47 protein-coding genes and 1 pseudogene (1 of these 48 running past the window's edge) are annotated in these 57,671 nt (G+C 41.6%); 20 read left to right on the forward strand and 28 right to left on the reverse strand.

The window, feature by feature from the left end; translation table 11 throughout:
* From WHS63_RS01900 to nifJ, 4 genes are all read right to left on the reverse strand, one after another.
* Window positions 1–402: hypothetical protein (locus tag WHS63_RS01900; RefSeq protein WP_445203643.1), on the reverse strand; the 402-nt coding region annotated here is incomplete at its 3' end.
* A gap of 487 nt (window positions 403–889) precedes the next feature.
* Entirely contained in the window at window positions 890–2,341 is a 1,452-nt protein-coding gene (locus WHS63_RS01905; RefSeq protein ID WP_445203644.1) for a DNA/RNA non-specific endonuclease, read from the reverse strand.
* Between the two features lie 169 nt (window positions 2,342–2,510).
* Complete coding sequence (locus WHS63_RS01910; protein ID WP_445203645.1) at window positions 2,511–5,453, reverse strand: sensor histidine kinase; 2,943 nt, start codon at window positions 5,451–5,453, stop codon at window positions 2,511–2,513.
* A gap of 133 nt (window positions 5,454–5,586) precedes the next feature.
* Entirely contained in the window at window positions 5,587–9,105 is a 3,519-nt protein-coding gene (nifJ, locus tag WHS63_RS01915; protein WP_445203646.1) for a pyruvate:ferredoxin (flavodoxin) oxidoreductase, read from the reverse strand.
* Between the two features lie 315 nt (window positions 9,106–9,420).
* On the opposite strand from nifJ, the gene WHS63_RS01920 reads away from it, so the two are divergent.
* Window positions 9,421–10,641, forward strand: a complete 1,221-nt coding sequence (locus tag WHS63_RS01920) for an NAD(P)-dependent oxidoreductase (protein ID WP_445203647.1) — start codon at window positions 9,421–9,423, stop codon at window positions 10,639–10,641.
* A 24-nt stretch (window positions 10,642–10,665) separates the two neighbouring features.
* Here WHS63_RS01920 and WHS63_RS01925 read toward each other — a convergent pair whose 3' ends face one another.
* From WHS63_RS01925 to WHS63_RS01960, 8 genes are read right to left on the reverse strand one after another with little or no spacing between them, the layout of a single operon-like run.
* Window positions 10,666–11,652, reverse strand: coding sequence for a chorismate synthase (locus tag WHS63_RS01925; RefSeq protein ID WP_445203648.1), 987 nt, complete (start codon window positions 11,650–11,652; stop codon window positions 10,666–10,668).
* Between the two features lie 9 nt (window positions 11,653–11,661).
* Window positions 11,662–12,909 (reverse strand): 3-phosphoshikimate 1-carboxyvinyltransferase, encoded by a 1,248-nt coding sequence (gene aroA / locus WHS63_RS01930; protein WP_445203649.1) that lies wholly within the window; start codon window positions 12,907–12,909, stop codon window positions 11,662–11,664.
* Window positions 12,878–13,798: a shikimate dehydrogenase family protein gene (locus WHS63_RS01935; RefSeq protein WP_445203650.1), complete on the reverse strand. Its 921-nt coding sequence runs from the start codon at window positions 13,796–13,798 to the stop codon at window positions 12,878–12,880. The genes aroA and WHS63_RS01935 overlap by 32 nt, the downstream gene beginning before the upstream one ends.
* Before the next feature lies 1 nt (window position 13,799).
* Window positions 13,800–14,453, reverse strand: coding sequence for a type I 3-dehydroquinate dehydratase (locus tag WHS63_RS01940; RefSeq protein ID WP_445203651.1), 654 nt, complete (start codon window positions 14,451–14,453; stop codon window positions 13,800–13,802).
* Between the two features lie 12 nt (window positions 14,454–14,465).
* Entirely contained in the window at window positions 14,466–15,485 is a 1,020-nt protein-coding gene (gene aroB, locus WHS63_RS01945) for a 3-dehydroquinate synthase (protein ID WP_445203652.1), read from the reverse strand.
* Between the two features lie 26 nt (window positions 15,486–15,511).
* Entirely contained in the window at window positions 15,512–16,615 is a 1,104-nt protein-coding gene (locus tag WHS63_RS01950; RefSeq protein WP_445203653.1) for a chorismate mutase, read from the reverse strand.
* On the reverse strand, window positions 16,590–17,492 hold the full coding sequence (locus tag WHS63_RS01955; protein ID WP_445203654.1) for a prephenate dehydrogenase: 903 nt from the start codon (window positions 17,490–17,492) through the stop codon (window positions 16,590–16,592). The genes WHS63_RS01950 and WHS63_RS01955 overlap by 26 nt, the downstream gene beginning before the upstream one ends.
* A gap of 7 nt (window positions 17,493–17,499) precedes the next feature.
* Complete coding sequence (locus tag WHS63_RS01960) at window positions 17,500–18,333, reverse strand: prephenate dehydratase (RefSeq protein ID WP_445203655.1); 834 nt, start codon at window positions 18,331–18,333, stop codon at window positions 17,500–17,502.
* A gap of 579 nt (window positions 18,334–18,912) precedes the next feature.
* Between WHS63_RS01960 and WHS63_RS01965 the strand changes: the two genes are divergently transcribed.
* From WHS63_RS01965 to WHS63_RS02000, 8 genes are read left to right on the forward strand one after another with little or no spacing between them, the layout of a single operon-like run.
* Complete coding sequence (locus WHS63_RS01965; RefSeq protein WP_445203656.1) at window positions 18,913–20,301, forward strand: anthranilate synthase component I family protein; 1,389 nt, start codon at window positions 18,913–18,915, stop codon at window positions 20,299–20,301.
* Between the two features lie 31 nt (window positions 20,302–20,332).
* Entirely contained in the window at window positions 20,333–20,908 is a 576-nt protein-coding gene (locus WHS63_RS01970; RefSeq protein ID WP_445203657.1) for an anthranilate synthase component II, read from the forward strand.
* A gap of 27 nt (window positions 20,909–20,935) precedes the next feature.
* Window positions 20,936–21,925 (forward strand): anthranilate phosphoribosyltransferase, encoded by a 990-nt coding sequence (trpD, locus tag WHS63_RS01975; RefSeq protein WP_445203658.1) that lies wholly within the window; start codon window positions 20,936–20,938, stop codon window positions 21,923–21,925.
* A 2-nt stretch (window positions 21,926–21,927) separates the two neighbouring features.
* A complete protein-coding gene (gene trpC / locus WHS63_RS01980; RefSeq protein ID WP_445203659.1) occupies window positions 21,928–22,749 on the forward strand; it encodes an indole-3-glycerol phosphate synthase TrpC in 822 nt (273 codons plus the stop codon).
* 26 nt (window positions 22,750–22,775) lie between these two features.
* On the forward strand, window positions 22,776–23,414 hold the full coding sequence (locus WHS63_RS01985; protein ID WP_445203660.1) for a phosphoribosylanthranilate isomerase: 639 nt from the start codon (window positions 22,776–22,778) through the stop codon (window positions 23,412–23,414).
* The gene (trpB, locus tag WHS63_RS01990; protein ID WP_445203661.1) at window positions 23,392–24,588 is read left to right on the forward strand and encodes a tryptophan synthase subunit beta; all 1,197 of its coding nucleotides are present in this window, start codon (window positions 23,392–23,394) and stop codon (window positions 24,586–24,588) included. The genes WHS63_RS01985 and trpB overlap by 23 nt, the downstream gene beginning before the upstream one ends.
* A 10-nt stretch (window positions 24,589–24,598) precedes the next feature.
* A complete protein-coding gene (gene trpA, locus WHS63_RS01995; protein WP_445203662.1) occupies window positions 24,599–25,360 on the forward strand; it encodes a tryptophan synthase subunit alpha in 762 nt (253 codons plus the stop codon).
* Window positions 25,361–25,367: 7 nt separating this feature from the next.
* Window positions 25,368–26,384, forward strand: a complete 1,017-nt coding sequence (locus WHS63_RS02000) for a bifunctional 3-deoxy-7-phosphoheptulonate synthase/chorismate mutase (RefSeq protein ID WP_445203663.1) — start codon at window positions 25,368–25,370, stop codon at window positions 26,382–26,384.
* On the opposite strand, the gene rpe is transcribed toward WHS63_RS02000, so the two are convergent.
* Window positions 26,385–27,035 carry a ribulose-phosphate 3-epimerase gene (gene rpe / locus WHS63_RS02005; protein WP_445203664.1) on the reverse strand — a complete coding sequence of 217 codons (651 nt, stop codon included), beginning with the start codon at window positions 27,033–27,035 and terminating at the stop codon, window positions 26,385–26,387. It abuts the gene before it with no gap.
* 69 nt (window positions 27,036–27,104) lie between these two features.
* Window positions 27,105–27,968: a sigma-70 family RNA polymerase sigma factor gene (locus WHS63_RS02010; protein ID WP_369490033.1), complete on the reverse strand. Its 864-nt coding sequence runs from the start codon at window positions 27,966–27,968 to the stop codon at window positions 27,105–27,107.
* 201 nt (window positions 27,969–28,169) lie between these two features.
* Here WHS63_RS02010 and WHS63_RS02015 point away from each other — a divergent pair, with 201 nt between their 5' ends.
* Window positions 28,170–29,159, forward strand: a complete 990-nt coding sequence (locus tag WHS63_RS02015) for a glycosyltransferase (RefSeq protein WP_445203665.1) — start codon at window positions 28,170–28,172, stop codon at window positions 29,157–29,159.
* On the opposite strand, the gene WHS63_RS02020 is transcribed toward WHS63_RS02015, so the two are convergent.
* Window positions 29,160–29,828 (reverse strand): Crp/Fnr family transcriptional regulator, encoded by a 669-nt coding sequence (locus tag WHS63_RS02020; RefSeq protein WP_369490035.1) that lies wholly within the window; start codon window positions 29,826–29,828, stop codon window positions 29,160–29,162.
* Window positions 29,829–29,883: 55 nt separating this feature from the next.
* On the opposite strand from WHS63_RS02020, the gene WHS63_RS02025 reads away from it, so the two are divergent.
* From WHS63_RS02025 to WHS63_RS02035, 3 genes are all read left to right on the forward strand, one after another.
* Complete coding sequence (locus WHS63_RS02025; RefSeq protein ID WP_445203666.1) at window positions 29,884–30,477, forward strand: hypothetical protein; 594 nt, start codon at window positions 29,884–29,886, stop codon at window positions 30,475–30,477.
* 310 nt (window positions 30,478–30,787) lie between these two features.
* Window positions 30,788–32,440 (forward strand): ABC transporter substrate-binding protein, encoded by a 1,653-nt coding sequence (locus tag WHS63_RS02030; RefSeq protein WP_445203667.1) that lies wholly within the window; start codon window positions 30,788–30,790, stop codon window positions 32,438–32,440.
* Window positions 32,437–33,294, forward strand: a complete 858-nt coding sequence (locus WHS63_RS02035) for a BadF/BadG/BcrA/BcrD ATPase family protein (RefSeq protein WP_445203668.1) — start codon at window positions 32,437–32,439, stop codon at window positions 33,292–33,294. The genes WHS63_RS02030 and WHS63_RS02035 overlap by 4 nt, the downstream gene beginning before the upstream one ends.
* Here WHS63_RS02035 and WHS63_RS02040 read toward each other — a convergent pair.
* Window positions 33,257–35,737 carry a hypothetical protein gene (locus WHS63_RS02040; RefSeq protein ID WP_445203669.1) on the reverse strand — a complete coding sequence of 827 codons (2,481 nt, stop codon included), beginning with the start codon at window positions 35,735–35,737 and terminating at the stop codon, window positions 33,257–33,259. The two genes, WHS63_RS02035 and WHS63_RS02040, sit on opposite strands and share 38 nt — an antisense overlap.
* A gap of 275 nt (window positions 35,738–36,012) precedes the next feature.
* Between WHS63_RS02040 and WHS63_RS02045 the strand changes: the two genes are divergently transcribed.
* From WHS63_RS02045 to cdd, 4 genes and pseudogenes are all read left to right on the forward strand, one after another.
* Entirely contained in the window at window positions 36,013–36,864 is an 852-nt protein-coding gene (locus WHS63_RS02045) for a S1 family peptidase (protein WP_445203670.1), read from the forward strand.
* Between the two features lie 168 nt (window positions 36,865–37,032).
* Window positions 37,033–37,365, forward strand: a pseudogene (locus WHS63_RS02050) (cyclic nucleotide-binding domain-containing protein); the annotation flags it as partial.
* Window positions 37,366–37,458: 93 nt separating this feature from the next.
* The gene (aspA, locus tag WHS63_RS02055; RefSeq protein WP_445203713.1) at window positions 37,459–38,892 is read left to right on the forward strand and encodes an aspartate ammonia-lyase; all 1,434 of its coding nucleotides are present in this window, start codon (window positions 37,459–37,461) and stop codon (window positions 38,890–38,892) included.
* A gap of 76 nt (window positions 38,893–38,968) precedes the next feature.
* Complete coding sequence (gene cdd, locus WHS63_RS02060; RefSeq protein ID WP_445198988.1) at window positions 38,969–39,448, forward strand: cytidine deaminase; 480 nt, start codon at window positions 38,969–38,971, stop codon at window positions 39,446–39,448.
* Between the two features lie 4 nt (window positions 39,449–39,452).
* Here the strand turns inward: cdd and WHS63_RS02065 are convergent, their stop codons facing one another.
* The 10 genes from WHS63_RS02065 to dnaK all read right to left on the reverse strand — a co-directional run bounded on the left by WHS63_RS02065 (window position 39,453) and on the right by dnaK (window position 53,421).
* On the reverse strand, window positions 39,453–41,057 hold the full coding sequence (locus WHS63_RS02065) for an adenylate/guanylate cyclase domain-containing protein (protein WP_445203671.1): 1,605 nt from the start codon (window positions 41,055–41,057) through the stop codon (window positions 39,453–39,455).
* A gap of 100 nt (window positions 41,058–41,157) precedes the next feature.
* Window positions 41,158–41,367, reverse strand: a complete 210-nt coding sequence (xseB, locus tag WHS63_RS02070; protein ID WP_369490043.1) for an exodeoxyribonuclease VII small subunit — start codon at window positions 41,365–41,367, stop codon at window positions 41,158–41,160.
* A complete protein-coding gene (locus WHS63_RS02075; protein WP_445203672.1) occupies window positions 41,348–44,233 on the reverse strand; it encodes a tetratricopeptide repeat protein in 2,886 nt (961 codons plus the stop codon). Before WHS63_RS02075 ends, xseB begins: the two co-directional genes overlap by 20 nt.
* A gap of 71 nt (window positions 44,234–44,304) precedes the next feature.
* The gene (locus WHS63_RS02080) at window positions 44,305–46,497 is read right to left on the reverse strand and encodes a tetratricopeptide repeat-containing sensor histidine kinase (RefSeq protein WP_445203673.1); all 2,193 of its coding nucleotides are present in this window, start codon (window positions 46,495–46,497) and stop codon (window positions 44,305–44,307) included.
* Between the two features lie 30 nt (window positions 46,498–46,527).
* Window positions 46,528–47,901 carry an exodeoxyribonuclease VII large subunit gene (xseA, locus tag WHS63_RS02085; RefSeq protein ID WP_445203674.1) on the reverse strand — a complete coding sequence of 458 codons (1,374 nt, stop codon included), beginning with the start codon at window positions 47,899–47,901 and terminating at the stop codon, window positions 46,528–46,530.
* A complete protein-coding gene (locus tag WHS63_RS02090; protein WP_445203675.1) occupies window positions 47,901–49,538 on the reverse strand; it encodes a S8 family serine peptidase in 1,638 nt (545 codons plus the stop codon). Before WHS63_RS02090 ends, xseA begins: the two co-directional genes overlap by 1 nt.
* Window positions 49,539–49,552: 14 nt before the next feature.
* Window positions 49,553–50,353 carry a toxin-antitoxin system YwqK family antitoxin gene (locus WHS63_RS02095; protein ID WP_445203676.1) on the reverse strand — a complete coding sequence of 267 codons (801 nt, stop codon included), beginning with the start codon at window positions 50,351–50,353 and terminating at the stop codon, window positions 49,553–49,555.
* Between the two features lie 190 nt (window positions 50,354–50,543).
* Complete coding sequence (locus tag WHS63_RS02100) at window positions 50,544–51,149, reverse strand: Fic/DOC family protein (protein ID WP_445203677.1); 606 nt, start codon at window positions 51,147–51,149, stop codon at window positions 50,544–50,546.
* Window positions 51,142–51,363, reverse strand: coding sequence for an antitoxin VbhA family protein (locus WHS63_RS02105; RefSeq protein ID WP_369490406.1), 222 nt, complete (start codon window positions 51,361–51,363; stop codon window positions 51,142–51,144). Before WHS63_RS02105 ends, WHS63_RS02100 begins: the two co-directional genes overlap by 8 nt.
* A 144-nt stretch (window positions 51,364–51,507) precedes the next feature.
* On the reverse strand, window positions 51,508–53,421 hold the full coding sequence (dnaK, locus tag WHS63_RS02110; protein WP_445203678.1) for a molecular chaperone DnaK: 1,914 nt from the start codon (window positions 53,419–53,421) through the stop codon (window positions 51,508–51,510).
* Window positions 53,422–53,729: 308 nt separating this feature from the next.
* On the opposite strand from dnaK, the gene panB reads away from it, so the two are divergent.
* From panB to WHS63_RS02125, 3 genes are read left to right on the forward strand one after another with little or no spacing between them, the layout of a single operon-like run.
* Window positions 53,730–54,545: a 3-methyl-2-oxobutanoate hydroxymethyltransferase gene (gene panB, locus WHS63_RS02115; RefSeq protein ID WP_445199672.1), complete on the forward strand. Its 816-nt coding sequence runs from the start codon at window positions 53,730–53,732 to the stop codon at window positions 54,543–54,545.
* A gap of 8 nt (window positions 54,546–54,553) precedes the next feature.
* Window positions 54,554–55,252, forward strand: a complete 699-nt coding sequence (locus WHS63_RS02120) for an RluA family pseudouridine synthase (protein WP_445203679.1) — start codon at window positions 54,554–54,556, stop codon at window positions 55,250–55,252.
* Window positions 55,253–55,260: 8 nt separating this feature from the next.
* Window positions 55,261–56,193, forward strand: a complete 933-nt coding sequence (locus WHS63_RS02125) for a glucosaminidase domain-containing protein (RefSeq protein WP_445203680.1) — start codon at window positions 55,261–55,263, stop codon at window positions 56,191–56,193.
* On the opposite strand, the gene fmt is transcribed toward WHS63_RS02125, so the two are convergent.
* Window positions 56,188–57,168: a methionyl-tRNA formyltransferase gene (fmt, locus tag WHS63_RS02130; RefSeq protein ID WP_445203681.1), complete on the reverse strand. Its 981-nt coding sequence runs from the start codon at window positions 57,166–57,168 to the stop codon at window positions 56,188–56,190. The genes WHS63_RS02125 and fmt overlap by 6 nt on opposite strands.
* Before the next feature lie 6 nt (window positions 57,169–57,174).
* Window positions 57,175–57,671: the 3' end of a bifunctional 3,4-dihydroxy-2-butanone-4-phosphate synthase/GTP cyclohydrolase II gene (locus WHS63_RS02135; protein WP_445203682.1), read on the reverse strand. It continues 739 nt past the right edge of the window; 497 of the gene's 1,236 nt are visible here — the last part of the coding sequence; the start codon falls outside the window, past its right edge — the gene reads right to left on this strand; its stop codon occupies window positions 57,175–57,177.

A 57,671-nucleotide genomic window follows, 5' to 3' on the forward strand; every position in this document is an offset into this window, starting at 1 on the left:
ATGTATGATACCAAAGTATTGCCCAAGTAAAGCAAGTGATCGGAGTTTAGAAGCTGGTTCGAATATCCTTATTGCTACCAAATCATTCAGCAACGCTGGTAAACCGTCAAACCCGATTTGTCTCTGGATAGCCCTTATCTGCCTGTAAAACAAATGATATTTTACGCCTATAAAAGAGCTGTGATTGGTGTGTAAAACACTATTGGGATTTGAATCAGAAAAAATAGAAAGCTGACCGGTGTAATCCTTTATCCACTCATTGGCCAGTATCATTAGCTCCTTTAGCGTCTCACCAGAATGGGCAGAGCCAATATGCTTAAGAATAACTCTTTTATTATTCTGATAGCTAACCACTTGAACCGCTTTTGCATTAGAATTTGTTTTTACAACCCGTATTCTCATTTTTGAATTAGTGCCTTAGTGCGGTAAAAATACCACTTTTTCTATACATATCGTCTGATTTTCAATTATTTAAAACCGCACTAAATTTTATGGGTACAAGTCAGGAAAAATTTGCTTTTTTTCAAAGTGTCAAGCTGAAAACAAAAAGAAATGCTTTTAAATGGGTTTTATAAGGCATCTGCTGTTGGAATAGTCGATATTAATGGTTAACAGGTGCCAGCCCTCAAGAAAATCTAAGTTAGACTATTTGGGTATTCCTTACAGGTTACTCTCCAGACAAGCCCGTTTATGCTTACCAGACATTTAAACGTAATACTATTAACTATATGCATCTTTTTAAAATCATAGATTTTCATTGCAAATGCAACTTTTGGGGGCAATAGTTTAAGGGGCTGAAGAAAACCCTAATTTTTCATGAACGAGAGAGAAAGAAAATGGCTTTCCCCAACCTTTCCGGTTGGGTTTTTGCTATTAATGGAGCCATGGCTTATTGGTTATCCACCTTTGCCTCAAGGGCGTCCTGAATATCGGCTGGTATGTTTGTGAAAAAGTTGTAACCGGTTAGGTTCTCAACGGAATCGACACTTACCCGGTAGTATGTCCACTGGTACTTTGAACACTCCTGATTGTTAGGAATAACCACTGCAATAACCCTTGTTGAGGTGTTAATGCGCGATATGTCGTTGTTACCATTGGGGAGCACAAGCGCAATTTTCCACACATGGCTTGGAACCACAACGCCCGATTTTAGAATGGTGAAAGTGCCTTTGTTGCTGGTTCCTCCCTCGCCGTAAGGCCCACTGATTATGTAAAGCTCTGAGCCGCTTTTTGCCAGGTTCCGGCAGTAGCTTTCAAAACTCTCCCACACAATCTGGTTATTGTTAGGCGATTGGGGTACCATGTTGGTCATCAGGAAGGTTGCCGAGTTATCGGCAACGGTGGCGGTACGGTCGGCACTGGGGCACATATGCCCACGGTCGAAACCGTACTGGGAATAGTAATAGTCCGATTCGGTTACGCGGTACCATGTGTCGGGTAATGTGTAATCGGCCCTGAAATCATCCTGGCGCGAAACACTACCCAACCAGCTGGAGTTTAGGTGCCATGCCACCCAGTTGGCAGTTCGTTTTGAGTTGTTGTACGATAAACAGTACTGGGGTTTAACCATTAGGTAGTTATTGGCACTCACAATATTGGTGGTTGCACCTGTTGGATTGCCGAGTAAAAGGTGGTCGTTGTCAACTAATGCTGGGTTTTCGGAAGCGGTAATAAAGGTTCGTTCAACGCTGTACGATGTTCCTGCGCTGGTTATAGCGTATGCACGGATATAATACTGAGTTCCACTTTCCAGGTTTTCTAATGTAGCCGAAAAGGAGCCAATGCCTCCATTAAGGGCAATTTTGTTATTGGCAATGGTAGGCATAGGTGATTTGCTCCAGCAGAATCCCCTTTCAGTTACCGTTTCACCTCCTGCCGAGATAATGCTTGCCGAGCATTGGGCAGCGGTTTTAGTTACTGATGTGAATGAAATATCGGAAATGGCTGCAAGTTCCGGCTGGGTTTTAAAGCTAACACTATTGCTGTATGTGGTTCCGTTGGCATTGGTGGCATAAGCTTTTATGTAGTATGTTGTGTTGGGGGCAAGACCCTTTATTGTGCTGGTGAACTCACCAATTCCCTTACCGTCAATATTCCTGTAGTCGGAAATGGTTGGGTTTCCGGTGGTATTCCAGCATACACCCTTACTTAACACTTGCGTTCCACCATCGTCCAGTACCTTGCTATTACAAATGGCAGAATAGGTGTAAATGGTTGAAACTTCAACTGCTGAAATCTTTGGAAGAGCCTTATCCTCATTACAACCAACCAGTGTAAATGTTCCCAGTAAGGTAAAAACAATGATAAAAACCTTTGAGTAGTTAATGACTGTTACTTTCATGCCAATATTGACTTATGCTATACCGTGCAAAAGTAATTATTTAGCATGGTAAGTATAGTTAAGTTATGTTTTGCCGATGGTTTTTAGATAAAATATGTGCTTTTTGTTTAATATAGTAGTGGAATATTCTTAAATTGTCTGATAATTATGGTGATAATAATTATTTATGCTATGACGATTCAAGACCTTTTGGGATGTTAATGGTAACCCTTGTTCCTTGTGGCGTGCCATCGTTAGAGTAAAGGTCAACTATTTGAATGTTAAACTTTTGGCCGTACATGGAGTTCAGCAGGTCAATGCGTTGCTGGGTAATCTGAAAGCCTCTTGAGCGGTGTGCCTTATTGGTAGTTTCCTGAATTTTACGGGCTTGCTCACGGCCTACGCCATTGTCCTCAATGGTGCAAAGTACCGATGTTTCCATATCGCTTATGGTTACCTGCACATGGCCCGATTTGTCCGGTTTAAGCATAATACCATGCCAAATGGCATTCTCCACAAAGGGTTGTATCATCAGGGTGGGGATTTTAATATCGAGAACCGATTCATTGTTCTGGTAATCGATATCGTAGGTGAATTTTCCCTGAAGCCTGAGGGCTTCCAGCTCAAGGTAAAGCCTAAGCGATTCAAGCTCATCGCGAAGCGGAATGGCAGAGTGTAGGGAGTTGTCGAGCGTAAAACGCATTAACCGGGCAAACTTGGTAAGGTATTTATGTGAGCTAATGGTATCTTTCTCCAGTATGTAGTACTGTATGGAGTTTAGGGTGTTAAAGATGAAGTGGGGGTTCATTTGCTGGCGTAACGATTGTTGCTTGTATAGGTTGATGTTGCTAATAAGCTCATTGCGTTTTTTCAGCTCTGACAACCGAATGTAGTAAATGAGGTAAAGGAATCCGGATAGTATTATGGTAAATGATACAATAAACCAGATCCTTTGCCAGTATGGTGGTTCAACAGTAAATGCAAGGGTTGCTGGAGTGCCCCAAACTCCGTTGGAATTCTGGGCCTCAACCTCAAAGGTAAACTTACCCGGTTTAAATGAAGTGTATAGGTTTTGAGTAGCTGAGGTATAAACCCAGTTTGAGTCAAGTCCCACAATTCGTGACCTGTAAAGAACTTTTCCCATATTTTTAAACGATAGCCCTACATACGATATGTTTAAATACTTTGTTCCGTATGGAATGTTTATACTCCCGGGTGTCCAACGGTAAGTACTATCGTTAATTTCAATTGAGGTAATGTAGGTTTGAGGTTTGTAGCTGTTAGGTTTAATTCTAGCAATAGGCAGAATTGATAAACCGCTGGTTGTTCCAATGTATGCAATAGAATCGTTTACATAAAGCGAAACAATATCGTTACTAACTAAACCATCGCTGGTTGTAAGGTTTTGTATATTAAAACCATTACCTTCAATTGAAATAATTGACAATCCCTGCCTGGTGCCAACCCAGATCCTATTTTTATGCGCAAAGAATGTGTAAACTGAGTTTGAAATCAACCCGTCGTTTTTTGTTATCTGGGAGGTTTTCCCATTCTTATCCACTAAAACTATTCCGGCACCATTTGTCCCAATCCAAAGTTTTTCTTCTTTTGGGTCAAAGTAAAGTGCATTGCCCGGGTATGCTAAAAGCGGATCTTCATCGCCAAGGTATTGAAAAAGCTTATTGGAGTACTTCCAAAGACCATTTGAGGTCAGGAACCAAACGTTTCCTTTGTTATCTTCCTCAATGCCAAGAATTAGAGCCGAAAACCCAGTTTTGCCGGAATGATAAACCACTTTATTGTCCTGAATCTTTACTATACCGTAGCCAGTTGACACCCAGTAATAATTTCCCTTTCTTCCTTTAATGATTCTACGTGGATAAACAGGCGTTTCTGATTCAACCAAATGGTATTTATTGTTTTGGATGTAGCCAAGGTGCCCAAATGAGCAAATCCAAAGTCTATTGTAAACTTCATCGCCCAGAAAGTAGCGGACATACGAGGCATTACCCTGGGCTTTATGTAAGTGTATTTTTTGAACCCTACCATCTTTTGTAACCATATCAACCCAACCCATCTGATAACCAAGGTATATATTGCCATCCTTCTCGTACACAGCTTTTATTCTGTTATCGCTTAAGCCATTTTGGGTGGTAAGGGTTTGTATATGGATATTGGGGATATACAAAACACCATTGTCAATGGTAGAGATCCAGTATGCTTCTTCTTTATCCTTAAAAACAGAAGTTATTTGGAATTTCTTTAGTAATCTATTTGCGTTTAATCCATTTTGGTTTGATAATGGCGACAAGCGTAAACCTCCATCAAAATCGGTTGAAATAATATATTCATCATTGGCGCTTAACCAGATAGTTGATTTATTTTGTTTATCAACCCATTTCAGTTTATTGTTAACAAAACACGAAATGGTTTCATCGAGCGAGATGTAAAGAGTTGAGTCGTTAGTCTTCAGGCCGAAGAAATGAACGGGTTTACTCCCATTAAATACTGCATTTATTGGTATTCGGGTAGTTTTACTGGGCGTATTTATAATTAGCTCTTGCTTTAGGGGTTTATCGGGATTTGAAATTAATATCTTTTTCCCGCTAAATTCATTTATTACAGCAACCCCTTCGCTGTTAATGCCGTCAATTTTTCGGAAAATCCCCTCTGGTGTAATTTGAAAAATGCCATACTCTTTTACTCCCATGTAAACATTATCAAGGGTATCCACATAGAACGCCATCTTAATAGGCCCTTTTGATTTGGCTGGTATGTTTTGCCGTATCTTATTGTTGTGAGGGTAGGGGAAAATTATGCCATTTTCATAGTAGCAGAGTGCTCCTGAGTATGGGATAAACCAAATTCGACCCTTGTAGTCCTCATATATTTCAAAAACAATATTATCCACAAGCCCCGATTGCACATCGAAATTTTTGAAAGAGTAGCCGTCGAACCTGCTAACGCCTGTACTGGTTGCCATCCAGATGTAGCCCTTTGAATCCTGAATCACATGGAATACCTCATTCCCTGCAAGTCCATCGTTTACGGTGAAGTTACGGTAAACAGGATCGTACTGGCCAATTACGATGGTTGCTAAAAGCAAAAATGGTATGGTTAGAAGCCTGGACATTTATGCCGGTTGCGGGAATCTATTTTTAACTATAATTAATATATATGCTAAAATAAGAAAATAATCAAAACCTTTGAGCTAACAATAAAAAAAAGCCGCTCAAAGGCGGCTTTTTTTTATTCATATCAACGGGTTACTCGTTACCAGCCATTTTTTTGTAGGTGTTGTAACGCCACTTTGCATTCTCCTCGGCGGCCTTGAACAGTTCCTCAGCTTGCTGAGGGAACGAGAGCTGTAACGATGTGTAGCGCACTTCCCCTTTTAGAAAATCCTGGAACAGGTTCCATTCTGGCTCCTTGGAGTCGAGCTGGAAGGGGTTCTTTCCTTCAGCCTCAAGCATGGGGTTGTAACGGTAAAGCTGCCAGTAGCCTGACTTCACGGCCATTTTGGCCTCATTCTGGGTTGCACCCATACCCTTGCGGATACCGTGGTTGATACAGGGTGAGTAAGCAATGATCAACGAAGGTCCGGGGTAGGCTTCGGCTTCCTTAATGGCTTTGAAGTACTGGTTATGGTCAGCCCCCATGGCTACCTGGGCAACGTAAACGTATCCGTACGACATGGCCATCATGCCAAGGTCTTTCTTACGAACGCGCTTACCCGATGCAGCAAACTTAGCTACAGCAGCAGCAGGTGTTGATTTTGAAGCCTGACCACCGGTATTGGAGTAAACCTCAGTATCGAGTACTAGAATGTTTACATCTTCACCGGTTGAAAGTACATGGTCAAGACCACCGTAACCAATATCATATGCCCAGCCATCGCCACCAAATATCCAAACCGATTTCTTTTCAAAGTACTGCTTCAGGTTGAGCAGTTCCTTTGCTATAGGGCTATTTTCTTTTTCAAGTGCAGCAATGAGTTTTGCCGATGCAACACGCGATTGCTCTGCATTGTCTTTACCGGCAAGCCATTCTTTCATGGCTTCCTTGGTTTCAGCAGCAAAGCTACCGTTTAGGGCATCCTGGAGTTTCAGGGCTATGCGCTCGCGCAGCTTAGCCACACCAGTTGCTATACCAAAACCGTACTCAGCATTGTCCTCAAATAGTGAGTTAGCCCAGGCAACACCTTTGCCATCCTTGTTGGCAGTGTATGGGGTTGAAGGAGCTGAACCACCATAGATAGATGAGCAACCTGTGGCGTTAGCAACAATCATTCTATCGCCATAAAGTTGAGTAATAGCCTTGATGTATGGGGTTTCACCACAGCCTGCACAAGCACCGCTGAACTCAAATAGAGGCTGAGCAAACTGGCTGTTCTTAACCGATTTCTCTTTACCAAGCACATCCTTGTAACCCACCTTTTCGTGCATGTAATCGAAGCGTTCAGCTTCGGCCATCTGGGTTTCGATGGGTTTCATCACAAGGGCTTTAGTCTTAGCAGGGCAAACATCGGCACAGTTGCCGCAACCGGTACAGTCGAGTACGCTTACCTGAATGCGGAAGTTGTAATCCTTGATACCGCCATTGCCACGAACGGTTTTGGTGCCTTCGGGAGCGTTCTTTAGCTCCTCGTCGGTTAGTAGGAACGGACGGATAGCAGCATGGGGACAAACGTATGAGCACTGGTTACATTGGATACAGTTTTCCGGTATCCATTCGGGTACGTTAACTGCAATACCGCGTTTCTCGTACTTGGTGGTACCTGCAGGGAAAGTACCATCCTCACGATCAATGAAAGCACTTACAGGTAAATCGTCGCCCTTTTGTAGGTTAATGGGCAGTACCACCTTATTGATGAATTCGGGAGCGCCTGCAATCTCTGATTGTTTTTCGGGCTCAAGGTTTGCCCACTCTGCCGGAACATCAATTTTAATTACATCGCCACCCCTATCAACAGCAGCGTAGTTCATTTTAAGCACCTCTTCACCCTTGCGGCCGTACGATTTTTCAATGGCTTTCTTCATCTCCTTAACTGCCAGTTCGTAAGGAATTACGTTGGCAATCTTAAAGAATGCGCTTTGCATGATAGTGTTGGTACGGTTACCCAAACCAAGATCTTCAGCAATTTGCGTTGCGTTGATTATGTAAAAGTTGATGTTATTCTGGGCAAGGTATTTTTTTACCGAGTTTGGTAATTTTTCCTTAACCTCATCGATGCTCCAAATGGTGTTGAGCAGGAAGGTACCGCCCTTTTGCAACCCTTTGAGCATATCGTACTTACCAAGGTAAGCCTGAACGTGGCAAGCCACAAAATCGGGGGTGTTTACAAGGTAGGGCGAGCGAATGGGCTGGTCGCCAAAGCGCAGGTGCGATACAGTTATACCACCCGATTTCTTTGAGTCGTAGGCAAAGTAGGCCTGGCAGTATTTTGGGGTATTATCACCAATAATCTTGATAGAGTTCTTGTTAGCACCAACAGTACCGTCGGAGCCCAAGCCGTAAAATTTAGCCTGGAATGTTCCCTTTGGTGAAAGGTTGATTTCCTGGCCTACAGGCAACGACTTAAAGGTTACATCGTCAACAATACCAACGGTGAACTGGTTCTTGGGTTCTTTCATCTTGAGGTTTTCGAACACAGCAATCATTTGAGCCGGAGTTGTGTCCTTGGAGCTTAAGCCGTAACGGCCCCCAACAACAAGAGGAGCGTTTTCCATGCCATAGAATAGATCCTTAACATCAAGGTATAAAGGATCGCCATTGGCACCTGGTTCCTTGGTGCGGTCAAGAACTGCTATGCGCTTAACGCTCTTGGGAAGAACCTTGAAGAAGTATTTTGCCGAGAACGGACGATACAGGTGAACAATAAGCACACCAACCTTTTCGCCTTTCGACATCAGGTAGTCAACGGTTTCCTTAAGGGTATCGGTAACTGAACCCATTGCTATGATGATATTCTCAGCGTTGGGGTCACCGTAGTAGTTGAATGGGTGGTACTCGCGACCGGTTAGCTTGGTAATTTCCTGCATGTATGCTTCCACAACATCGGGAACGGCATCGTAGAACTTGTTAGCAGCCTCGCGTGTCTGGAAGTAGATATCGGGGTTTTGGGCTGTACCACGTGTAACAGGATGTTCAGGGTTGAGAGCCCTGTCGCGGAATGCCTGTAGGGCTTTCTGGTCGATGAGCGGAGCCAAATCGTCGTTCTCTAAAACTTCGATCTTTTGAATCTCGTGCGATGTTCTGAAACCATCGAAGAAGTGAAGGAAAGGAACTCTGGTTTTGATGGCAGCCAGGTGAGCCACACCGGCAAGGTCCATCACTTCCTGAACACCACCGGTAGCCAACATGGCAAAACCGCACTGGCGAGTGCTCATCACGTCGCTGTGGTCGCCAAAAATGGACAACGCCTGGGCCGCAATGCTACGAGCAGAAACGTGGAATACACCCGGGAGTAACTCTCCCGAAATTTTATACATGTTGGGGATCATCAGCAACAACCCTTGCGATGCGGTGAAGGTTGATGTTAATGCACCTGATTGCAACGAACCATGCACTGCTCCTGCAGCACCAGCTTCGCTTTGCATTTCAACCACCTTTACTGTGTCGCCAAATATGTTCTTTCGACCAAATGCCGACCACTCGTCTACATACTCGGCCATGGTGGATGATGGGGTGATGGGGTAAATAGCTGCAACCTCGCTAAACATATATGCTATGTGCGCAGCAGCATAGTTACCATCACATGTAATGAACTTTTTCTCTTTTCCCATTTCAGTTTGATTGTTATGATGGTTAGTAATAATTTTTAAGCCCACGCAAAGTTAATACTATTACCTGATTTTTTTCATGCTTTACAACAATTTGCAAAGTAGCACTTGAGGGTTAATGTGCTGAAAACGTTTGAAATACATCTTTTTTACTTGGAGCCCTAGTAATAATATGAAAGTAATTTGACTATTTTTATGATAATATGTAACCCGATTGTGAAAATTTTAACAACACCATAAAAAATTTTTAAAATGTGATTTCGTTTTATTAGTTTCGCAAAATTCAATTTTTGCTAAAAAAAGTTAAAACCAAGCCGTATGCCCAAACATTATAAGATTGGTATTTTAAAGGAAACCAAAACGCCACCCGATAGGAGGGTTGCCCTAACGCCTGAACAGGTTGTTGAGGTAATGAATAAGTTTGAAAACGTTGATGTGGTGGTTCAACCCAGCGAGCTAAGGTGCTATAAGGATGATGAATATCTACGCGTTGGGGTAAAGTTACAGGATGATTTATCGGATTGCGACTTACTTATCGGTGTAAAGGAGACTAAAATCCCAACTATAATCCCGGGTAAAACATACATGGAATTTGCCCACGTGGCTAAAAAACAACCGCACAATCAGAAACTTATTCAGGCATTTGCCGAAAATAGCAATACAGTTATTGATTACGAGTATTTGACTGACAGGAACGGGGTGCGCTTAGTAGCCTTTGGCCATTGGGCTGGTGTAGTTGGAGCATACAATGCCCTAAGGGCAATTTACCTAAAACACAAGTTGGGCGAGTTACCCCCTGCTCATACGCTTCACGATTACAATGAGCTCAAAGGCGTTTTGAGTGAAATTAGGTTGCCTGCACTTAAGTTTGTTATTACCGGTGGAGGCAGGGTGGCTGGTGGAGCACAGGAGGTGCTTGGGCAAGCCAATGTTGTTGAGGTTACTCACGAGGAGTTCTTATCCAGGGAATTTGATCATCCGGTTTACACTCGTTTGGATCCATGGCACTATGCCAAGCGCAAGGATGATAAACCTTTTGAGTGGGATTACTGGGTGAGTAACCCAGCCGACCACGTAAGCACTTTCTTACCCTATGCACATACTGCCGATGTGTTTATTGCTTGCCATTACTGGGATTTTCGTTCGCCCCACTTTTTCACGGTTGATGATATGAAGCAACCCGATTTCAGGATTTCAATTATTGCCGATGTAAGTTGCGATATTCCCGGCCCAATACCTTCAACCATAAAGGCTTCAACTATTGCCGATCCTTTCTTCGATTTCAATCCAACAACCGGAAAGGAGGAACCTGCATTTTCGTGTGGAATGAATGTTACCGTTATGTCAATTGATAATTTACCCGGCGAGCTACCACGGGATGCCAGCGAGTTTTTTGGCCGATTGCTTATTGATAAGGTGTTACCGCATTTACTGTGCGACGATTGCGAGGGAGTTATTGAGCGAGCAACTATCCTAAAGGATGGCAAGTTAACTCCCCGATACGCATACCTACAGGACTACCTCAGCGGGAAAGAGTAGTAAACGCGTTTTAACCGGTGAATATCACCGGTTTTTTCTTGCTCGTTCAGTTAGTAGTAAGTCGGCAAGGGCAATTGCTGTAATGGCTTCAGCAACAACAGGGACCCTGAGCGCAATACAGGTATCATGCCTGCCCTGAACTGTTAGGGATTCTGTTTTTCCGGTTTTAACGTTTAGGGTTTGCTGTGGCTTTGCTATGCTCGATGTGGGTTTTACTGCTATTCGGAAAACCAATGGATTACCGTTAGTAATACCCCCATTTATTCCACCGGCATGGTTGGTGGCTGTGCTTCCAGAGCTGTCAGTAATCAGGTCGTTATGTTCTGAACCTCGCATACGCGATGCTGCAAAACCCGAGCCAAACTCAATACCTTTTACGGCAGGAATGGAAAACGCCAGATGGCTTATTACCGATTCAGCTGAATCGAAAAATGGTTCACCGAGGCCCATGGGGATTCCCGTGGCAACGCATTCCACAATTCCACCTATGGAATCGTTTTGCTTTTGGGTTTCGGCAATGGCTTCGTCAATATTAGTTTTGCCTCCTGCCTCAATGAGCCTTGCTTCAATGCTAACCTGGGGTATTACCTTTTTGGCTACCACACCGGCTGCAACCAGCCCAAGGGTTAGTCGGCCCGAGAAATGTCCGCCCCCCCGGTAATCGTTGTAACCATCAAACTTATGGTATGCAACAAAATCGGAATGCCCGGGACGGGGAACATCTTTCAGCTTATCGTAATCGGCCGATTTTGTATTCTCATTCCTGAAGAGTATTGTTAAAGGGGCACCTGTAGTGTAGCCGTTAAACCATCCAGTAGCAATCTCGGGTATATCGCCCTCAACACGGGGAGTGGTTCCTATTGCACCAGCCCTACGGCGGGCTAGATCGGCTGTAAAGTCATCAGCATTTAGCTTTATTCCATGTGGCAAGCCATCAATGGTTACTCCTACCATGGCTCCATGCGATTCGCCAAAGATACTTACCCTGAATATTCTACCAAATGTATTCATATGGTTGCCCTAAAAATTATCGACTTGCATTTTGTAAAGATCGTCAAAAAAGTTTGGATACGATTTGTTTACCGCCTCAGCATTCTCAATTTCAACATCTCCGTTTGCTGTAAGTGCTGCAACAGCACATGCCATGGCAATGCGATGGTCGCCATGCGAGTATGTAATTGCTGATTTAATACTCGTTCCATTTACTACCATCAGATTGCCAACAAGTTCAATTTTAACGCCCATTTTCGTAAACTCTTGCTGTAGGGTAAGCGCCCTGTCCGATTCCTTTCCGTGTAAACGGTTTACCCCAAGTATTTTTGACTGTCCATTGCAATTTGCCGCTAGCGCCACAAGTGGCGGAAAAAGGTCAGGACAGTTACGTGCATCAAAATCGAAAGCCTTCAGGTTGGCTCTTTTGGCTACTATGCTGTTTTCACGAATCGATAGCGAAGCTCCGGCACTCAGTAAGGCTTCAACTATAGCCCTATCAGCTTGTAACGATTTTGGGTTAAGGTTTGTAACCTCAATCTCACCTGCAATTGCCCCAGCCACCAGCATGAATGCAGCTCCACTCCAGTCGCCCTCCACGTTAAAATTACTGGCTTTATATTTCTGGGTTACGGCTATGCGGTAAGTGTTGCCTGGCAGTTCATCAACCCTAACGCCAAATGTCTTCATGGTTTCTATGGTAAGGTCGATATATGGTTTGCTATTCAAGTTATCAACCTTAATGGTTACATCTTTTTTGGCAAAAGGCGAAGCCATGAGTAGGCCGGTAAGCGCCTGTGAACTTTGTGATCCATCTACAGTAATGTATCCACCCTGTATGGGCCCCTGAACGGTAATTGGTAATTTCCCGTTGTTAGTGGTACATCTAACGCCAAGCTTCGCTAATCCATCGGTTACCATGTTCATTGGGCGGTTGGTTAATGAGCCGCTACCAGTAAGGGTTACAGGCGTATTGAATATGGATGCAATGGCAGCAAACATCCTGATGCTTAACCCCGATTCGCCACAGTGCAATATATCATTAGGGTTTTTGGGACCTCCCGTAATGGTTAGTTTGCTCCCATCGCCCACTATATGTGCACCAAGTTTCTTACATGTGTCGATGGCAGCAAGGCAATCGTTGCTGTTGCCTGCATTGTAAATTTTCGATTGTCCTTCGGCCAAGGTTGCCAATGCAATTGCCCGTTGGGCAACACTTTTCGATGCTGGCGCTTGAACCGTCCCTTTAACTGCCGAAGGTTTTACTAATTTCTTCATCCAAGAATTGCTTAAATTCATTATCGTTGCTTGCCGATATTAGTAAATCGTAATCAGTAAACAATTTTTTATCATCTACCATTTGTATCCATTGGGCTTTCAGGTAGTTAAACGTTAACTCATTTTCTACCGCTACGCTCATGATTTCAACAACAGGCGCTTTGCCAGTAAAAATTTTAAACGCCTCCACTGCTTGATTTATAAGCCATTGCTTACCTGAAATTACCCTACACCCAAAGCTCATAAATTGCTCGCTTAGGCTCGATGGGCGGTAATTGGCATCGAGTAGAACTAGATTTCGGGGTATGTTAACTCCCAAAAAAGGGTTTGCGTTTGGGAGTAAGGCCGAAACTACTAACTCAAAGTAGGAGAGTTTATGGGCAACTTCATCAAAATCTATGTAATTTACATTTAGCCTTTTACCTATTTCAATGGCTTTTTGGGTGGTTCTGTTTGCAATATGCACCACTGCACCTGCTTTTTTCAGTCCATATACAGCAGCTGTTGCTGCTGGACCAGCACCTAATACCAGCACTTTCCTACCTATTAGGGCAACACCTGCGTTAACCAAAGCATTTACAACACCGTTCCAATCGGTATTGTAACCGGTAAGTTTGCCGTTCTGGTTGGTTATGGTATTTACCCCGCGTATTTCGGCTACTTCATCGCTAACATGGTTCAGGTATTTGATAACATCTTCCTTAAAGGGTGTGGTAATATTAGCACCTTTAATATTATAGTTTAGGATGATGTCGGTTAGGTCATGTGCACTCCTGGGGCGAATCCTTGTGTATTTGGCATCGATACCCATTTCCCTGAAAACGCTATTGAATAGCTGTGGGCTTTTGCTGTGCAGTATAGGATTACCAAAAACTGCGTAGGTTTCCATACTATAGGGGTTTTAGGGAGTTAAGTAGGGATTCTAAGTATATATAGTCAAGCTGACCCGGAGCTGTTTGATTTTCGGGTAATGCTGCATAGGTGAACGGAGCGCCTAGTAATGGAGCCGCAACCCGAGTGATTGTTCCAATTTGCCCCATACAAAAAGCAACTATGCTGGTATTTTCTTCATAAAGTGAAAGGATGCGGGCGCAATCGCTAGGATTGTTAGCCATACAGGCTATTTTAACTAAAGATACATTATAGGTTTGGGCATTCTCAATAATTTTTTTTAGCAAAGCAGACGTAGGGGTTTCAGTATAGTTATGGTATGAGATTATTACCTTGCAGTTAGCGGCTTGGGCTATAGCTGTTATTTCCCTGATAATTTCAGAAGGCGTGTCAATATCAACATCAACCCAGGCTGCGCCATACCCAATAGCATCAGTAAGGAGATTAAGCATTACATCGAATTCTGACTGTTTAGGCCGGTAGGTTGCAATAAGGTTATCGTGTAAGCCGAATAGCAGCTTTAGTTCATCCCTGTTCAAATTGAGCAAATCAATCCTGATTTCGGCAAGCGAAAGTTTGGGTAGCAAAATTCTAATTGCATGGGAATCAATATTTCCTATGCTAACACATATATCGGGGCGGATAGCTTTCATGCATCATAACCTTTATTCTGCAAACTTTTTTAGTTCCTCTAATGCCATTGTTTCAATTTTGGGGACTCCAATTCCCATTAAAAGGACAAAGTCGATACTGTTGGCATTACGCTTTTTGTCTTTTACCAGAGCTTTGAATACCCTACTGGGTTCAATGTTCATGCAGGTTGGGAGTCCAAATGATTGTAGCAGGTTAATAATTCTCATGTATTCCCTGTTGCTAATAAGTCCTTTCTCCATGGAGAGCCTGCAGGCAAACTCCATTCCAATGCTAACCGCCTTACCGTGCGATATTCCGGTTAGTGTTTCAACGGCGTGACCCCATGTATGGCCAAAATTGAGCAGCTTTCTAATTCCGCTTTCACGTTCATCGGCAGTAACAATGCTTGCTTTAACTCTAATAGATTCCGCTATATGTTTTGATGTTTCAGGTTGATTTAGGTTAAGCAGAGCAATACAGTCGTGCTCAAGCTGTTCAAAAAGTTTGATATCCGAGATTAGGGCATGCTTTACCATCTCGGCAAAACCATTCACAAGTTCCTCGTGGGGCAATGTTTTTAGCAAGCGAGTATCGCAAAGCACAAATCGGGGCTGGGTAAACGTTCCAATAATATTCTTATATCCATCAAGGTCAACTCCATTTTTGCCGCCTACACTTGCATCAACCTGTGAAAGTAAGCTGGTTGACACAAACCCAAATTCAACCCCACGCATGTAGGTGGAAGCCACAAAACCAGCAATATCGCAAACTACACCTCCTCCAATTCCCAGTATAAAGCTACTACGATCGGCGTTGTTCTCCAACAACCAGCGGTAAATACTCTCAATATACCCTAACTGTTTTGATGGTTCACCCGGATTAATTGAGAAAAAGGGTGCCTCTGGAAACACCTTGGCATAGTGCTTTTCAATGTTTTTGTCGGTAATAATGAAAAGCTTTTTTTTAGGAAGATATTTGGTAACTTCCTCAAATCTTTCGTCAACAATAATTGTTGATTTACCGTTCTGGCCTTCAATTAAAATGGTTTCCATTCTTGCATTTAAGGGTTATGCCAAAGTTAACCAAATTTTACCATTTCAGTCCTGTTTTGGGTGATTGCTTCCTGTGTTTGTAACGATTCGCGATGGATGCTATTGAAAAGTTTTTTCACAAAATCAGTTCTGAGCCCCATTTTATGTCCTTTCCCAATCACCCTGTTTAACACCTCGTTCCAACGGTCGGGTTGAATGATTTTTTGACCTGTTTCACTTTTAACGCGGGCTATTTCAGTTGCTATCGCCATCCGGTTTGACAATGCCCAAACCAGTAATTCATCCAAGGCATCAATTTCAGCTCTTAGCTCATTCATTAGCTCTGTATTAGCCTGTTTTTCCTCAAAAAGATTGCGAATCATCAAGTTAAATTGATTGGGTGTAAGCTGTTGCTTGGCATCGCTAAGGGCTATCTTAGGGTTTGGATGTACTTCAACTATTAGCCCGTCGAATCCAAGGTTGATTGCGCGGTTTGAGAGTAACTCAATATACTGCGAATTGCCAGAGATATGGCTAGGGTCTGAAATAACCCTGAGCTCAGGATTGTTGGCTTTTAGCTGTAGGGCTACCTCCCACATTGGGAAGTTTCGGAAAGGCGATGCGTGCCAAACGGTAAATCCCCGGTGTATAGCGCCAACCTCTTTTACTCCTGCCAGGCTAAGTCGGTTAATTGCACCCTCCCAGAGCTTTAGGTCGGGGCTTAACGGATTTTTAACCAGAATCGGGATTTGAACGCCCCTCAAAGCCGATGCTATTTCCTGAACAGCAAAGGGATTGGAAACGGTGCGTGCGCCAATCCATAGCAGATCAGCACCGAACTTCAGGCACTCGTAAACATGCCTCTCGGTTGCAACCTCGGTGGCAAAGGGCATACCGGTTTCCTGCTTTACCTGGTTAAGCCAGATTAGGGCTTCAGTTCCATAGCCCTCAAATGAGTTAGGGGTTGTGCGCGGCTTCCATACTCCAGCCCGCATGTAGTTAACAAGCCCATTCTTTTTAAGTTCCTGAGCCACTTCCATCAGTTGTTGTGGCGACTCAGCACTGCAAGGCCCTGCAATAATTAGTGGCTTGGCATCTTTTTCGGCTGATGGGTTAATGCCTTCTTCAGTTTTTAACTTTTCGTTTGCCATGGTTTAGTATGTTATGATTTTGTTGATTTTCAAATGCGTTTCGTATGTCATTTGCTTGAACTATAAGCCATTGTAACGTTTGGTCGTCGTTTTGCCTAATTGCCAATTCAATCCGATTGAGTTGTTCCTGGAACTCGACAATTGCGCTGAGGATGTTCTCCTTGTTTTGCTTAACTATGGGTAGCCACATGCTAGCGCTACTTTTAGCCAAGCGTGTCATGGAATCAAATCCACTGGATGCAGCCTCCATTGTTTGATTTAAAGAGCCAATTCTATTTACTGAAGCAATTGCCAAGGCATACGACACCAGTTGTGGTAGGTGCGATACATTTGCCATTAGCTTGTCGTGTTGGAGGGAGTCAATAAATTCAACTCTTGCACCCAGTAAATCCCATAGCCCTGTAACTAATTCTACCGCCTGCTTGCTACAAAGGTGTTCATCGCATATGTAAACCAGTTTATCCCTAAATAGGTTTGCGCTTACATTTGCTGCACCTTGTTCTGCACTTCCAGCCATAGGGTGCGACGAAACAAATTTACTTCGTTCTGGATGGGTTGAGAGTACAATATTTATTATTGATTTTGTAGATCCTACATCGAACACAGCTAATGGCTTACCACTTGCGCTAAGTATTCTTGATGCAATTTGCATTACCTGGTCAACTGGTGTTGCTATTGCAACAACATCTGCCATTTGGCAAATCTCCTCCAGTGTATTGGAAGTGTCTATAATACCAGCGTTCATACAAAATTCCTCGTTAAGGGGTTCAATATCAAAACCAATGATGGTTTTAACCTTACCCTTTAATCCAGCTGCCAGTGAAGCCCCAATTTGGCCTAAGCCAATAACTGCAATGGTTAAATTCTTTAGTTCCATACCATCATTAATTTGTTTTGATGCCAGTTGTATATATTCCAAGAACCTTAACCTCGTTAGCAATGGTTTTTAATGAGTCAAGGGCTAACCCAAAATCGTCGATATGACGGAAAACAGCATCTGTATGGAAGTAGTATTCCCATGGGTTGCCAACTTGTGGCAACGATTGCAACATGGTTAGGTTTACGCCATAGCGGGAAAATGATTGTAGCGCTGCCTGTAGGCTGCCAACCTTGTGGGCAAGTGAAAATGCGACACTTGCTTTATTTGCAGAGCTATAGGAATGTTTTGTAGTTTTACCTAAGACAACAAAGCGGGTATAGTTATTATGGTTCGATTCAATGGAACTGGCAATCACCTCCAATCCGTATTCCCTTGCCGCTCTTTCGCTTGCTATGGCAGCAACCCCTTTTATTTGGTTCAAAGCAATATCCCTTGCACTTAGGGCAGTGTCGTGGGTTGCAAATACTTTTACATGGGGTATGCTCTGAATGAAATCATCGCATTGCGCAATTGCCATGGGATGTGAGTGAATCTCCTTTATATCCTCAACCCTTTGACCGCTTATGCCTATAAGGTGCTGCGATATCCTCAGGAAAACTTCCCCCTCAATGGTTAAATCCGATTCTCGAATTAGTGTGTAGTTCTGCAGAATGCTTCCTACTAATGAGTTTTCAATAGCCATTACACCTTTTTCGGCTCGTCCTTCGGTAACCGAGTTAACCAACTCTTTGAAGGTAAGGCATTCAACCAGTTCGAGAGGTGTATTGAAGTAAAGTTCCGCTGCATCCTGATGGAAAGCACCCTTGAAACCCTGTATTGCTACTTTTATTGGTTGCATTTGATTTGCATTAAGTTTTATTAAATTAAAAAGCCCTGTTTCCGGCAGGGCTCAATTAGTATCATTAAATAAATGGAGTAGTTGAGCCCGCTGGTTAGGGGAAGTAGAAAAAGTAATAGTAAAACATAACCTTACATGAGGTTACCATTGTAGTGGGTAGTATATAGATGCGTTTACTCATAAAAAAAGCCCCGCTATTGCGGGGCTGGTTTATTGTTAACTGGTTATACCTTTTTATAATATACAACAATTACCCAGCCCCCACTTACTAAAGTAGAAGTAGTAGCTGTAAAAGTAGTTGTTGTTTAATCTTACCATTTCCAACTGATTCTGTTTGCAAAAATAGAATAATTTTGTGAAAACTTGCAAAAAAGAAACTATTTTTTTTAATTTGCACTGGATAATGACAAAAATGGTATTGAATAGCAACATACAACTTTGGTGGTGGCACAGTTTCATTAGATGCTGTGTTAAGCCGCTTTAGTCCTTATGTGCTGATAGTAAAAGAATTAACTTAATATTAGGGGGCTTGCTTAACACAGCAAGCCCCCTAAGTTTTTTATTTTAATAGTTTAAATCATGAAAATAACAAGAATAACTGTAAAATCGAGAAGAATTTCAGCAGACACATATACCCCAATTGGGGTATACCTGAAGTTGCGCGATGCATACCCACAATGCCTTCTACTTGAATGTGCTGACTACAGTGAAAGGAGCGATGCTTTTTCGTATATATGTGTAAAGCCTTTTGCTGGTATTGAGGTTACAGGAGCTAAAACTAAAACCTATATGCTTTTGGAAAGTTCTGAATTTAACACTTTGGATGAATACCCTCCTGCACTTTTTGACTCGTTTTTGCAAAGTTTTAAAATTGATAATACTGATGTAGGAAATGCAGGCTTTTTTGGATTTACAGCTTATGATTCCATTAACCTATTCGATAATGTTAATATTGAAACTTCTAATGCAGTTTTTCCTTTAATCAAGTATGATTTTTACCAGGTGGTAATCGAGTTTAACCATTTCAATAATACACTCACTCTTTACGAGTTTCTTGCTCCAAACGTGGATGAGATTTCCAGTAAGCTTCTATCATTACTTTCAAATAAGAATACCCCAACATTTCCGTTTCAGGCCACCTCTGAGGAATATTCAAACATGAATGATGACTACTACATGGAAATGGTTGAAAAAGGGAAATTACATTGTGCTAGAGGTGATGTTTTCCAGATTGTGCTTTCCCGGCAATTCAGCAAGAAGTATAGTGGCGACGACTTCAATGTATACCGAGCATTGCGTTCTATCAATCCTTCTCCTTACTTGTTCTATTTTGATTACATGAATTTTCGCATCTTCGGTTCATCTCCTGAAGCTCATCTTAAAGTTACTAATGGCGTAGCAACAATTAACCCGATTGCTGGAACAACTGCTCGTAGTGGAGATGCTCAATTAGATAAGAAAATAACCGATGAGTTATTAAAAAACCCAAAGGAAAATTCTGAGCATTGTATGCTTGTTGATTTAGCCAGAAATGACCTTAGTAGGTATGCTGTTGAAGTTACCGTTGATAAATTCCGCGAAGTTCAAAGCTATTCACATGTAATTCATTTGGTATCGTGTGTTAAAGGAAAACTTAAGCCAAATACTAAACCGTATTCATTACTTGCATCAACCTTCCCTGCAGGAACTCTTAGTGGAGCACCAAAGCATAAAGCAATTCAGTTAATTGGAAACATTGAGCCTACCCCACGAGGAATTTATGGTGGAGCAGTTGGGTTTATTGGAATAAATGGCGACATTAATCACGCTATTGTTATTCGTTCATTTATTAGTAGCAAAGGAACCCTTTACTACCAGGCTGGGGCAGGAGTTGTTATTGGGTCATCGCCAAAAGGCGAACTTGCAGAGGTTAATTCAAAGATTTCGGCATTAAGAAGAGCAATAGAATACGCAGAAAAAATTGTTTAACAATCACCTTAATGTTCAAATTCAAACTTTTATGGCATCAATATTATTACTCGACAACTACGACTCATTTACTTTTAACCTACTTCATTACGTTGAAGAATTTGGTGAACACCAAATTGAGGTTTTTAGAAACGATCAAATAGAGGTGAATGAAGTAAATCGTTTCGATGGAATAATCCTGTCACCAGGACCTGGAATTCCTTCTGAAGCAGGTAACATGTTATCTATTATAAAAAGCTATCATTCAACTAAAAGAATCCTCGGGGTTTGCCTTGGAGAGCAAGCTATAGCAGAGTCGTTTGGTGGTACGCTTATTAATCTTGAAACAGTTTACCATGGTGTTTCCAGCAGCATTATAGTTAACAATCCCCCGCATTACCTTTTCGATGGTATCCCTGAAATATTTGAAGCAGGCAGATACCATTCATGGGTTGTAAACCCTAACAATTTGCCCAGCTGTTTCAGGATTGAGGCAACAGATCAGAACGGACAAATCATGGCCATTAGTCATAAAGATTTCGATGTGTGTGGTGTTCAATTTCATCCTGAGTCAATACTAACTCCCGTGGGGAAACAGATCATTTTTAACTGGTTAAAAAGATTTTAGGGTTCAATTTAAATTGGGGAGGTGGATATGAAACAAATATTAACTAAGCTATTTGAATCGCAAAAGCTTAGTAGAACCGAATCGCAAAACTTAATGCACGGTATTGCAAATGGCAGCGTCAATGAATCTCAAATGGCCGCAGTGCTTACTGCCTATATCATGCGAAGCATCAGTTTGGAAGAGTTACAGGGGTTTCGCGATGCTTTGTTGGATCTTTCGGTCAAAGTAGATATATATGACGGTCATACAATAGATCTTTGTGGTACGGGTGGCGATGGTAAAAACACTTTTAACATTTCAACGGCATCGGTTTTTGTTGTTGCAGGTGCTGGAATTCCCGTTGTAAAGCATGGAAATTATGGAGCAACCTCCGTTTCGGGTTCATCCAATGTAATTGAGTATTTTGGGTATAAATTCAGTAGCGATTCCGGTAAGTTAAAAAGGGAAATTGACAATACCAATGTTTGTTTTTTACATGCGCCTCTGTTTCATCCAGCGCTAAAGGCTGTTGGCCCAATAAGGCGTCAGCTTGGCGTAAAAACTTTTTTTAACATGCTAGGCCCTTTGCTAAATCCATCTCGCCCAAAATATCAGGTTAGCGGAGTTTTTAGTATTGAAGTTGCTAGAATTTACAGTTATTTGCTAAGCAACTATCTTAACGATTACAGAATTATACACAGCCTTGATGGTTACGACGAGATTTCGTTAACCAGCTCTACTAAAATATTTTCAAAATCAAGCGAGGATTGCTTGACACCTGAAAGCCTAGGTTTTTGCAAAATCTCACCAGAGAATATTGCCGGAGGAGAAACTGTTGAAGAATCGGCAAAGATTTTTCTTTCGGTTCTAAGTAACAGTGCCGATAAAAGTAAAATTGATGTAGTAATTGCTAACTCGGCAATGGCAATTAGTTGTTACAAAGGTTTTCCTTTTGCAGAATCCACCCTGTATGCCAAGGAATCATTAGAGTCTGGGAAAGCTTTAGAGTGTTTTAAGAAACTGATATCAATACAATAGCTATGAGTATTCTTAATGAAATTGTTACAAAAAGAAAAATTCAGGTTGCCGAGCAAAAGGAACTTTACCCAACCAAATTGCTTGAACGTAGCATTTACTTTAATTCTCAGCCATTATCGCTTAAAAAATACATACTTCGCCCAGACCTCTCGGGAATTATAGCCGAATTCAAACGCAAATCGCCATCCATGGGAATTATTAATGAGTATGCAAAGCCGGATGATGTTTGCTTACGATACATGCAGGCTGGGGCATCGGCCCTATCGGTATTAACTGAAAGTATGTTTTTTGGCGGATCGGCAATGGATTTAACTATTGCAAGAAAGTTTAACTTTTGCCCAATCCTCCGTAAGGATTTTATTGTCGATGAGTATCAAATTATTGAGGCTAAGAGCATTGGCGCTGATGCTATCCTGCTTATAGCCGAGATTCTTTCAAAAAAACAGCTGTCCAACTTCGCTTCCTTAGCCAAATCATTAGGCATGCAAGTACTTTTCGAGATTCATGAAAGGCAAAGTATTTCTAAACTACCAGCCGATGCTGAAATTATTGGTATTAATAGCAGAAACCTAAAAACATTCAATGTAAGCGTTGATCATATGGAATTATTAGTACAGCTCACACCAAAGCACGTGGTAAAAATAGCTGAAAGCGGAATTGATTCCCCAGAAACGTTGCTTACATTGAAAACAATGGGTTTTCAGGGATTTTTAATTGGCGAGAGGTTTATGCGAGAACCGAATCCAGGAAAGGCGTGTGAGAAATTTATCAGCAAAGTAAAAGAGTTAAGTTCAAGTAAGACCAGCTCAGGTTTGCATGATTAATAACTTTTCAACACAATACTGAAAGTATGAAACTTAAAATATGCGGTATAACCGATAAGTCTAACATTACAAGAATAGTGAATTTTCATCCTGATTTTCTTGGGTTTATTTTCTTTTCTGGCTCACAACGCGACGTTAGCAATCGGTTGAGCAGCATCTCATTTGATTTAATCCCCAAAAGTATAAACAAGGTAGCCGTTTTTGTGAATGAGAATACTCACACAATAAAGAGTATTGTTCAAAAGTATGGTTTTACTCACATTCAGCTTCACGGGGATGAGAGCCCTGAGCAATGCAAGGAGGTTCAAAAATTCGCTTCCGTGATAAAAGTTTTCAGGGTGCAACAAACAATCCCTTCAAATTTAGGCGATTATGAAGGTTGCTGCAACTACTTCCTTTTTGATACTTACGGAAAAGAATACGGAGGGAATGGGGAGCCATTTAATCATAGCGTAATTTCAGATTATAATTTAACTACTCCTTTCTTCCTAAGTGGAGGAATCGGCCCCCAGGATGCTTTGTATTTGAATAAGCTGAAGTTTCCAAAACTTTATGCGGTGGACGTTAACAGCCGATTCGAATCAGAACCAGGTTTAAAAGATATCAGAAAACTAGAAAAATTCATTAAACAGCTAAATAGGTATGAACTTTCAACCCAACAGTAAAGGCTACTATGGTAAATTTGGCGGGGCGTTTATTCCAGAAATGCTCCATGCCAATATATATGAGCTACAGCAGAACTACCTTAATATTATCGATTCCGATGACTTTAAAAAGGAGTTTGATGAATTGCTGAAAAATTATGTAGGTAGGCCAACGCCCTTGTACTTTGCCAAAAATCTTTCTGCTGTAAAGGGCGCAAAAATCTACCTGAAACGTGAGGATTTATGTCATACCGGCGCTCACAAGCTTAATAATGTAATAGGACAAATTCTTTTAGCAAAACGGCTGAACAAGATCCATATAATAGCTGAGACAGGAGCGGGACAACATGGTGTGGCAACAGCAACTGTTTGTGCTCTTATGGGATTAAAATGTACAGTATTTATGGGCGCTAAGGATATACAGCGCCAACAACCTAACGTTTTAAGAATGAAGATGCTAGGAGCAACAGTTGTTCCAGCATACTCAGGTAGTCAAACTTTAAAGGATGCAACAAATGAAGCCATCCGGTTTTGGATTAATAATGCCCATGATACCCACTATGTAATTGGCTCTACCATAGGGCCGCACCCTTATCCCGATATGGTTGCAAAATTTCAATCGGTAATAAGTAGGGAAATTCAATATCAGCTTAAAGAAAAAGAAGGTGTTGAGAGCCCCAACTACATAGTTGCCTGTGTTGGAGGCGGAAGCAATGCAGCGGGGGCTTTTTACCATTTTATTGAAAACTCCAAGGTAAAACTAATTGGTGTTGAAGCCGCTGGTGAAGGTATTGAAACCCAAAAAACAGCAGCAACTATATCTACAGGCTCCGAGGGTATAATTCATGGGTGTAAAACCTTACTTATGCAAAATGAGGATGGTCAAATACTTGAAGCTCACTCATTATCCGCTGGACTTGATTATCCAGGTGTTGGCCCACTTCATGCACATCTTTACACGACAGGAAGGGCAAAATACCATTTCGCGACTGATAGTGAAGCTTTAAAGGCAGCATTTGAATTGGCCAAAACCGAAGGAATTATTCCAGCACTAGAATCGTCCCACGCTTTAGCTGCACTTTCAAAACTAAACTTTATGCAAAGCGATATTATTGTGGTTAACCTATCGGGGCGAGGCGATAAGGATCTTAATACTTTTAATGAATATTATGAACAACAGTATGGAAAAGAGTAAAATCAGCGAAATGTTTCGCGGCAAAAAGAATAAAATTCTCTCAATTTATTTTACTGCTGGGTTTCCTGAGCTAAACTCCACTAATAGGGTTATTCTAGCTCTACAAAAGAGCGGAGTGGATATGATTGAGGTTGGAATCCCTTTCTCTGACCCTCTGGCTGACGGAAGTGTTATTCAGCAAACAAGTATAGTTGCTCTTTCCAATGGGATGACCATAAATGTACTCTTTAACCAGCTGGCATCAATAAAAGATCAAGTGCAAGTCCCATTGGTTTTGATGGGCTACCTCAATCCAATTCTCAAATACGGTATTGAGAAATTCTGCTCTGAAGCAAGCAAATTAGGAATAAGTGGCGTTATTGTACCTGATATTCCCTTAGATGAATACATACAGAACTACCAGAATATTTTTGAGTCTTATAGGTTGCCGTTGATCTTCTTAATCACGCCAAGTACCCCCGATAATCGTATTCGGCTAATCGACAGTGTTTCAAAAGGGTTTATATACGCCGTTAGTTCGTTGTCCACTACTGGTAAAGAAGAAAACTATTCTGAACTTCATCGGGCTTACTTGTCGCGAATAAGCTCCTTAAACCTCAGCAATCCCATTTTGGTGGGATTTGGAATACACAATGAGCAAACCTTTAACATTGCTACGCAATACTGCAATGGTGCAATTATTGGAAGTGCATTTCTAAAATGTATTGGGAATGCCAGCAATATTGAAGGAAACACAGCATTATTTATAAGTAAAATCAGAGGTAATAACTAATTAAGTTATGCTAATTCAATTAGAAAAAAACTGCACCAATTCTCATCTTAAAAGTATTGTTGAGAAATTAACAAATGCTGGATACAAGGTTACCCGAGTAAACACTTTTAATCAGGAATATTTGGTGTGCATTGGAAAAACAGAGGTTGATATTCGAATAATTGGGAACCTGCCTGGAGTTAAAGATGTTCACATAGTAACCAATCCTAACCCATTAGTTTCAAGGCAATGGAAAGTTAAAGATACTGAAATTGATTTGGGAAATGGAATAAAAATTTCGCGTGACGATTTCTCAATTGTTGCTGGACCTTGCGCCATTGAGAGCGAGGAGCAGGTTATAACCATTGTAGAATTTTTAAAGCAGCAAGGCATCCAGCTTATGCGTGGAGGAATTTTTAAACCACGCAGCTCCCCCTATTCCTTTAGGGGGCTAGGTATTGATGGATTAAAACTTTTTTCAAATCACTGTAAGGCTAACAGTATTAAAGTGGTCACTGAGGTCATGCAGGTTTCCCAAATTGATGAGATGTACCCTTACACCGATATTTTTCAGGTGGGAACTCGCAACATGCAGAATTTTAACTTGTTGGATGCATTGGGAAAAGTTGATAAGCCTGTGTTGCTAAAACGAGGAATGTCCGCTACACTTTCTGAGTTTCTATCGTCGGCAGAGTATATTTTCTCGAGCGGTAATGAAAAAATTATACTTTGTGAAAGGGGGATACGAACATTCGAAAAAGAATACAGAAACACCCTAGACCTTAATGCAATTCCTTACCTCAAGGATAAAAGTCATCTACCAGTCTTTTGCGATCCTTCGCATGGTGTTGGGGTTAGAGACTACGTTGAAAACATGGCTCTAGCCTCAGTAATGGCAGGCGCCGATGGAGTGCTGCTTGAAATTCATAAAACGCCAGAAAAAGCGCTATCCGATGGTCATCAAACTTTAAATTTTGATGAAAGTAAAAAAGCCTTCAAAAACATAAGACAGTTGGTGGAAATGCGAAAGAACTTGGTTTACTAGCTAGGCGTTCTTTATCATCTCAATTGCTGCCAACGGATTATCGGCCTTAAAAACTGCGTTTCCGGCTACAAGCACGTTTGCCCCTGCTTGGTAAAGTTGACGGGCGTTGCTTGGGCCTACGCCACCATCAACCTCTATCAGGGTTGATAGCCCTTTTTGGTCGATAAGTTTTCTTAATCGTTCAATTCTACCAATGCTGTTGGGTATGAATTTTTGTCCGCCAAACCCGGGGTTTACTGACATGATTAAAACCAAATCGGCGTATTCAAGAATATCGGTTAGTAGTTCAACGGGTGTGTGTGGATTAACTGAAACACCTGCCTTCATTCCAAGTTCCCTGATACGTGAAAGAGTCCTATTAAGGTGTGTGCAAGCTTCGTAGTGAACGGTTAGCCAGTCGGCGCCAGCCTCGCGGAAACGCTCAATGTACCGGTCGGGATCAATTATCATCAGATGTACATCCAGAGGTTTAGCAGCCAAGGCTTTGATGCGTTCAACCACAGGGAATCCGAACGATATGTTTGGTACAAACACACCATCCATTATGTCCAGATGAAACCAGTCGGCCTGGCTCTTGTTTACCATTTCAATATCGCAGGCCAGGTTGGCAAAATCGGCCGAAAGCATCGATGGGGCTACTAAACGTTCCATTTTTCATACATTTTGTGCAAAGGTAGCAAAAAAAGAAAGCGACCCGCTTGGCGGGTCGTTGCATATTGCTTAGCCTAGGTAGCTCTTGAGTATCTTACTTCTTGTGGTTTGTTTTAGCCTTTTTAGCGCTTTTTCCTTTATCTGACGAACACGCTCACGGGTTAGATCAAACTCTTCGCCAATCTCCTCAAGGGTAAGTGGGTGTTTTCCGTTTAAGCCAAAATAAAGTCTAATAATGTTTGCTTCGCGGGGAGTGAGGGTGGACAATGCTCTCTCAATTTCACGGCGCAGGCTTTCGTTAAGCAATCCCTTATCGGGCATGGGTGAATCGGGTGAAAGTAGTACGTCGTACATACTGCTGTCCTCATCCTGGGTGAGGGGTGCATCCATTGAAAGGTGCCTGTTATTCCCACGTAAGGCCTCTTTAATATCCTCAGGGGCAAGCTCGAGCTGTTCCGATAGCTCTTCAATGGTTGGTTCGCGCTCAAAACGTTGTTCCAGTTCTGCTAATGCCCTGTTAACTTTGTTGATTGAACCAATTTTATTCAGCGGTAGTTTAACTATTCTTGCCTGTTCGGCTAAAGCTTGCAGTATTGATTGGCGGATCCACCACACTGCATACGATATGAATTTGAATCCTCTGGTCTCATCAAAGCGCTGGGCAGCCTTAATTAATCCAACATTCCCTTCGTTAATCAGGTCGGGTAGGCTTAACCCCTGGTTCTGGTACTGCTTTGCCACCGATACTACAAATCTCAAATTGGCTTTTACGAGTTTGGCCAGTGCTTCCTGGTCGCCTTCCTTTATTTTCCTGGCAAGCGTTACCTCCTCTTCGGCTGTGAGCAAATCAACCTTGCCAATTTCATGAAGGTACTTGTCAAGCGAGACAGCCTCACGATTAGTAACCTGTTTAATTATCTTCAATTGCCTCATGCCAAAGATTGATTTTTAAACATTCGAATATATTAACAAAATTTAAAAATTGTTCTTTTTGATAAATTTTTTTTATACTTCAATTAAACATTTGCGAAAACTTATTGTCTAAATAAATTTTTCTTATGGTGTAGGGCATATTTTTGGTGACGAATGAGAAGTTAAATAATAGTAGTATCTTCGTGACTTAAGTTAAAAACTATGCGTTTTTCTGTTATCATACCGGTATATAACCGCCCTGGCGAGGTTGAGGAGTTACTTCAAAGTCTTGCAGATCAGGAATATGATGATTTTGAGGTGATTGTAGTTGAGGACGGGTCAAAGATTCCCTGTAGCGAAGTAGTAAACAAATTCGCCTCTGGACTAAAAATTCAATACTTTTTCAAGGAAAACACTGGTCCCGGACTAACACGAAACTATGGTGCCGAAAGGGCAAAGGGGGAATTCCTAATCTTTTTTGACTCGGATTGCATAATCCCTAATAATTACTTTACCCGTGTTGAGGAGGAGCTTGCGGCAGAGTATGTCGATTTTTTTGGAGGCCCCGATGCTACTCACCCCTCGTTTACCGATATTCAAAAGGCAATTGGCTACTCCATGACCTCATTTTTTACAACAGGGGGTATTCGTGGGGGAAGGGTAAAGCTGGAGCGTTTTACTCCTCGTAGCTTTAACATGGGCATAAATGCTGAAGTATTCCATTCGGTTGGCGGTTTTTCAAATATGAGGTTTGGTGAGGATGTGGATTTAAGCCTCAGGCTTTTTGAGATGGGTTTTAGGAGTAGGCTTTTCCCTAAAGCATTTGTTTACCATAAACGCAGAACCGATTTCCGTAAGTTTTTTAAACAGGTTTTCAACTCGGGTATGGCTCGCATAAACCTTAGCATTAATCATAAAAACTCATTAAAGTTGGTTCACCTATTACCCTCTGGGTTTGTATTTGTAATGAGCGTAGCAGTTCTGCTATCGTGGGCTTACCCCGTTATTTCAATTTTTCCCTTGCTTTACTCAATTGCAATCTTGTTCGACTCCTTGTTAAAAGGGAATTCGCTCACGGTTGCATTATTGAGCGTGGTGGCAGCATGGGTTCAGCTATACGGATATGGTTTAGGGTTTACTTATGCTCTCTGGTTATGGGTTGTTCATGGCAAAAGACCCAATGGTGCTTTTACTAAAAATTTTTACCGGTAGCTACTTTATCATTTCCAGTAGTTTGTTACGGTTAAGAATGGTTATTTCACGACGGTTTATGTGAATAATACCCTCGTCCTGCATCTCAGAAAAAACCCTTGCCAAGGCAGGGCGCGTTACGCCAAAAAACTCTGCCAATTCCTGATGCGATTTTGGTAGTATGAGTGTGGTTCTAACTTCGCTTTTTGATAGGTTTAACAGGTAATGCGCTATTTTTTCCTTTATGGTTTTAAATGATAGGAACCAAAGCTTGTTTGATAGAAATTGAGCCCGGTTTGATATGGAATTAAGGTAATTGGTTAGCACCTGTGCGTTTTTCTGCATCAACCCAAGAAACTCAACTTTAGGGATATACAGTAATTTGCAGTCTTCCAGAGCAATAACATCAACAGGGTATCGGTTGTTTTCGCCAAAAAGAAAGGCGTGCGCAATTGGCATTGGAGCATGCATTTCCTCAATCTTAAGAATTTTACCGGAAAAGTCGACCATCTCGCCCTTTACACTCCCCTCAACTACAATGCACAAACTTCGAACCTCCTCGGTTCGCTGGGCTATGGTTTGTCCTTTGCTGAATGAACGAATGGTATGGGGTGTTTCATTTAAAAGATGGGCTACATCATCCTCAGTTAATCCTCGAAATATGGGCGATAATGTTATAACCTTGTTCATAATTTTTGTAATTTGCCACAAAGTAAACAAATCAACAGATAGGTTGCTTAAAAATATGTCTGTTAAATATCAAAACGGACAGGCGGTGTGTGTGCAGGAGCATAAACCTATCGCTTTCAATCCCTGGAAGCACCATTGTGGTTTTGTATGCAACCAAATTCAACTAATCAGAGGGGAAGGTGGAATCAAGCCAGATCATTTTTTAGGGTATATCGGAGGGACTCTACTCGATTTTTACATTGGTGAACTTTCTGTTTACACAATAGTAAATGAGGTTAACAAATATTTTATGGATTTGGGTGTAGCCAATGTTGATGATTTTAAACACTGGCTTGGCTTACCTGAAACTACGTTCAAAAACATTTATCTCAGCGATGGTTCGCGCTGGGTTATGCGATTAGGACAAAACGATGAATATTACATTCACATACATCCGGGTCGATACTCTAAGCTTACTATCCGCTGTAGGCCAACAACCCTAAAAGTAGCCATTGCTTTCAGATATCTTTTTGGGTTTGAGGAGGAGTGTTTTGAAATCGATAAAGTAAATTATGCCCGTAAGCTTGCAGGTTTACCCCCGGTTGAATCGTTAAATTCAGCTTCAGCCTTGCAAAATTTTATATCCAATTTAAGGGTTAATAATCGTTAAAAATCCACATGTGTTTTATAACATATACTGCTGAATATCAGTATATACAAGTCATTCAAAAAAGGTGTTTTATATCATCATTTTTGGCCTGAATTTTGTGAAACTATGGTTGTATTTTTGCGTTATAAAAGTAGTTTTTCAAGTATAGGTTTTAGGGTTAATAGTTGGTTAGGTTTAGTTGATTTAGGTTAGTTAGGGTGTAAGGACGGAACCGTATTTTCGGTTCCGTCTTTATTTTTATATGGGTTTATGCCCCCTGGCACCAAACAATTCCCTAAAAATTCGTAGGTTTGGGTGAAAAATTTATTGTATGAATCAGTCTTTATCCAAAGTATTCTGTTTCATATCATCTTTATTGATTATATCCTGCTCCAATGAAACTGAAAGGTTATCTACAAATGTATTCAGGTATAACGAAAGTAAAGGGATAACCTCACTTGATCCCGCCTATGCCCGTAACCTTGCATTAATTTGGCCGGTGAGCCAAATTTTCAACGGACTTGTTCAGTTTTCCGATTCGCTTACTGTTGAACCCTCCATTGCAAAGCGTTGGTCTATTTCCCCCGATGGTTTAACCTACACATTCTACCTCCGCAACGATGTATATTTCCATGATTCGCCTGTTTTCAAGTCGGGCAAAGGACGACGAGCTACAGCCCAGGATTTTGTTTACTCCTTTGGCCGAATACTCAACCCCACAACAGCTTCGCCTGGAATGTGGGTGTTAAGTGTGCTCGATAGGGAAAACCCAAACTACGAGAATGGTTGCTATGCCCCCAACGATAGCACTTTGGTGTTGAAGCTAAAAAAGCCTTTTCCTCCCTTTCTTGGGTTGTTGTGCATGCCCTACTGCTATGTTGTACCTCACGAAGCGGTTTCGTTTTATGGCAAAGATTTTGGCCACAACCCGGTTGGCACCGGTCCCTTTTACCTGAAGCTTTGGCGCGATGGGGAAAAGCTTGTATTACGCAAAAACCCAAATTACTTTGAGGTTGATGAGCTAGGTAACCGCCTACCTTACCTCGAAGCTGTATCCATTTCATTTATTCCCGATAAGCAATCGGAATTTCTGGAATTTGTAAATGGTAAAATCGACTTTCTTTCAGGGGTAAATGCAGCATCAAAGGATGAACTTCTCACCCGCTCGGGTAGGCTAAACCCTAAGTATTCCGATAAAGTAAAAATGGTTACAGGCCCATACCTAAATACTGAGTATATTGGGATAATTATTGACTCTGCAAAGCTCCCTGGTAACCAAAGATTTTTGCTCGACGAACGGGTGCGTAAAGCTATTGCTATGAGTTTTGATAAAGAGAAAATGATGCTTTACCTCCGGAGCAACCTTGGCTATCCGGCTAATGGTGGATTTGTACCTTCCGGCATGCCCGGTTTTACTGATGTAAACTACGGTTTGGCTTACAACCCGTTACAGGCTATGCAATTGCTAAAGCAAGCGGGTTACAGCAGTAAAAACGCTTTACCTGAAATAACAGTTTCAACCACCGACGATTATCTCGATTTGTTTGAGTATATTCAGAACCAGCTCAGCACGGTAGGCATTAAACTCAATATTGATGTGCTACCCGGTGCAGCATACCGCGAAATGCTTGCAAATGGGAAACTACCTGTTTTCAGAGGATCTTGGATAGCTGACTATCCCGATCCGGAAAACTACCTAGCTTGTTTCCTTGCGGATAATTTTGCTCCTAATGGACCAAACTATAGCCATTTCAGCAGTGTGCAGTTTGAAATGCTTTATCGGAAAGCAATGTCGCTTACCAGTTACGACCAACGATTACCATACTACCATAGCCTCGATTCTATTGTTACATCAAAAGCCATAGTTATACCTTTGTACTACGATAAAGTGGTTAGGTTTACCTCGGCCAGAGTTGATGGTATTGGTGTAAATCCGATGAATTTTTTAGTTTTGAAAAAAGTAAAAGTAAAAAGCATAAAATGATAATTATTGCCGATAGCGGAGCTACAAAAACCGATTGGAGAATTTTAGAAAACGGCAAGCCCATTGCAAGTTTCGAAACCATTGGGTTAAGTCCATACTTTAATAGGCAGGAAGATTTTTTAATCGCATTAAATCAAAACTACCCCAAGCAGATCAACCCAGAACAGGTAAAGGAGATTTTCTTTTACGGTTCCGGATGTGGAGTGCATGAAAGGGGGCAGGATGTAGCAAGGTATCTTGGTATTTTTTTTAGCAATGCCAAAATCCATGCAGTTTCCGATGCTTTAGGGGCAGCCCGGGCGCTATTTAAGCGCCAACCCGGCATTGTTGTAATCCTTGGAACCGGCTCAAATATTGCCTACTACGATGGCGAACGGCTTTATAACCGAACCCCCTCGCTTGGATTTGTTCTGGGTGACGAGGGTAGCGGAGCATACATGGGAAGGCTTTTGCTTCGTGCTTATCTTTACAAAACACTCGATCATGATATAGCCCAAAGCCTAGAGCAGCAGTACAATGTTGAGCTAAGCCACGTGCTCAATATGGTTTATAGCGCACCCCGCCCATCGGCGTACCTTGCATCGTTCGTACCTTTTATTCTTGAAAATATCCAGAACCAGCATATATACTCTATTGTAAAGGAGGCGTTTGTAGCCCTTTACAGGTATCACTTTGCGGTATTTGAGAATCTATCCGATTTATCCATTGGTGTAACCGGTTCAGTAGGATGTCTTTTCAGTCAGGTTCTAGATTTGGTTGGAGAGGAGTATGGGTTTAAAATATCGCAATACTTACGCTACCCAATAGTTGAGCTAATTAACTACCATACACAAAATACTCGGAATATACCTTAACTCCCGATTTTTCCGAAAGTGTTTCGGCATACGAAATAAACGACTTTCCATGGTTTGTTTCGCCTAATCGTATCAGGGTTTGGCCAAGTATGTTCATCAATACCATTTCCTGCAAGCGGTAACCCGAAATTCCACAAAGTTCAATGGAGTTCCTTATACAGGTATGTGCATCGTTCAGGTTACTTTCGTAAAAGTATGATATTGAGCGGGCTAACTCTCCGAGTACTATTGCAAAATGGTTCCTGCTGGGATTGAGCTGGCTGTAGTTTTGCATGAGCTGATGATGCTTTTCCGGGGTAAAAGGGTTACGATTTTTAGTGAGGTCAGTGAACTCATAAATGATAGAGTCCAACGCTTTTTGGTGTGCCGAGAGATTTAAGGGTTCTATCAAAATATCTTGTAGTGGAAAAAAGCGCTTATCAATAAAAACTAAGGGTAAAACCGACTCCCTGAACTCAAGCTTTGCACTGGCGGAATTGATACTTTTATAGAATTCCAAAGCTTTCTTTACCATTAATTCGGTTTTTGAGCCAGTTGAGAAGAAGATATTAAGGCAGAACCACATACCAGCAACTCTTGCTGAGTTTTGCTCAGCCATTATAAAATTGTTATGCCACTCATTGCTATTATTGATATGTGAGATTTCCAAACCCATAAGGTTGCAGTAATCCATAGCTACTTTTGAATCGTTGTAGTAAGGGCTTGAGGGTTGCACTTGTTCCAGTATTTTTCTATAGGTTGATGAAGTGCCGTTTAAATCGGGATTTATGAGCAACAATTCTCTTTCTGCCTCTCTATTTCTGAGCAGGTGAGGTAATAAATCCTTGAACAGTGATTCATCTCGTTTAAAACATAGCGTAAGTGTATTGATGAGTTCCGTTATGTAATCGGGCAAAAATAGTTGGAACAAATCCACAAGAAATGCAGCCTTACGTTCATTAAAGCCAATGCTAAAGATGTAGCCAATCAATTTTGGGTAAATCTCATTTTGTGAAAAGAGATTTTTTGTTGCAGTGATTAATTTCTCGCTTAAACCGTACTCCTTAATTAGTTTTTGGGCAATTAGCGATGTTAATATATTATTATTACTTATGGAAACAAGAGTTGAGTAGCCTAGTGAATCGGTATACACTTTCTCTTCGGAAATAATTCCAAACGAAAGTAAATCATGGTATGCATCAAAGTAATTGCCTGCAGTTTTTAGGTTTATGGGGTAAAGCTTTTTAAGCTGCTGCTTGTTGATTGCACCAGAATTTTCCAACCATTCCTTGGCAATGGCATTCAAAATATCGGCTTTCTCTTCGGGGTAAATTGAATCAAATACTTTTTGTTTGATAAACTCGTTGATGATATTCAATGGGTCCGAAAGGGTTTGGTAGCTTGCTTTACCGTAGCTGCTAATAAAAAGTTGTAGGTAAAATGGGTACGAAATAGTTTGGCGTAACAAAGGAGGTAACTCGAATATAAGCAAGCGTTCTTTTTTCCCTTCGTTCACTGTGTTATCAAGAACTGTTTGCATTTCATCGTACGAAAGGGGAGGAATATTAGCGTTATCGGAGTTAAAGTTGGATTGATCAATATTCAGCCAAACTTCTGGGTTTATAAGGTAACCCTGAAGCGATTTCCATGTGGCATACCTTGATGTAATAATCAGCTTGGTGTTGGCCGACTCTGAAAATTCTTTGGCCAGCTCGTGTATTCCTTTAAGGGTTCTTTCAAGTTTAATACCGGTAAGGGTTACCTCATCAAGGGCATCAATTATGAATACAATTGTGCCAGGTAGTTTTTTGAGCTCATCTTTTAAATTCGGGATTGAAAATGCGTTAATGCCAATTTGACCCCACAACCATTCATCGATATTTAGCTCTGAAAACGCATAGTTTTCAAGTTTTGATGCCGAAATGATGATGGGTATTATTTGCTGTTTTTTTACTTTAGGGTTATTTAAGTACCAGTGGGCAATGAAAGTAGATTTTCCATAACCGCCTGGCGCCACAATTGCCAATGCTGTGTAGTTTGAACTTACAAAGTGATTAAGCAACGATTCCAGATATGTTCGCCTTACGGTTTTTTCAAATGGGATTCCGGATTTTATTTGTATTGAACGAATGCTATGGTGGTTTACCTCCATTGTATTTGTGGTAATTAAACTCCAAAGCTCCGGTATGTTTGTTTTAGAGGTAACACTCGCCTTAATCTGATTTTCAACAAAGTCTTGCCAGTGGCTATACCCGCAATAGCGTGCAAGAATATCGAGTGTGACACGTGTTGGTTTAGAATTCGTTTTCAGGAACCCAAAAAGCCGGCGGAGGGTTGCCGGGCTTATATACTCGTGCGTATGCTCAAATACTTTTTCCGACAAGGTTTTACAGTCGCGTTGGTACGATATCTTTTTACCAAAACGCTTCTCAACGGCTTCAATAAGCTGTTTATGTAAATCCATTGCCGAACTGCTTTTGATGTCTCAAATGTAAGGATTTTAAAGATATCTATAATTCGGGTTGTAAAGGGTTTTCTTAAAAATTTATTGACACGTTTGACACGTTACTCTCCGAGGATAACTACCGTATATTTGGCAAGGAGCAAAACAATAATGCTATGTTCAAGCTTGTAAAAAAGAATAAAATTGACATTGGGGTGTTCATCATTTTTTTCATCATCACCCTAATTTTTGTAGTAACGCTAGTAAAAACTTTAACATTATAAATTTAAAAAACCATGTACAGTCAGGTTTGGGAAAAATGTTCAGCATCGGTTTGTTGCCTGAACTTTTACAATGAGCACGGTGTGCTCATTGACACGTTGAGTGGATTTAAGATCAATAAATCGCTTGTAACCTGTGAGCAAGCCTTTTACGTAAAAGGCGCCCAAAAGGTAGAAATCCGTTTTGTTGAGGCTGACGCAAATACCCCAAAGGCATCCATGCGTTTGGATTACAAAGAGTTCATTGATGACCTTAGGATTGGGTTTACCCATAACCAAGCCGATTACGCTGTATTTAATATTGATTTTGCTGAATTTCAGGATATTCCAAGCCTGTCGCTGTGCGAACGATGGAATTACCCAATTGGCATGCCTGTGGCAATTATTGGTTTTAATGGAGTAGGGCAAAACCTTTCCATAAAAACAGGAATAGTTTCGTCCGCTTTCTCAAATAAGCAGGGAGTTAGGTATCTTCAGCTCGATGGCCTAACTTGCTATGGGAATAGCGGAGCTCCTGTAATTGACCCTCAAACCATGCAGGTAATTGCAATTGTATCGCGTAGAAATAACCCGGCAACCAAATCGTACAACGATTTAATGGGCTACATCAGCACAAACCTTGAAGAGCTGCGCAAGATTGAAGGTAAATTTAAACTTGGCGAACTCGACCCCATTCAGGTACTTATTGCCAACCAGAACCAGATTAAGCTTTTGGCCACAAATATCTACAAGCACACTGCAACAGGTTCATCGCAGGCAGTTATGCTCGATCATATTATCACTTACTTTAACGAACAAGCAATTATTGAAAATCATTTATTAAAAAGTACCGAAGTGGAATTTGATGTAACAGTTAATAAAGAGTAGTGTTTTTGTTTTCATGGGTTGGTAGGGTACTGCTATCATGCAGTGCCCTTTCTTTTTTATGTTAAACAATTATAAAAAGTAAAATGTTTATATTTTGCATGAACAAAAAGAATCAAGCATACTTAGTTTTGTGTTAGTTTTTTATGGTGAAACTTAAATGATAAGGAAATGAGTCGAAAGAGTTATGTTGATTTTCTGAGCAATATAGAACTTTTCAGGGGATTGAGTGAGCAGGAACTGAATACACTTGTCAAAGGGATTGTTGAAAGGGAATTCCCTACCGGAAGCATGTTGTTCATTGAGAATAATAAACGCGAGGGCATTCTGGTGATATATGAGGGGCAGGTTGAACTTTTTAAGAGCAATCCTTATGGAGTTGAGCTTAAGCTAACCCAATTCTCAAAGGGCGATTTCCTTGGCGAAGGGGTTCTAGCCTCAGAATCTACTCATTCTACATCGGCAAGGGCTATAGCTCCAACAAAGGCTTTACTCCTTAGGGTTGAGGATTTGAATGCAAATCCTGCAATTGCCCTCAAGGTACTTACCAATATTACCAGGGTTATGCAGCGGCGAATGAGGTATGCCAACAACCGTATGGTAAACCCTGCTAGCCAATATGAATCAGGTGCGACCCGCCTTGAGCACGACTTGCTTGGAGAGAGGGAAGTGCCTGCAGAGTACTACTATGGAGTACAAACCCTAAGGGCTTTGGAGAATTTTAACATCTCCGGGGTAACCCTGAACTTTTACCCTGATTTAATTGATGCTCTTGCAATGGTGAAACAGGCTGCCGCCGAGGCAAACCATGAACTAGGTCTACTTGATCCCACCATTAAAGACGCCATAATTAAAGCTTGCACTGAAATAACCAATGGGAAGTTCCACAATCAGTTTGTGGTTGATATGATTCAGGGTGGGGCGGGTACCTCCACAAATATGAATGCCAACGAGGTTATTGCTAACCGCGCACTGGAACATTTGGGGTATTCAAAGGGGGAGTATCAGTACTGCCATCCACTGAACCATGTGAATATGTCGCAGTCAACCAACGATGCTTACCCTACTGCTGTTAAAATTGCGCTTATCAACTCAAACAAAAAACTGGTAAGAGTTCTTGAATCCCTAATTGAATCGTTTAGAGCAAAGGCAAAAGAGTTTGCCCATGTAATAAAAATGGGAAGAACGCAGCTTCAGGATGCTGTTCCCATGACTCTTGGTCAGGAGTTTGAGGCATATGCGGTTACCCTTTCCGAGGAGGTGGAGCGCTTGAATCAGAATGTACGGCTATTCCTAGAGGTTAACATGGGGGCTACCGCAATAGGAACGGGTATAAACTCGGATCCCGATTACCCGGAGAAAGTAATAAAGCATTTACGTAAAATATCCGGACTAGATCTGGTACTTGCCTCCAACTTGGTTGAGGCAACACAGGATACCGGTGCATTTGTAATGTACTCATCGGCAGTAAAGAGGCTAGCCGTTAAGCTTTCCAAGATATCCAACGATTTACGCCTGCTGTCCTCCGGCCCGCGAACAGGCTTAAATGAAATTAATTTACCGCCCATGCAGCCCGGCTCATCAATTATGCCTGGCAAAGTGAATCCTGTAATTCCTGAGGTGGTAAACCAAATTGCTTTCAAGGTAATTGGAAACGACTTAACCGTAACCCTTGCCGCCGAGGGAGGTCAGCTTGAACTTAATGTTTTTGAACCCGTTATTGTTCAGAGCCTCTTTGAATCAATTGAGATGCTTAAGAATGGCATGAATACGTTAAAATATCGTTGTATTGATGGAATTACTGCAAACGAGGAGCGCTGTAGGAGTATGGTGCACAACTCAATTGGTCTGGTAACAGCCCTAAATCCTTACATTGGTTATGAAGCATCAACCCAGCTTGCCAAGGAGGCTTTGGTAACCAATAAAAGTGTATATGACCTGGTTTTGCAAAAGGGTTTGCTATCCAAGCAGCAGCTCGATACCATTCTTGCCCCTGAAAATATGGTTAAACCAAGAAAATTAAATCTGTAAGTACGATATTATCTAAAAATACTTACATTTGATGCACTCCCTTTTTTGTTGGGAGTGCATTAAAAAATATGTGGCAATGCTAACAATTGATTATACTGAGTTTCACGACACCAATCAATTAAAGGATTGGGAGAAAGATTTGATAGAACAAGCTAAAGCAGCTTTGGCTGGCAGCTATTCACCTTACTCCCATTTTAGGGTTGGAGCAGCAGTTTTACTGGACAACGGGGTAATAATTACCGGGAGTAATCAGGAAAATGGTGCATACCCCTCAGGTCTTTGCGCAGAGCGAGTCGCCCTTTTCTATGCGGGTGCGCAATACCCTAACGTTCCAATTAAAGCATTAGCTGTTGTTGCATCGAACGAGAAAGGGATTACAGTAAGTCCGGTATCGCCATGCGGTGCTTGTAGGCAGGTAATGCTGGAATATCAGATGATATCCAATAAACCCTTTACCATTTATATGGTAGGAGCGGGAAAGATTATCAAAATTGATGATGTAAAGCAACTACTTCCCTTCAGCTTTACCAATGTAAGCGAAATGGATCAGGAGTAAAGGTTTATAGCGAGGAAACTATCTTTCGTAAAGCATTATTGGGAATAAAACCATCGGCATCCTCGGAGAATTCCGGTTTTATCCTTTCCACAAAAAACATCTCGATTTCACCGATATTCTTGGCAGGAATTTTACCTCGAGGCGTACAAATAAAGTAATCCTTGATGTATGAGTATGTAGTCTCTGAAATATTAATTTTCCCAGGTTCGCATGCTGTTTCCATTCGGCTAGCCACGTTAACCGTATCGCCCCAGATGTCGTAAGCAAATTTGTGTTTACCAATAACCCCAGCTATCACACTGCCAGAGTGAATACCAATACGTATTGACCAGGTAGGCTTATTGGCCTGCGCCTCCTCAATGTTTCTTGCTTTAGTGTAGCGTTGGAGTTCAAGTGCTGCAAGCACAGTGTCGAACGGGTGGCTATGGTTGGTTCTTGGCAATCCTCCCACGCACATGTATGCATCGCCTATCGTTTTAATCTTCTCAATATAGCGCTGGGTAACTATTTCGTCGAATGCTTCAAAGTAGCTGCTCAGGACATTAAGGAACTCATCAATATTCTCGTATGCCACACTTATTTTTGAGAATCCAACAAAGTCGGCAAACATAACCGAAACTTCCTTGAACTTTTTAGGCTTATATATCCCTTTTTTCTGGAGGGCGTTGGCAACCTCAAGTGGTAAAATATTTAGCAGCAAGGCCTCGGTTTTTTGTTTTTCCTCTGCAAGCAATTCGGACTGTTTCTGAATTTGGTTTTGTTGTTCCTCAAGGATTTTGTTGGCATTCTCAAGGTTCTCCATTATGCTTTGGAGATGTTCATTCTTTTCAGCTAGGTCTTTCTCTATTAACTTAAGGTCGGTAATATCCATTTCAATGGCTACAATGTAGCTCAGGTTCTGCAAGTCATCAAAAACAGGTGTTAGACTGGTTTGAATATATTTCTCCTTGCCCATGGGAGTAACCCATTTGCTTTCGTAAACCACATATTCCCCAGCTATACATTTTCTAATAGCTTCAGCAGTTGTTTTATTTATTGTTTCCGAGAAAAGGTTTTGGCCAAAGGTTGCTTTAAACTCCTCAACACTACATTCGTAAAGGCGTTTAAAGCCCTCATTTACCCATGTAATTTCGCCTGTATTGCTAATAATAATTACTGAGTTACCCGCCTGGCTGATGGCAGTTGTGATGCTGTCGAACTGTTCCGATAGGGTTTTGAGTTTTTTCAGCATACGTCCGCGCTGAATCCCTACCATTGTTCGCTGGATAAGTTCAGGGGTGTTTATTGGCAAGCCAATAAAGTCGTCGGCACCGGCGTGGAATAGCGATTGTATATGTTCCGGTTGTAAGAAATCGGCAATAGCCAGTATGGGGATGTTAGATGTAGCAGGATCGGCCTTTATGATTGATAGTACATCGGCGGCAGCCTTGTTGGCAAAGTGGATATCGTAAAGGATAATGTCCGGGTTGTTGTTGGTGATAGTTGATATAATTCGCTCGGAATCAAGAATATTACTTACCGTAAAATCATCGTCGGCAAGGCTGAATATTCGTTGAATATCTTCTAAAAGTTGAATGTTTCCACAAGCTGTTAAAACTTTGTAAGGCATTTTTCAATTCCGATCTTAAAGCAAAAAAACGAAAAATTATGTATTAATGGAAACGTTTGCGGAAATTATTTTTCGCCCGCATCCAAGTAAAAAGCATTTTTTACTCATCATCTTTCTGCATCTGGTCAATAATTTTTTGAATTTCCTCCTCGGTAAAGTGAAGTTTTTGTTTGCAGAATTTTAGTAGTTCCGAGGCGCGCCGGATTTTCTCCGTTAACTCATCAATATCAAGTTCGTTCGATTCTATTTGGTTGATAATTCTCTCAACCTCCTCAATAGCCTCGCTATACTTAACAGGTTTCTTGGTCATACATTACATTTTTTGCGGGTAAAGTTATTGTAAATGTTGTTCCCTTTCCCAGGGTACTACTTACGCTTATGGTGCCGCCATTAGCCTCGGCAAATTCCTTACAAAGCATTAATCCTAGTCCTGTTCCGCTCTCGGAATTGGTTCCCTTGGTAGTAAAACCATCGAGCCGAAATAGGTTACTCAAATTTTCAGGGGCTATTCCAACACCCGTATCGGTTACTTGAATTGTCACTTTTTGATTATCGGACGAAGCCTTTAATGAAATTTTGCCACCACTTGGGGTAAACTTTATGGCATTGCTAAGCAGATTCCGGATTATGGTTAGTAGAGTGTCGTAGTCGGCAAAAGCGGTCACTGTTTCATTGCATATTACCTCGATTTTTATTTCTTTTTCACCTGCAGGCAACGATGCCACTTCGACAGCCTTGCTTATTAGTTCGCTAATATTTATGTATGCTGGATTTAACGCTAGCTTGCCAGTTTGGCTCCGTGCCCAGCTAAGAAGGTTTTCAGTGAGCTCAAGTACATTTGAGGCTGACTGGTGTATGTGGTTGCTAAACTCTTTAACCTCGGAGGGCGGGAGTTCATCGGCTTTAGTGGCCAAAATCTCCGAAAGACCTACAAGAGCAGTGAAAGGGCTTCGTAAATCATGAGCTACAATGGAAAACAGTTTATCCTTGGTTTTAATGTTTTGTTCAAGCTCTGCCTGGTATTGCTTTAATTTTTGATTTATCCTTTCCTCCTCCTCGTATTTCTCCCGTTGGAGCCGGGCTAAATTCTTTTTTTGGTTGAAAAGGTAGAAACTCCCTAATGCAATAAAAAGCAGAAAAATTACTGCTGTTACCAGGAGATTGCGCTGTGCTTTTTGCTTGTTTATGCGTTCCCTATCGAGTTCAACCTTGGTTCGCAATGCTTCTACCTCGGCTTCAATCAGTTTTATTTCAGTCTTGGTTTTATCCAGTTCCAGGTTGATATGTGCATCAATGTTTGCCTCGCTGCGTTTGGCATCTTCAATGCTATCCTTAAGGTAAACATATTTTTGGTAAAGGGTTAAGGCGTTCTCGAACTTACCCTGTGCCTTTTCAACATCGCTTAGTGCCTGGGTTCCGAGCAATACAAGGTATGGGTTGCCAACGCTTTTTCCAATACGTATTGATTGGTTAATATTTACTTTTGCGTCCTTGTATCTTCCTTGGAGTGAGTAAATCTCACCTATTTTCCTAAGGCAAAGCGCTTCGCCATCGGCATTTAAGTTCTGCTTATATTTTTCCTTTGCGGTGTTGTAATGGGTTAGCGCCAGGTCAAAGTTATTATCCTGGCGTTCAATGTTGCCAAGGGTGTTATATAAGTCCGCAAGTATCTGATTTTGGTTGCTTCTCAGCGCAATTTTTATTGCTTGGGTTATGGTATTTCTGGCTTTACTTGGTTTATTCAAATCGAGGTAGGTTTGGGCAATGTTTCTTAGCACCCGGGTAACCTGGAGGTCATCACCTTTCTTCTCGCTCAGTTCTAATGCTTTCTGGTAAGCGTTAATGGCATAGGTATATTGCTTCTGGTCATAATATACATTACCCATATTTTGGTATATGTATATCTTTAGATCCGGCTTAGCATCAAGGTTTTCAACTAAGCCTTTTGCTTCACTCATATACTTTTGGGCATTGCGGAATAAGCCTAGGCGCCGATAAACCAGGGCAATGTTTACCATGGTGCGAGCAATATCCTCATCTTTCCCGTACGACTGACGAATTTTTAAAGCAAGCAAGTACCTGCGGAGGGCCTCAGGGTAGTCCTCAATGCTTAAATAGGTATTCCCTAGCTCATTGTGGATATTGGCTTCAGTGAGCGGGTCTCCAATTTCTTTTGATAGTTCCAGTGCCTTGTTGAGCGATGTTATAGATTCGCTGCTATTTTTTAGCAGCAAGTAGGCTTTAGCCAAATTGTTCAGGGTGTTAATGCTCGACTGTTTATAGCCAAGTGTTTCCCTGATGTTTAGGCTTTGTTTGTAGTATTCAATGGCCTTTGCAGGCTGAGAAAACTTAAGGTAAACTCCGCCCATAATATTAAAAATATCGGCTAGTTCATCGTTTAGCTGATTTTTTTCTGCTACTTGAAGAGCCTTGCTAAGATGACTTGTCGATTTGTCGAAATTGCCTGTTTCGCGGTAGGTTAGTCCGATATTCTTTAAAAGTTGAATAATTCTCAGGGTGTCGTTATCCTTTTCAGCAACAATAAGCCCTTCAAAGTACGATTTAAGTGCCTCCTGGTAATTGCCAAAGTTCCAGTGAGTGCTGCCAATGCTTTGATGGCATTCAGCAATGGCTACACCAATTTTTTTTGCAATGGCTAATGCTTCACCCTTTTTGCTCAAGGCATCGTTATACTGCCCAATTTCCTTGTAAATATCTCCCCGTAGCAGCAAGCTTTGAATAAGTAAGCGGTTATTTTTCCCTTTCAAAGCTGTAAGCCTTGCCTTTTCATTCACCTTGACAGCTTCGCTGTAATTACCCGATCGTAGTAGTAATGCTGATTTTTGTAAAAGAGCATCAACGTATAAGGGTTGGTTTCTTTTAGACTGTGCGATACTAATTGCTGTATCAACATGACCTGAGGCCTCGCCGGTAATGCCCAGTCCACTTTTGTATTCGCTCATGGCAAGGTGGTAAAGTGCTGTAAGTGAATCGCTGGGGTTTTGTTTCACCTGTAAGAAAAGGCGATTGCAGCTTATGGCTGAAACTTCAGGATTCTCAATGGAGTACTTTTTAATGGTGGCAATTAAGCTGTCAATATTGACCTTTGAACCCTGTGAAAAGGAGCAAAAGGCCAACAGGACTAAAAAAAAGGGAACTTTAATTTTTTGCAACATTTTAATTACTATAAGTGATGCTCATAGCAAAGTAAGGGAAAAAAATGATTATGACAAACAAATGGGATGGGTTATGCAAGTGGTATAGTAAAGTGAAACTCGCTACCACTCCCTTTAGAGCTGTTTACCCAAATTTTACCATTGTTCTTTGTTACAAACTCGTGGCAAAGCAGTAGCCCCAGTCCGGTACCCGTTTCATTGGCTGTGCCCTTTGTGCTGTAGGAACCGTCAATCATGAAGATTCGTTCAAGGTCATCCTGATCTATACCTACACCTGAATCCTTAACAACCACTTCTGCCATTTTAGGAAAATCTTTTGATTCACCTGCGATTATCTCGATAGTTCCTCCAATGTCAGTAAATTTAATTGCATTGCTAAGCAGGTTGCGAATAACGGTTGCTATGCTATTTTTATCAGCGTAAACACTAATTGATGTACTTGCGTTAACGGAAACATTTATCCTCTTCTTTTCGGCGTTTGCATTTAGGTTTACCACTTCTTGCTTTATCAAAGGCTCAAGTTTGAATTTCTCGGGAATGTAGTTAATGCTACCGGTTTGGGCTCGTGTCCACTGTAAAAGGTTATCGAGCAGCTTGTAAAGATTCTGAGCCGACTCAGAGATTACCGAGATGTATTCTTTCTTTTCGTTATCGGTCAGGTGGTTAAAGTTGCGTTCAAGAATATCGCTAAACCCAATTAAGGCGTTAAATGGATTTTTTAAATCGTGTGCAATAATGGAGAATAGTTTATCCTTGGTGGCATTTAGCTCGCTAAGGTTTTTCTCTGATTCTTTCAGCTTTTTGTTGATTTCAAATAATTCAGCGTTTTTCTCAGCCAGTTGCTTATTCTTTTTCCGAATTATGGTTAAAATTAATGATGTGCCAAAGAATATAGCCAGCAACAAAAGAGTTAGGGAAATTAATACTTGCTGTACGCTTCGTTGTTTTTGGAACTGTAACTCCTTTAGCTCAACATCTTTCTTCAGGAGTTCTATTTCTTTTTCTTTGGTTTCGGTTTCGTACCGTGCCTGCATTTCGGCAATGCTGGAAAGGCGTTGCTGGGTATAGAGAGTATCGGCGTATGCAAGTTCAATACACTTGTAATGGTAAGCATTTCTATAATCGCCCTTTTTTGCATAGAGGTCGCTCAGTAGCTGGTAGGTTTCCTGTTTGTAGGCTTGATCTACTACATTGGGAATGTTTCGGAGCGCTTTATTAAGCGCTTCACTTGCCTTTTCAAGATTATTTTGCTTGAGATATGTAGATGCAATATTGTTTAGTGTATTGTGGGCGGCGTCAACTCCATTTGTTTTCAATGAAATTTCATAAGATTTTTGGTAGCTCATCAAGGCTTTGTCAAATTGGTTAATTCTGGCATATAGGAAACCAATATTGTTGTAAGCGGTTGCTATGCCCGATGAATCCCTCTGTTGGGTAGCAAATTCCATCGATTTTGTATAATACTCCAAAGCCTTCTGCAAATCGCCTTTCTCGTCGAGTATTATTCCTAAGTTGTTGTAGGCAGTGCTAAGTCCACTAATGTTTTTGCTTTTTTCCCACTCCTTAAAAGCAAGGGTATAGTACTTCTCAGCCAGTTCCAAGTTTTTCAAATCCCTGTTCAGCGATCCTATCAGATTGTAAAGGTTAGCCTTTAATTCGTCAATATTGTTCTCGTTTACAATATTTAATGCTTTAAAGGCGTATTCTAACGCTTTATTTTTATCGTTTATTTGGTTGTAAAGGCTTGCAATTCGGTTATATGAGATTGATTGTAAATCGTATCGTTTGGCTTTTTCGTAATAGTCTGCTGCCTTAGTATGACTGCTAACTGCAAGATTGAATTGCTTAAGATCTCTGTAAACCAGCCCAAGGTTATGGTATGAATTTCCAATTTTTAAAGGGTTGCCATTTTGTTCCCTGAACTCCAACGATTTCAGGTAGAAACTTAAGGCTGTTTCGTTTTGGTGCTTTGAGGAGTAAGCATTCCCCAAGGCATTATAGGCATCGCCTATGGCATCGTCGCTGCCATCAGCTTTTGCTTCTTTGAGCGATTTTTCAGCATAAATGACGGATGAGTCAGGGTTTACATCCCAGTAGTATTTTGATATATCAATAAGAATGTTGACTTTCTCTATGCCCTTGGCATTATTAAGCTGTAACCTTAAGCTATCAATTGAAATTGATGGTTGCTGGGTAAAGCCGGCAATAGGCAGGTAAAATATAACTATTAGGTTTAATAATATTTTAATATTGTTACTTCTCACACCTTTTTTTTATCAAATTACGAATAAAATCTATTTCACAACACTTTTAACTTCGCCATCCCAAAATTTAGTTGTTAACAAGCTACCTTCCCCAATTTCACTAGCGCTTTTAATGGTTTTCCCGTCAATCATGGTTATTGTAAACCCTTTCTTTAACGTATTTATTGGGTTCATTGTTTCTATCATTCTGCCAAAAAAATCTACTTTTTGTTTGTTAGCCGATAGGGTTTGAAGCGTATACTTTTTTAAGTCCTTTTGATATTTTTCTATGGCGATTTTTGGAGTATTAACATAGTTTTCGGCTGCAGACTTTACCTGTTCTTTCAAACCTTGTACTTGTGACAAGCTCTTAAACATGTAAAACTTTGCAAGTACTGGTAGCGATGACCAGGTTTTTGTTAGCCTGTTTTTATGTCGAGATACTGTAAGCTGGCTAGCCGATTTGAGCTGGTCGGCCAAAAAAATCAGCTGCGATTTTGAACTTTCGATAAAGCTTGTTGATAGCTCCACTAGGCTGTCAAGTAGTGTAAGGTAAAGCTGCTCAGCCTCGCTAGCTAAATCGATAAGATACTCCGCAAGGGCAGTAGGTGTTTTTACTGCTTTGAAAGCAACCAAATCGGCAACTGTTGTGTCCTTTTCATGGCCAATTCCGGTGATAACGGGCAGTGGAAACTGTGCAATATGGCTTGCAATACTGTATGAATCAAAGCACGATAGGTCGGCAGAGGCGCCACCACCACGAACAATAGCCACCAAGTCGAACCTATCTATCTCATTGTAGATATTTGATAGTGCTTGAGTAATTGAGGTTTCAGCATCTTCGCCTTGCATAACGGCTTCAAATAGCTTGATGGAAAAACGGTATCGGTTTCTGTTGCCCAGTAGTTGCTTAAGGAAGTCTTCGTACCCAGCAGCCTGAGGCGACGATATCACTGCAACTCTGTTAGGGAGTAAATCCAGAGTTTGTTCACGATTCATATCAAATACACCGTCGGCTATAAGGCGGTTAATGGTTTCGCGCCGTTTTAGTTCCAAATCGCCGATGGTGAATGTGGGTTCAATGTCAGTAATATTTAGGCTGTAGCCGTAAACCTCATGAAAACTCACCTGTGCCAGCACCATAACCTTAAGGCCAGGAGAAAGTTTACGGCCAGTTGTTGATTCAAAGTAGGGTTTAAGCATGCGGTAGCTGTACGACCATATTGTGGCCCTTGCACGTGCCACAATGTTGTCCGATTCTTCGTCCTTTTGGATGAGTTCAAGGTAGCAATGTCCCGAGTAATGCTCCTTTATTTCGCTAATTTCACCCACAATCCAGTATGCCTGCGACAAGTATTGGCTTAGGGTTTCCTTTACAAGCAGGTTAAGCTCCTTGAGCGAGTATGTTTTTTGTTTTTCTACCATCACTGCTTAATACCCGTAACGTAGTATCTGCTGCCTGAGATATCTATTGAGAGCAGGTAAATCCCTTTGGGCAATTCCTCAGAAATGTTGATTTCAACTTGACCAGTACCATCGCTAAAAGCATTCTTAGTTAAAATCAGCTGACCGTTGGTTGTGAAAATTGAGATGTTTGCTGGTATGAACGATTTTCCTAAAAGGATATTAATTTTTGAAGTAAAGGGGTTTGGCCAAAGTTCTATGCTGTTTCTAGTATCAGTAATGCTTGAAGTTGATGCCTGCGCAAAATCAGGGATTCCGTAACCCGTGCTATTGTTGGGTGATGCATAACTTGACGATGAGCTTTTAATTAGCTCAACAATTTGTTGTGCGGTAAGCGATGGTTTGGCCTGCCATAGGCAAGCCACCATGCCAGCCATCAAGGGTGATGAGAAAGATGTACCATTGGAAGTTCCAGTAGTTCCGGTAGCAATGGCCAAAACAGTCCCTTTACCCATGGCGCAAACATCGGGTTTTATTCTTCCATCGGCCGTGGGACCAAATGAGCTGAAATCGGCCTTTACTCTTTTGTTATCTACCGCACCTACCGTTAGTACGTTTGGCGAATCGGCTGGAACCGAAATGTAGTGCCAGGGGGCGTTCCCATCGTTTCCGGCACTCACAACCACAACCATTCCTTTGCTTGCTGCCATGTTGGCAGCAAGTGTGACAGGGGCTGTGTTGCCATTAAGATCCTGATAGGTGTGATTTTGGTTGGCAACATCAAAAGTGGTGTAACCCAACGAAGAGTTAATGATGTCAGCTCCAACACTATCGGCAAACTCCGCACCTGCAGCCCAATTGTATTCCTCAATTATTTGCTCGGTGGCCGCATCCTCGGTTCTAATTAGCCAATACTTAGCCCTTGGGGCTGTGCCAATTAGTTGCCCGTCAATATATCCCCCCATGGCCGATAGTACCATTGTGCCGTGGTAATGCTCCTTGTAAATATCCGATTGTGGGTTCACAAAATCACGAGCACCCAGTATGCGTCCTCTTTGCCAAAGGCTATCGAAAGCATTGTGGGTATTAACATTCAGGAATCCTGCATCGAGCACTGCAATAACTTTTTCCTGACCAAGGTAACCATTGGCGTGAAGCAAGTGGCCATTCATCATAGAAATTTGAGTGTACGATGCGCCGTAGTTTAACCCTGCAAATTCCCTTTTTTCAGTTGGTACAAGGGGCTGCCACTCCATTTTATCATCGGCTTCTGACTTTGCCGGTTCATAAATCTTGGTTATCTTTTTTACAAAGGGTAATCCTTGCACGTTTGTTAGCTGCTCTGGGGTTAAAGTGGCAACAACGCCATTAAACCAGCGTAGGGAGTAATGAACCATTGTGGCGCTCTGAGCAACCTGGTTCACATAGGCTGGCGTTACCGGTAAATCATCGGTGGATATGGTAATGCCCTGTTTTGCCCGTCGTTCAATAGCCCTTGCCGATAAAAATTCATTTGGGTTATCAATGGAATATGTTGAATTCTGTTTGTCAGTAAATGCAACAAAATATTTTGCCTGGGCGGAAACCCTTAGTGGCACTATACCTGAAATTATAAAAAGTAAAAGAATGATTCTTAAATGGTTTTGGTAATTTTTCATAACAGGCATTGGTTTTAGTATCGGGTTCCCATTGAGTTCATTACATCATCAATTGATGGCTCCTTTAATTTTCCTGCATTCTTTAAAAGCGATTCTATGTATTTTGATTCCTTTTCGATGAGCTCATTTTCATTTTCAGCTACTCCATTGAAATATTTTATGGTTTGCGATAATTTTCCATCGGTATCGTAAAATTTCCATTCACCATGCTTAAGCCCTTTAATATAAGACCCCTCTATTCTTGTTGTACCATTGGGGTTAAACACTTTCATAGTACCATCAATCTCACCATTTGTATATGGGATGATGCTTTTGTTTAACCCATTCTCAAAAAACTGGACTACCAAACCATTCAGGTTTCCATTGGTGTAGCTGGCACTTTCCAGAACTTTACCCGAAGGGTAAAAACTTCTAGTTCTTCCGTTCTTCAAACCGTTCGTGTATCGTTCCTCAAAAATCAATTTTCCCTCCATGGAGTAATACTGCCAGAGGCTATCCTTTTGCTGGTTTTTGTAAAAACCGCTAACAATTTTTTTCCCATCTTCATTGAAGAAGGTTGTGATTACATAGGGTGAAGATTCGGTGTAAACCATTATCACCTTTAGCTCTCCGTTTTGGTGGTAACGCTTAAATTCTCCAACTGGTTTGTCGTCCTTGAACCAACCCTCATAGGCTTTCTTGCCGTTTGGGTAATACTTGCACCAGTAACCCTGCTTTCGGTTTTTACTATCAAGTTGGTTTTTTGCACCATCGGTTTGCCCAATGGCTAATCCGGAAAAAATAAGTAGAACTAAAAAAGCCAAAATACGTTTCATGCTTACTGTTTTTTATTAAGTTCTATTACAAATTGAATGCCTATGTTTAGTATAACAAATTGGTTTATGGTAAAGAGTAAGATTTATAAGTTAAAATTGTCAACAAATCAAAAAGTTGATGCAATATAAATTTTCAATAAACCTCGTATATTGCCATTAAACAAAACACTTGTTATTGTTCTTTTTTTTCTCATTTATCAGTTGTAATAAGTTCAAAGATAAGCTCAGTCAGCGTTGTAACATCGCTTTCAACAGTTCCTTTCGTATAACGTTCGTAAACACTTATATTGTCTGGTGGGTTTAGATTTAATATCAAGCCCTTTTCCAAAGCCAACAGCCGAATAAATTCTCTTTGTGCTCGTCCATTTCCTTCTCTGAACGGATGCAAATAGTTAACATTGTCCAATATTTCTGCCAATTTCTCTGCTAATTTCCTTTTGTTGTTTTTCGGGATTTTCCTGTACTCATCAATTAGTTGGTCAATATATCTAAAAGCGTTGTCAAAGTAAGTAGTTGGGAAGAATTGTTTGCCGTCTTTGCTGATTTCAACAACCCGTTTTTTCCCAGCCCAAATGTAAATATCTTGAAACAAATGTCTATGAATTTCAAAAAGGCTGTCAATTCCTTTAATTTTTATCGGGCTCTCGTATAGTTCCAAAAGTCGTTTAGTTACCGCACTACTCTCAACAAAGAGTAATACTTCGGGGTCTGATATATCCTGTAAATTTCTTAAAATTCCTGTCTTGGGGTCAATGTAGCTGTAGTCTGGGTCTATGTACTTGTATGAATTAGACATAGGCTTTTTGTTTTGCAAATGCCACAAGTTCTGTTAGGGATATTTTTCCAGTCACATAATCCCTTATAATTTCAATTCCTTTTTGAGTTGGTGTAAATCCTTCAAACATGTTACTCCCCAAAGCCTTTGCTGTGAGTTCTAAAGTTTTCAGGTCCGAAAATTTGACCCCCATTATTGTCAGATTCTTTCTGTCTACTTCAATTGCATTGAACATCTCTTTTCAGTTCTTAAATTTCTTCAAATTTACAAAAAATCTTCGTCAAATCTTTAATTTTATAGTATTAGAAGGGTCTATAGGAAACAGTATAAAATAAAAAAAAGCCGCCTTTTAGGCGGCTTTGGTTAGTATCCATTCGGGTTATTTCACCTCTTCAAAATCAACATCGGTTACTTCCTGGTCGTTGCCCGATGATGATGAACTACCTGGGTTGGCATTGGCCTGTTGGCCAGCACCAGCGTTAGCTTGTGCTTGCGCTTTGTAAAGTTCCTCCGATGCAGCCTGCCATGCAGCATTGAGTTCGTTGGTTGCGTTCTCAATGGCAGCTAAATCCTGGCTCTTATGAGCGTCCTTAAGTTTACCAAGTGCTGCTTCAATGGAAGCTTTCTTGTCGGCAGGGAGTTTATCGCCAAACTCTTTGAGTTGCTTTTCGGTTTGGAAAATCAAGCTGTCGGCAGCGTTAATCTTCTCGATACGCTCTTTCTCCCTACGGTCGGCTTCCTCATTACGCTTGGCTTCCTCCCGCATGCGCTTGATTTCCTCTTCGGTAAGACCCGATGAGGCCTCAATACGTATCTTTTGCTCCTTGCCTGTACCTCTATCCTTAGCGGTTACATGTAAAATACCATTTGCGTCGATGTCGAAAGTAACCTCAATTTGGGGTACGCCGCGTGGGGCAGGTGGTATTCCATCGAGGTGGAAACGTCCAATTGTTTTGTTGTCCTTAGCCAAGGGACGTTCACCTTGAAGCACATGTATTTCAACCGAAGGTTGATTATCGGCAGCGGTTGTAAATACCTCGGTTTTACGGGTAGGGATGGTGGTATTAGCTTCAATCAGCTTGGTGAAAACACCACCTAAGGTTTCGATACCCAACGAAAGAGGTGTAACGTCAAGCAGCAGAACATCCTTAACCTCACCGGTAAGCACGCCACCCTGGATGGCTGCACCAACGGCAACAACCTCATCGGGGTTTACGCTTTTATTGGGTTTGCGGTTGAAGAATTTTTCAACTACCTCTTGAACCTTAGGGATACGGGTTGAACCACCAACTAGGATTACCTCGTCGATATCGGAAGGCTGTAAGCCTGCATCGGCCAAAGCTTTACGGCATGGTTCAACGGTACGCTGAATGAGGTGGTCGGCCAGTTTCTCAAACTGGGCTCGGGTTAAGGTTTTAACCAGGTGTTTGGGTATGCCGTTAACGGGCATGATGTACGGAAGGTTGATTTCGGTAGTTGTGGTGCTTGAGAGCTCAATCTTAGCCTTTTCTGCAGCCTCCTTTAAGCGTTGGAGTGCCATAGGGTCTTTACGGAGGTCAACGCCTTCATCCTTCAGGAACTCTTCAGCCAGCCAATCAATAATTACTTGGTCAAAGTCATCGCCCCCAAGGTGGGTATCGCCATTGGTTGACTTAACCTCAAAAACTCCATCGCCAAGTTCAAGGATTGAGATATCGAAAGTACCACCACCAAGGTCATACACGGCCACCTTTATATCCTTATTCTTTTTATCGAGACCATATGCCAGTGCTGCGGCAGTGGGCTCGTTGATGATACGACGAACCTTTAGGCCTGCAATTTCACCGGCTTCTTTGGTAGCCTGACGTTGCGAGTCGCTAAAGTAGGCTGGTACGGTGATAACGGCTTCGGTTACTTCGTGTCCCAGGTAATCCTCAGCAGTTTTCTTCATCTTCTGAAGAATCATCGATGATATTTCCTGAGGGGTGTACAGGCGGCCATCAATATCTACACGTGGGGTGTTATTATCGCCACGAACCACCTTGTAGGGTACACGGGGTATTTCAACCTGGGCAACCTTATCGTAGGTTTCGCCCATGAATCGTTTAATTGAGAATATGGTTTTTTGGGGGTTGATTATTGCCTGACGCTTTGCTGGGTCGCCAACCTTGCGCTCACCGTTTTCGGCAAATGCAACTACCGATGGGGTAGTGCGTTTCCCCTCGCTGTTTGTTATAACAACCGGTTCGTTACCTTCCATTACGGCAACGCATGAGTTGGTTGTTCCTAGGTCAATTCCAATTATTTTGCTCATTGCTGTAGATTTTTATTGTTATACTTTTGATTTGTTTCGTTTTTAAGCATTCCTTTCACTTTGTTCAATCATTGTGCCAACCCCCAAAAAGGACTGAAAGACGAAAATCTGTCACAAAATTTTTAGTTTTTCAGTAATCCTTTGTCAGGTTTCTGTGTTTATATTTGAGTTGATATGTTTATAAAGTTCAGGTTTTCAGATGGTAGTCATTAATTGTGTCTTTTTGTCAGTTTTTTCAATTTTAATAAATTAGCTTAGGTTTTCCTGAATAATAGATTACCTTTGACAATCCTTAAAGTATAATACTTATGTCGAGCGAGAGCAAAGTTAAAGTGGTAACCACCCATGTGCTTCAGGAAATGAAGGTCAGGGGTGAAAAAATAGCAATGCTGACAGGATACGACTATTCAATGGCCCGGATACTCGATGCCGCTGGAATTGACGTATTGCTGGTAGGCGACTCTGCTTCGAATGTAATGGCAGGCCATATATCAACACTCCCTATCACCCTTGACCAGATGATTTACCATGCCAGTTCAGTGGTACGTGGAGTAAAACGTGCATTGGTTGTTGTTGATATGCCCTTTGGAACCTACCAGGGCAACTCCAAATTAGCATTACGTTCGGCCATTCGAATTATGAAGGAGAGCGGAGCCGATGCCGTTAAGCTCGAGGGTGGCTCGGAGATTATTGACTCCGTGGAGCGAATCCTGTCTGCAGGGATACCGGTTATGGGGCATCTAGGGCTTACCCCACAGTCAATCCATAAGTTTGGAACTTACGTTGTAAGGGCACGCGAGGAAGCTGAGGCCAAGAAACTAGTTGAAGATGCACATTTGCTGGAAAGAACAGGCTGTTTTGCCATTGTGCTTGAAAAAATTCCCGCCGCATTAGGAAAACAGGTTGCCTCGGAGCTGAAAATACCCGTAATTGGAATTGGTGCTGGCAGTGGAGTTGATGGTCAAGTGCTGGTTACCCACGATATGCTTGGTATTAATCAGGAGTTCTCGCCACGCTTTCTCAGGCGGTACCACAACCTTTACGCTGAAATGCTTGGAGCATTTCAAGCCTATATTAGCGATGTGAAATCGCTCGATTTTCCAAATGAACGTGAGCAATACTAATACTGAAGATGATAAATTTTTCAAGCGACAGAATCCTTTACGAGGATAACCATTTTTTAGCGGTAAATAAGAACTGTGGTGAGATTGTGCAGGCCGACAAAACCGGCGATGAATCGTTGGTTGAAACGGTAAAGCGGTTTATTAAAGAGCGCGACAGTAAGCCAGGTCGCGTATTCCTGGAAGTAACCCACCGGATTGATAGGCCTGTGAGTGGAGTAGTGCTTTTTGCAAAAACCAGCAAAGGGTTAAGCCGTATCAATAATCTTTTTCAGGAAGGGAAAATCACCAAAAAGTATTGGGCTATTGTAAAGAACCAACCCCCTGTTGAATCGCAAACCCTTGTTCATTACCTTTTGCGCGATAACAAAAAAAATAAATCGTTTGTATATCACCGTGAGGTACACGGCTCAAAAATTGCCAAACTTAAGTATGAGCTTGTTGGTAGAACTGAAAATTACTACCTGTTAGTAATAGATTTGATTACCGGTAGGCATCACCAAATACGTGCTCAACTCTCGAAAATTGGATGTCCAATTCGAGGCGATTTAAAATATGGCTATCCCCGTTCTAACCCCGATGGCGGTATCGATCTGCATTCAAGGGTTTTTGCATTTACCCATCCAATTTCTGGGGAGGAAATAAAAATTGTAGCTCCTCCTCCCAAAGAAAAGCTATGGAATGAGTTTTTGTTGTTAGGCTTGGAGTAGTTTTAGCTATGAATAGGATTTTAGCTGCATTGTTTTTTATCCTTACAGGGAATCTATCAGTATTTGCCCAAAACAAGATTTCGCGCGAGGAATACATTAGCATGTATTCGCATATTGCCGTTAATAATATGAAGCAGTTTGGCGTACCTGCAAGTATTACTCTAGCCCAGGCCATGCTGGAAAGCGATAATGGGAATAGCACATTGGCCGTAAAGGCCAATAACCACTTTGGGATAAAGTGCCATAAGGACTGGACTGGTGCAACCATTTACCACGATGACGACCGAAAAGGGGAGTGCTTTAGAAAGTACAAAAATCCGGAGCAATCGTTTAACGACCATAGTCTTTTTCTCAGAGGCGGAAAGCGCTATGCTTTCCTATTCGATTTAACCCCAACCGATTATAAGGCATGGGCCCATGGGCTCAAGAAAGCAGGTTATGCTACAAATCCAAAGTATGCAGAGCTACTTATTAAGATAATTGAGGACAATGAGCTTTACCGATTCGATCAGGGAATTACCGTTGCCATTAAGCCACCCAAACCGGTTGTAACCGATTGGGATAATTACGAAATTGACCTTTACAAAACTCGGCCTGTTTTTACCCGAAACAGGGTAAAATATATTGTTGCCAAGGATGGCGACACTTTTGAATCGTTAGCTAGGGAGTTAGATTTAATGCCCTGGCAGCTTTACAGGTACAACGATTTGACTCGCGATTCAGTGATTCGCCCTGGGCAGGAACTATACATACAGCCCAAACGATGGAAAGCAGATAGGTCGAATCCGGTTCATACAGCGGAAGAGGGCGAAACCATGTATAAAATTTCGCAGATGTACGGTGTTAAGTTAAAGTCACTTTACCGGAAAAATAGAATGAAACCGGGCGATGAACCAGAGGTGGGTCAGCTAATTTACTTGAGGAAACGTAAACCTTTATAGTACTTCAATAAACTCAGCATTCTGCCATCCCCTTAGGAACTCTTCAATTCCCATGGCTTTTTTACCTGCCTGCTGAACAGTTTTTAGTGCAATTGCACCCTGTGAACAAAAAACATGGAGGTGTGTTTTTCCATCGGTTTTCACCGTTCCAGGCCTTTGTGATTGAGCCAGGTCAAGTTTTTCCGCATGGTAAATCTTTATAGGTATAATTGTTTCAACATTGTTTCTTTTGGTTTTAAGTTCGGTCCATGCAGCAGGGTATGGACTAAGCCCCCTTATATGGTTGAAAACTTTTTGGGATGGGTTGTTCCAGTCAACACGACAGGTTTCCTTAAAAATTTTTGGGGCTGGTTTTAGCTCTCCACTTACCTTGATTTGGTTTTGAGGAATTGGATTGATGTTACCAGCAGTAAGCATGTTTATTGTTTCAACAACAAGTCCTGCCCCCTGATACATTAGCCTATCGTGGAGTTCGCCGGCGGTTTCGGTTTCGCCTATGGGTACACTCTTTTGAAGAAGGATATTACCAGTATCAATCTGTTCATCAAGTAAAAAAGTGGTAATTCCGGTTTCCTTTTCACCATTTATGATTGCCCAATTAATGGGTGCAGCGCCCCTGTACTGGGGTAAGAGCGAAGCATGAAGGTTAAAGGTTCCTAAACGAGGAATTTGCCAAACATCCCTTGGTAACATTCTAAAGGCAACAACAACGGCAATATCGGGATTTATCTCTTTCAGTGTTTGAATGAACTGCGGATCCTTGAGCTTTTCTGGCTGAAGTACGGGAATATGGTTTTGTTCGGCAAATACCTTAACCGGTGAAGGCTGAAGTTTTAAACCTCGGCCTGCGGGTTTATCAGGAACAGTGACTACCGCTGACACGTTGTACCCTGCTTCAATAATCGCCCTCAGTGGTTCAACGGCAAACTCGGGCGTGCCCATGTATACAATGCGGGGTGATTCCTTTGCTGGCATTGGGTTTTAGTCCTTTTTGGGGTTGAAAAGGTTGATGTGTCCCATGCGTTCGTGTTTAGTCTTTAGGTAAAATTCGTTGTAAGGATTTGGTGGTATTACTAAAGGAATATTTTCAACTACGTGTAAACCATACCCCTCAAGCCCACTCATCTTTTTAGGGTTGTTGGTAATAAGCCGCATGTTTTTTACACCAACTTCGCGTAAAATACTTGCTCCCACACCATAGTCGCGCTCATCGGGCTGGAATCCAAGTTCCACGTTGGCATCAACTGTATCCATCCCTTCCTCTTGGAGCTTATACGCATGTATCTTATTGAAAAGGCCTATGCCACGCCCTTCCTGATTAAGGTAAACCAGCACCCCTTTACCTGCATTGTCAATCATCTTCATGGCCTCATGGAGCTGAGGGCCGCAATCGCAACGGTACGAGCCAAAAATGTCGCCGGTAACACACGATGAGTGTACGCGAACCAGAACGGGCTCATCGGGTTCCCATTCGCCTT

Origin of the sequence: Tenuifilum sp., from assembly GCF_037481895.1 — a bacterium.
Classification (GTDB): Bacteria; Bacteroidota; Bacteroidia; order Bacteroidales; family Tenuifilaceae; genus Tenuifilum; species Tenuifilum osseticum.

Coding starts and splice junctions, on each gene's coding strand:
- WHS63_RS01905 (WP_445203644.1), bottom strand. CDS start 2,341: ATGAAAGTAACAGTCATTAACTACTCAAAGGTTTTTATCATTGTTTTT.
- WHS63_RS01910 (WP_445203645.1), bottom strand. CDS start 5,453: ATGTCCAGGCTTCTAACCATACCATTTTTGCTTTTAGCAACCATCGTA.
- nifJ (WP_445203646.1), bottom strand. CDS start 9,105: ATGGGAAAAGAGAAAAAGTTCATTACATGTGATGGTAACTATGCTGCT.
- WHS63_RS01920 (WP_445203647.1), top strand. CDS start 9,421: ATGCCCAAACATTATAAGATTGGTATTTTAAAGGAAACCAAAACGCCA.
- WHS63_RS01925 (WP_445203648.1), bottom strand. CDS start 11,652: ATGAATACATTTGGTAGAATATTCAGGGTAAGTATCTTTGGCGAATCG.
- aroA (WP_445203649.1), bottom strand. CDS start 12,909: ATGAAGAAATTAGTAAAACCTTCGGCAGTTAAAGGGACGGTTCAAGCG.
- WHS63_RS01935 (WP_445203650.1), bottom strand. CDS start 13,798: ATGGAAACCTACGCAGTTTTTGGTAATCCTATACTGCACAGCAAAAGC.
- WHS63_RS01940 (WP_445203651.1), bottom strand. CDS start 14,453: ATGAAAGCTATCCGCCCCGATATATGTGTTAGCATAGGAAATATTGAT.
- aroB (WP_445203652.1), bottom strand. CDS start 15,485: ATGGAAACCATTTTAATTGAAGGCCAGAACGGTAAATCAACAATTATT.
- WHS63_RS01950 (WP_445203653.1), bottom strand. CDS start 16,615: ATGGCAAACGAAAAGTTAAAAACTGAAGAAGGCATTAACCCATCAGCC.
- WHS63_RS01955 (WP_445203654.1), bottom strand. CDS start 17,492: ATGGAACTAAAGAATTTAACCATTGCAGTTATTGGCTTAGGCCAAATT.
- WHS63_RS01960 (WP_445203655.1), bottom strand. CDS start 18,333: ATGCAACCAATAAAAGTAGCAATACAGGGTTTCAAGGGTGCTTTCCAT.
- WHS63_RS01965 (WP_445203656.1), top strand. CDS start 18,913: ATGAAAATAACAAGAATAACTGTAAAATCGAGAAGAATTTCAGCAGAC.
- WHS63_RS01970 (WP_445203657.1), top strand. CDS start 20,333: ATGGCATCAATATTATTACTCGACAACTACGACTCATTTACTTTTAAC.
- trpD (WP_445203658.1), top strand. CDS start 20,936: ATGAAACAAATATTAACTAAGCTATTTGAATCGCAAAAGCTTAGTAGA.
- trpC (WP_445203659.1), top strand. CDS start 21,928: ATGAGTATTCTTAATGAAATTGTTACAAAAAGAAAAATTCAGGTTGCC.
- WHS63_RS01985 (WP_445203660.1), top strand. CDS start 22,776: ATGAAACTTAAAATATGCGGTATAACCGATAAGTCTAACATTACAAGA.
- trpB (WP_445203661.1), top strand. CDS start 23,392: ATGAACTTTCAACCCAACAGTAAAGGCTACTATGGTAAATTTGGCGGG.
- trpA (WP_445203662.1), top strand. CDS start 24,599: ATGTTTCGCGGCAAAAAGAATAAAATTCTCTCAATTTATTTTACTGCT.
- WHS63_RS02000 (WP_445203663.1), top strand. CDS start 25,368: ATGCTAATTCAATTAGAAAAAAACTGCACCAATTCTCATCTTAAAAGT.
- rpe (WP_445203664.1), bottom strand. CDS start 27,035: ATGGAACGTTTAGTAGCCCCATCGATGCTTTCGGCCGATTTTGCCAAC.
- WHS63_RS02010 (WP_369490033.1), bottom strand. CDS start 27,968: ATGAGGCAATTGAAGATAATTAAACAGGTTACTAATCGTGAGGCTGTC.
- WHS63_RS02015 (WP_445203665.1), top strand. CDS start 28,170: ATGCGTTTTTCTGTTATCATACCGGTATATAACCGCCCTGGCGAGGTT.
- WHS63_RS02020 (WP_369490035.1), bottom strand. CDS start 29,828: ATGAACAAGGTTATAACATTATCGCCCATATTTCGAGGATTAACTGAG.
- WHS63_RS02025 (WP_445203666.1), top strand. CDS start 29,884: ATGTCTGTTAAATATCAAAACGGACAGGCGGTGTGTGTGCAGGAGCAT.
- WHS63_RS02030 (WP_445203667.1), top strand. CDS start 30,788: ATGAATCAGTCTTTATCCAAAGTATTCTGTTTCATATCATCTTTATTG.
- WHS63_RS02035 (WP_445203668.1), top strand. CDS start 32,437: ATGATAATTATTGCCGATAGCGGAGCTACAAAAACCGATTGGAGAATT.
- WHS63_RS02040 (WP_445203669.1), bottom strand. CDS start 35,737: ATGGATTTACATAAACAGCTTATTGAAGCCGTTGAGAAGCGTTTTGGT.
- WHS63_RS02045 (WP_445203670.1), top strand. CDS start 36,013: ATGTACAGTCAGGTTTGGGAAAAATGTTCAGCATCGGTTTGTTGCCTG.
- aspA (WP_445203713.1), top strand. CDS start 37,459: ATGGTAAACCCTGCTAGCCAATATGAATCAGGTGCGACCCGCCTTGAG.
- cdd (WP_445198988.1), top strand. CDS start 38,969: ATGCTAACAATTGATTATACTGAGTTTCACGACACCAATCAATTAAAG.
- WHS63_RS02065 (WP_445203671.1), bottom strand. CDS start 41,057: ATGCCTTACAAAGTTTTAACAGCTTGTGGAAACATTCAACTTTTAGAA.
- xseB (WP_369490043.1), bottom strand. CDS start 41,367: ATGACCAAGAAACCTGTTAAGTATAGCGAGGCTATTGAGGAGGTTGAG.
- WHS63_RS02075 (WP_445203672.1), bottom strand. CDS start 44,233: ATGTTGCAAAAAATTAAAGTTCCCTTTTTTTTAGTCCTGTTGGCCTTT.
- xseA (WP_445203674.1), bottom strand. CDS start 47,901: ATGGTAGAAAAACAAAAAACATACTCGCTCAAGGAGCTTAACCTGCTT.
- WHS63_RS02090 (WP_445203675.1), bottom strand. CDS start 49,538: ATGAAAAATTACCAAAACCATTTAAGAATCATTCTTTTACTTTTTATA.
- WHS63_RS02095 (WP_445203676.1), bottom strand. CDS start 50,353: ATGAAACGTATTTTGGCTTTTTTAGTTCTACTTATTTTTTCCGGATTA.
- WHS63_RS02100 (WP_445203677.1), bottom strand. CDS start 51,149: ATGTCTAATTCATACAAGTACATAGACCCAGACTACAGCTACATTGAC.
- WHS63_RS02105 (WP_369490406.1), bottom strand. CDS start 51,363: ATGTTCAATGCAATTGAAGTAGACAGAAAGAATCTGACAATAATGGGG.
- dnaK (WP_445203678.1), bottom strand. CDS start 53,421: ATGAGCAAAATAATTGGAATTGACCTAGGAACAACCAACTCATGCGTT.
- panB (WP_445199672.1), top strand. CDS start 53,730: ATGTCGAGCGAGAGCAAAGTTAAAGTGGTAACCACCCATGTGCTTCAG.
- WHS63_RS02120 (WP_445203679.1), top strand. CDS start 54,554: ATGATAAATTTTTCAAGCGACAGAATCCTTTACGAGGATAACCATTTT.
- WHS63_RS02125 (WP_445203680.1), top strand. CDS start 55,261: ATGAATAGGATTTTAGCTGCATTGTTTTTTATCCTTACAGGGAATCTA.
- fmt (WP_445203681.1), bottom strand. CDS start 57,168: ATGCCAGCAAAGGAATCACCCCGCATTGTATACATGGGCACGCCCGAG.